Origin of the sequence: Kineosporia rhizophila (assembly GCF_021277265.1) — a bacterium.
Lineage (GTDB): Bacteria > Actinomycetota > Actinomycetes > Actinomycetales > Kineosporiaceae > Kineosporia > Kineosporia rhizophila.
Map to the genome: position 1 here is coordinate 55,716 of NZ_JAJSOH010000020.1, position 56,290 is coordinate 112,005.

51 protein-coding genes, 2 pseudogenes and 1 riboswitch (2 of these 54 only partly in view) are annotated in these 56,290 nt (G+C 69.9%); of the genes and pseudogenes, 29 read left to right on the forward strand and 24 right to left on the reverse strand.

All coding sequences use genetic code 11. The features are described from left to right. The 3 genes from LWF15_RS24730 to LWF15_RS24740 form a co-directional block, all read right to left on the reverse strand. Positions 1–1,064, reverse strand: partial view of an extracellular solute-binding protein gene (locus LWF15_RS24730; protein WP_232813311.1) — the 5' portion only. 271 nt of this gene lie to the left of the window's left edge; the window shows 1,064 of its 1,335 coding nt (coding positions 1–1,064); its start codon is at positions 1,062–1,064; its stop codon lies beyond the left edge, outside the window. Positions 1,065–1,124: 60 nt separating this feature from the next. Further along, the gene (locus LWF15_RS24735; RefSeq protein WP_232813312.1) at positions 1,125–2,303 is read right to left on the reverse strand and encodes an ROK family protein; all 1,179 of its coding nucleotides are present in this window, start codon (positions 2,301–2,303) and stop codon (positions 1,125–1,127) included. A gap of 123 nt (positions 2,304–2,426) precedes the next feature. After that, a complete protein-coding gene (locus LWF15_RS24740; protein WP_232813313.1) occupies positions 2,427–3,833 on the reverse strand; it encodes a short-chain fatty acyl-CoA regulator family protein in 1,407 nt (468 codons plus the stop codon). Positions 3,834–3,969: 136 nt separating this feature from the next. Between LWF15_RS24740 and aceA the strand changes: the two genes are divergently transcribed. The 5 genes and pseudogenes from aceA (at position 3,970) to LWF15_RS24765 (ending at position 8,121) form a co-directional block, all read left to right on the forward strand. Beyond that, on the forward strand, positions 3,970–5,232 hold the full coding sequence (aceA, locus tag LWF15_RS24745; protein WP_232813314.1) for an isocitrate lyase: 1,263 nt from the start codon (positions 3,970–3,972) through the stop codon (positions 5,230–5,232). After that, positions 5,232–5,504, forward strand: coding sequence for a hypothetical protein (locus tag LWF15_RS24750; RefSeq protein WP_232813315.1), 273 nt, complete (start codon positions 5,232–5,234; stop codon positions 5,502–5,504). Before aceA ends, LWF15_RS24750 begins: the two co-directional genes overlap by 1 nt. An 85-nt stretch (positions 5,505–5,589) precedes the next feature. After that, complete coding sequence (locus tag LWF15_RS24755) at positions 5,590–6,915, forward strand: GH1 family beta-glucosidase (RefSeq protein WP_232813316.1); 1,326 nt, start codon at positions 5,590–5,592, stop codon at positions 6,913–6,915. A 164-nt stretch (positions 6,916–7,079) separates the two neighbouring features. After that, positions 7,080–7,697, forward strand: a pseudogene (locus tag LWF15_RS38230) (MFS transporter); the annotation flags it as partial. A 40-nt stretch (positions 7,698–7,737) separates the two neighbouring features. Further along, entirely contained in the window at positions 7,738–8,121 is a 384-nt protein-coding gene (locus LWF15_RS24765) for an MFS transporter (protein ID WP_232813318.1), read from the forward strand. Positions 8,122–8,137: 16 nt separating this feature from the next. Here LWF15_RS24765 and LWF15_RS24770 read toward each other — a convergent pair whose 3' ends face one another. Further along, positions 8,138–8,845 (reverse strand): aminotransferase class IV, encoded by a 708-nt coding sequence (locus LWF15_RS24770; RefSeq protein ID WP_232813319.1) that lies wholly within the window; start codon positions 8,843–8,845, stop codon positions 8,138–8,140. Positions 8,846–9,092: 247 nt separating this feature from the next. On the opposite strand from LWF15_RS24770, the gene LWF15_RS24775 reads away from it, so the two are divergent. Further along, complete coding sequence (locus tag LWF15_RS24775; protein WP_352396703.1) at positions 9,093–9,854, forward strand: SAM-dependent methyltransferase; 762 nt, start codon at positions 9,093–9,095, stop codon at positions 9,852–9,854. Positions 9,855–10,012: 158 nt separating this feature from the next. After that, complete coding sequence (locus LWF15_RS24780) at positions 10,013–10,264, forward strand: hypothetical protein (protein WP_232813321.1); 252 nt, start codon at positions 10,013–10,015, stop codon at positions 10,262–10,264. A 230-nt stretch (positions 10,265–10,494) separates the two neighbouring features. On the opposite strand, the pseudogene LWF15_RS37795 reads toward LWF15_RS24780, so the two are convergent. The 3 genes and pseudogenes from LWF15_RS37795 to LWF15_RS24795 all read right to left on the reverse strand — a co-directional run. Next, a pseudogene (locus LWF15_RS37795) lies at positions 10,495–11,700 on the reverse strand (glycosyltransferase); the annotation flags it as partial. Positions 11,701–11,780: 80 nt separating this feature from the next. Then, positions 11,781–12,626: a TylF/MycF/NovP-related O-methyltransferase gene (locus tag LWF15_RS24790; RefSeq protein ID WP_232813323.1), complete on the reverse strand. Its 846-nt coding sequence runs from the start codon at positions 12,624–12,626 to the stop codon at positions 11,781–11,783. Positions 12,627–12,743: 117 nt separating this feature from the next. After that, complete coding sequence (locus LWF15_RS24795) at positions 12,744–14,975, reverse strand: acyltransferase family protein (RefSeq protein WP_232813324.1); 2,232 nt, start codon at positions 14,973–14,975, stop codon at positions 12,744–12,746. 266 nt (positions 14,976–15,241) lie between these two features. Beyond that, positions 15,242–15,338: riboswitch (TPP riboswitch) on the forward strand. Here LWF15_RS24795 and thiM point away from each other — a divergent pair. The 6 genes from thiM (at position 15,331) to LWF15_RS24825 (ending at position 22,895) form a co-directional block, all read left to right on the forward strand. Further along, positions 15,331–16,152 (forward strand): hydroxyethylthiazole kinase, encoded by an 822-nt coding sequence (gene thiM, locus LWF15_RS24800; protein ID WP_232813325.1) that lies wholly within the window; start codon positions 15,331–15,333, stop codon positions 16,150–16,152. (Overlaps the previous riboswitch by 8 nt.) Continuing rightward, entirely contained in the window at positions 16,149–16,814 is a 666-nt protein-coding gene (gene thiE / locus LWF15_RS24805) for a thiamine phosphate synthase (RefSeq protein ID WP_232813326.1), read from the forward strand. The genes thiM and thiE overlap by 4 nt, the downstream gene beginning before the upstream one ends. Continuing rightward, the gene (gene thiD / locus LWF15_RS24810) at positions 16,811–18,262 is read left to right on the forward strand and encodes a bifunctional hydroxymethylpyrimidine kinase/phosphomethylpyrimidine kinase (protein ID WP_232813327.1); all 1,452 of its coding nucleotides are present in this window, start codon (positions 16,811–16,813) and stop codon (positions 18,260–18,262) included. Before thiE ends, thiD begins: the two co-directional genes overlap by 4 nt. An 80-nt stretch (positions 18,263–18,342) precedes the next feature. Next, a complete protein-coding gene (locus LWF15_RS24815; protein WP_232813328.1) occupies positions 18,343–18,654 on the forward strand; it encodes a hypothetical protein in 312 nt (103 codons plus the stop codon). Positions 18,655–18,884: 230 nt separating this feature from the next. Next, the gene (locus LWF15_RS24820) at positions 18,885–21,389 is read left to right on the forward strand and encodes a penicillin-binding protein (RefSeq protein ID WP_232813329.1); all 2,505 of its coding nucleotides are present in this window, start codon (positions 18,885–18,887) and stop codon (positions 21,387–21,389) included. Between the two features lie 183 nt (positions 21,390–21,572). Next, positions 21,573–22,895 (forward strand): hypothetical protein, encoded by a 1,323-nt coding sequence (locus LWF15_RS24825; protein ID WP_232813330.1) that lies wholly within the window; start codon positions 21,573–21,575, stop codon positions 22,893–22,895. 17 nt (positions 22,896–22,912) lie between these two features. Here the strand turns inward: LWF15_RS24825 and LWF15_RS24830 are convergent, their stop codons facing one another. Further along, positions 22,913–24,622, reverse strand: coding sequence for an IlvD/Edd family dehydratase (locus tag LWF15_RS24830; RefSeq protein ID WP_232813331.1), 1,710 nt, complete (start codon positions 24,620–24,622; stop codon positions 22,913–22,915). A 126-nt stretch (positions 24,623–24,748) separates the two neighbouring features. Here LWF15_RS24830 and LWF15_RS24835 point away from each other — a divergent pair, with 126 nt between their 5' ends. Together LWF15_RS24835 and LWF15_RS24840 are read left to right on the forward strand one after the other, a co-directional pair. Continuing rightward, positions 24,749–25,609 carry a fumarylacetoacetate hydrolase family protein gene (locus tag LWF15_RS24835; RefSeq protein WP_352396700.1) on the forward strand — a complete coding sequence of 287 codons (861 nt, stop codon included), beginning with the start codon at positions 24,749–24,751 and terminating at the stop codon, positions 25,607–25,609. Then, entirely contained in the window at positions 25,609–26,598 is a 990-nt protein-coding gene (locus tag LWF15_RS24840) for a zinc-dependent alcohol dehydrogenase (RefSeq protein WP_232813333.1), read from the forward strand. Before LWF15_RS24835 ends, LWF15_RS24840 begins: the two co-directional genes overlap by 1 nt. A gap of 8 nt (positions 26,599–26,606) precedes the next feature. Here the strand turns inward: LWF15_RS24840 and LWF15_RS24845 are convergent, their stop codons facing one another. Next, a complete protein-coding gene (locus tag LWF15_RS24845) occupies positions 26,607–27,191 on the reverse strand; it encodes a TetR/AcrR family transcriptional regulator (protein WP_232813334.1) in 585 nt (194 codons plus the stop codon). A 124-nt stretch (positions 27,192–27,315) separates the two neighbouring features. On the opposite strand from LWF15_RS24845, the gene LWF15_RS24850 reads away from it, so the two are divergent. Then, on the forward strand, positions 27,316–28,530 hold the full coding sequence (locus LWF15_RS24850) for an MFS transporter (protein WP_232813335.1): 1,215 nt from the start codon (positions 27,316–27,318) through the stop codon (positions 28,528–28,530). Further along, positions 28,527–29,006: a hypothetical protein gene (locus tag LWF15_RS24855; protein ID WP_232813336.1), complete on the forward strand. Its 480-nt coding sequence runs from the start codon at positions 28,527–28,529 to the stop codon at positions 29,004–29,006. Before LWF15_RS24850 ends, LWF15_RS24855 begins: the two co-directional genes overlap by 4 nt. Here the strand turns inward: LWF15_RS24855 and LWF15_RS24860 are convergent. The 3 genes from LWF15_RS24860 to LWF15_RS24870 are packed head-to-tail and all read right to left on the reverse strand — an operon-like array spanning position 28,999 to position 32,739. After that, positions 28,999–29,385, reverse strand: coding sequence for a hypothetical protein (locus LWF15_RS24860; protein ID WP_232813337.1), 387 nt, complete (start codon positions 29,383–29,385; stop codon positions 28,999–29,001). The genes LWF15_RS24855 and LWF15_RS24860 overlap by 8 nt on opposite strands. After that, positions 29,382–30,800, reverse strand: coding sequence for an APC family permease (locus LWF15_RS24865; protein WP_232813338.1), 1,419 nt, complete (start codon positions 30,798–30,800; stop codon positions 29,382–29,384). Before LWF15_RS24865 ends, LWF15_RS24860 begins: the two co-directional genes overlap by 4 nt. Then, positions 30,793–32,739 (reverse strand): primary-amine oxidase, encoded by a 1,947-nt coding sequence (locus LWF15_RS24870; protein ID WP_232813339.1) that lies wholly within the window; start codon positions 32,737–32,739, stop codon positions 30,793–30,795. Before LWF15_RS24870 ends, LWF15_RS24865 begins: the two co-directional genes overlap by 8 nt. A gap of 197 nt (positions 32,740–32,936) precedes the next feature. On the opposite strand from LWF15_RS24870, the gene LWF15_RS24875 reads away from it, so the two are divergent. Then, positions 32,937–33,542: a TetR/AcrR family transcriptional regulator gene (locus LWF15_RS24875; RefSeq protein WP_232813340.1), complete on the forward strand. Its 606-nt coding sequence runs from the start codon at positions 32,937–32,939 to the stop codon at positions 33,540–33,542. Here the strand turns inward: LWF15_RS24875 and LWF15_RS24880 are convergent. Genes LWF15_RS24880 through LWF15_RS24910 form a run of 7 tightly spaced genes read right to left on the reverse strand, consistent with a single transcriptional unit; the run spans position 33,523 to position 42,441 of the window. Then, entirely contained in the window at positions 33,523–34,962 is a 1,440-nt protein-coding gene (locus LWF15_RS24880; RefSeq protein WP_232813341.1) for an aldehyde dehydrogenase family protein, read from the reverse strand. The two genes, LWF15_RS24875 and LWF15_RS24880, sit on opposite strands and share 20 nt — an antisense overlap. A 27-nt stretch (positions 34,963–34,989) precedes the next feature. After that, on the reverse strand, positions 34,990–36,063 hold the full coding sequence (gene hpaD / locus LWF15_RS24885; RefSeq protein WP_232813342.1) for a 3,4-dihydroxyphenylacetate 2,3-dioxygenase: 1,074 nt from the start codon (positions 36,061–36,063) through the stop codon (positions 34,990–34,992). An 8-nt stretch (positions 36,064–36,071) separates the two neighbouring features. Beyond that, the gene (gene hpaE, locus LWF15_RS24890) at positions 36,072–37,568 is read right to left on the reverse strand and encodes a 5-carboxymethyl-2-hydroxymuconate semialdehyde dehydrogenase (protein WP_232813343.1); all 1,497 of its coding nucleotides are present in this window, start codon (positions 37,566–37,568) and stop codon (positions 36,072–36,074) included. Positions 37,569–37,609: 41 nt separating this feature from the next. Continuing rightward, positions 37,610–39,043 carry a fumarylacetoacetate hydrolase family protein gene (locus LWF15_RS24895; RefSeq protein WP_232813344.1) on the reverse strand — a complete coding sequence of 478 codons (1,434 nt, stop codon included), beginning with the start codon at positions 39,041–39,043 and terminating at the stop codon, positions 37,610–37,612. Then, positions 39,040–39,822 carry an HpcH/HpaI aldolase family protein gene (locus tag LWF15_RS24900; protein ID WP_232813345.1) on the reverse strand — a complete coding sequence of 261 codons (783 nt, stop codon included), beginning with the start codon at positions 39,820–39,822 and terminating at the stop codon, positions 39,040–39,042. The genes LWF15_RS24895 and LWF15_RS24900 overlap by 4 nt, the downstream gene beginning before the upstream one ends. Further along, entirely contained in the window at positions 39,807–40,592 is a 786-nt protein-coding gene (gene hpaH, locus LWF15_RS24905) for a 2-oxo-hept-4-ene-1,7-dioate hydratase (RefSeq protein ID WP_232813346.1), read from the reverse strand. The genes LWF15_RS24900 and hpaH overlap by 16 nt, the downstream gene beginning before the upstream one ends. Before the next feature lie 16 nt (positions 40,593–40,608). Further along, the gene (locus LWF15_RS24910) at positions 40,609–42,441 is read right to left on the reverse strand and encodes an FAD-dependent monooxygenase (RefSeq protein ID WP_232813347.1); all 1,833 of its coding nucleotides are present in this window, start codon (positions 42,439–42,441) and stop codon (positions 40,609–40,611) included. A 115-nt stretch (positions 42,442–42,556) separates the two neighbouring features. Between LWF15_RS24910 and LWF15_RS24915 the strand changes: the two genes are divergently transcribed. The 4 genes from LWF15_RS24915 (at position 42,557) to LWF15_RS24930 (ending at position 45,621) form a co-directional block, all read left to right on the forward strand. Continuing rightward, entirely contained in the window at positions 42,557–43,231 is a 675-nt protein-coding gene (locus LWF15_RS24915) for an IclR family transcriptional regulator (protein WP_408623962.1), read from the forward strand. Between the two features lie 55 nt (positions 43,232–43,286). After that, positions 43,287–44,018: a VOC family protein gene (locus LWF15_RS24920; protein WP_232813349.1), complete on the forward strand. Its 732-nt coding sequence runs from the start codon at positions 43,287–43,289 to the stop codon at positions 44,016–44,018. 24 nt (positions 44,019–44,042) lie between these two features. Next, the gene (locus LWF15_RS24925) at positions 44,043–44,429 is read left to right on the forward strand and encodes an MmcQ/YjbR family DNA-binding protein (RefSeq protein ID WP_232813350.1); all 387 of its coding nucleotides are present in this window, start codon (positions 44,043–44,045) and stop codon (positions 44,427–44,429) included. Between the two features lie 67 nt (positions 44,430–44,496). Continuing rightward, positions 44,497–45,621, forward strand: coding sequence for an NADAR family protein (locus LWF15_RS24930; protein ID WP_232813351.1), 1,125 nt, complete (start codon positions 44,497–44,499; stop codon positions 45,619–45,621). Positions 45,622–45,649: 28 nt separating this feature from the next. On the opposite strand, the gene LWF15_RS24935 is transcribed toward LWF15_RS24930, so the two are convergent. Then, the gene (locus tag LWF15_RS24935; RefSeq protein ID WP_232813352.1) at positions 45,650–47,005 is read right to left on the reverse strand and encodes a right-handed parallel beta-helix repeat-containing protein; all 1,356 of its coding nucleotides are present in this window, start codon (positions 47,003–47,005) and stop codon (positions 45,650–45,652) included. Between the two features lie 369 nt (positions 47,006–47,374). On the opposite strand from LWF15_RS24935, the gene LWF15_RS24940 reads away from it, so the two are divergent. Continuing rightward, positions 47,375–47,986: a GNAT family N-acetyltransferase gene (locus LWF15_RS24940; protein ID WP_408623964.1), complete on the forward strand. Its 612-nt coding sequence runs from the start codon at positions 47,375–47,377 to the stop codon at positions 47,984–47,986. On the opposite strand, the gene LWF15_RS24945 is transcribed toward LWF15_RS24940, so the two are convergent. Further along, positions 47,951–49,012, reverse strand: a complete 1,062-nt coding sequence (locus LWF15_RS24945) for an FAD-dependent monooxygenase (protein ID WP_232813354.1) — start codon at positions 49,010–49,012, stop codon at positions 47,951–47,953. The two genes, LWF15_RS24940 and LWF15_RS24945, sit on opposite strands and share 36 nt — an antisense overlap. 64 nt (positions 49,013–49,076) lie before the next feature. Here LWF15_RS24945 and LWF15_RS24950 point away from each other — a divergent pair, with 64 nt between their 5' ends. The 3 genes from LWF15_RS24950 to LWF15_RS24960 all read left to right on the forward strand — a co-directional run bounded on the left by LWF15_RS24950 (position 49,077) and on the right by LWF15_RS24960 (position 51,067). Continuing rightward, the gene (locus LWF15_RS24950; RefSeq protein WP_232813355.1) at positions 49,077–49,640 is read left to right on the forward strand and encodes a TetR/AcrR family transcriptional regulator; all 564 of its coding nucleotides are present in this window, start codon (positions 49,077–49,079) and stop codon (positions 49,638–49,640) included. Positions 49,641–49,810: 170 nt separating this feature from the next. Continuing rightward, positions 49,811–50,734, forward strand: a complete 924-nt coding sequence (locus LWF15_RS24955) for an endo alpha-1,4 polygalactosaminidase (protein WP_232813356.1) — start codon at positions 49,811–49,813, stop codon at positions 50,732–50,734. A gap of 96 nt (positions 50,735–50,830) precedes the next feature. Next, positions 50,831–51,067, forward strand: coding sequence for a hypothetical protein (locus LWF15_RS24960; RefSeq protein ID WP_232813357.1), 237 nt, complete (start codon positions 50,831–50,833; stop codon positions 51,065–51,067). A 54-nt stretch (positions 51,068–51,121) separates the two neighbouring features. Here the strand turns inward: LWF15_RS24960 and LWF15_RS24965 are convergent, their stop codons facing one another. Then, on the reverse strand, positions 51,122–51,445 hold the full coding sequence (locus tag LWF15_RS24965; RefSeq protein WP_232813358.1) for an RICIN domain-containing protein: 324 nt from the start codon (positions 51,443–51,445) through the stop codon (positions 51,122–51,124). Between the two features lie 158 nt (positions 51,446–51,603). On the opposite strand from LWF15_RS24965, the gene LWF15_RS24970 reads away from it, so the two are divergent. The 3 genes from LWF15_RS24970 (at position 51,604) to LWF15_RS24980 (ending at position 54,315) form a co-directional block, all read left to right on the forward strand. Continuing rightward, entirely contained in the window at positions 51,604–52,401 is a 798-nt protein-coding gene (locus LWF15_RS24970) for an SDR family oxidoreductase (protein ID WP_232813359.1), read from the forward strand. A 223-nt stretch (positions 52,402–52,624) separates the two neighbouring features. Continuing rightward, positions 52,625–53,143, forward strand: coding sequence for a hypothetical protein (locus LWF15_RS24975; protein ID WP_232813360.1), 519 nt, complete (start codon positions 52,625–52,627; stop codon positions 53,141–53,143). Beyond that, positions 53,140–54,315 (forward strand): zinc-dependent alcohol dehydrogenase, encoded by a 1,176-nt coding sequence (locus LWF15_RS24980; RefSeq protein ID WP_232813361.1) that lies wholly within the window; start codon positions 53,140–53,142, stop codon positions 54,313–54,315. Before LWF15_RS24975 ends, LWF15_RS24980 begins: the two co-directional genes overlap by 4 nt. Before the next feature lie 20 nt (positions 54,316–54,335). Here LWF15_RS24980 and LWF15_RS24985 read toward each other — a convergent pair whose 3' ends face one another. Continuing rightward, positions 54,336–55,889 (reverse strand): sensor domain-containing diguanylate cyclase, encoded by a 1,554-nt coding sequence (locus tag LWF15_RS24985; RefSeq protein ID WP_232813362.1) that lies wholly within the window; start codon positions 55,887–55,889, stop codon positions 54,336–54,338. A 45-nt stretch (positions 55,890–55,934) separates the two neighbouring features. After that, positions 55,935–56,290 carry the 3' portion of a LacI family DNA-binding transcriptional regulator gene (locus LWF15_RS24990; protein WP_232813363.1) on the reverse strand. Its footprint extends 679 nt past the window's final position, so the window shows 356 of its 1,035 coding nt (coding positions 680–1,035); its start codon lies off the right edge, out of view; the stop codon is at positions 55,935–55,937.

Below are 56,290 nucleotides of genomic sequence, written 5' to 3' on the forward strand. Positions count from 1 at the left end.
GGGCTCACCGCGATCTTGGTCCAGACCAGGGCCAGGTCCACCGCGTCGCTCTTGGCCGCGATACCCCAGTCCGAGCCACCGAGCATGGCCGGCTGGGTCTCACCGGAGATGCCCGGGATCGGGAACGTGCCCAGGTCCTCCTCCTTGATCTCCGGGTTCAGTTCCATCACCTTGGCCAGGCTGCCGGTGGTGGTGATGATGGCCGAGGTCTTGCCGTCGGCGAACACCTGGTTCCAGTCCGGCTTGTCGGTGTCCAGACCCTGCGAGGCCTTGGTGGAGTAGGTGTTCTGGAAGGTCTTGAAGTCGTTCAGGCCCTTGATCGCCTCGGGGGAGGACAGGCCGCCCTTCCAGGAGTCACCCTCCTGGGTGGCCAGCTCCGCACCCGCGTCCCACACCCACTGCATGCCGGCGGCCCACTGCTGGCCCGGCAGGTACAGGGGGGAGAAGTCCGCGGCCTTGTTCGCCGCCTTGATCTTGTCCAGCGACTGGGTCAGCTCGTCGTAGGTGGTCGGGGCCTTGGTCACGCCGGCCTCGGCCCAGATCTTCTTGTTGTACATGACCGCGCGGGCTCCGGCGAAACCGGGCACGGCGTAGAGCTTGCCCTCCACCGTGGCGGGCTCCTCCAGGCCGGCCAGCCAGGTCCGGCCCTGGGCCAGGTCGGCCTTGTAGTCGGTGACGTCGACCAGGCCACCGTTGGCCGCGAAGCTGGCCACCTGGGTGTTGCCCAGGTCCAGCACGTCCGGGGTGTTGTCGGTGGACAGCGCCGTGCTGATCTTGGTGGTGATCCCGTCCCACTCCTGGATCTGCACGTCCACCTGGGCGCCGGTCTGCTTGGTGAACTCCGCGTTGATCGCGTCGATGGTGGCCTCGGTGTAGTCACCGTTCATCGTCCAGACGGTGAGGGTCTTGCCCTCGCCCTTGGCCGCGGCGACCGTCTTGGGGCCGCTCCCGGAGCCGGACCCGGAGTCCGTGTCGGAGTCGGAACTGCTGCTCGCGCAGGCGGACAGGGCCAGGGCGGCGGTGAGGCCGAAGGCGGCCGTGGTGGTGAAACGGCGGGGACTCATGGCGGGACTCCTTGTGCGGGGGATTCGGGCGGGAGACGGGCAGGTGGATCGGGAGCGGTCTTACGGTGTTGTCTCGGCCTCCACGGCGGTGGCCACGGCGCCGAGCAGGGCGGCGCGGGAGCCGAGTTCGGCGGGCAGGACGACGATGCGTTCTGCGGTCAGGGGTTTGGTGTAGCGCTCGACCGCGTCGCGGATGGAGTCGGCCAGGTGGGTTCCCCCTCCGGCCAGCTCACCGCCCACGAGCACGGCCTGCGGGGCGAGCACGTTGCACAGCGCGGCCACGGTGCGGCCGATCGCCGCCCCGGCATCGGTGACCGCGCGGATCGCCGCGCGGTCACCGGCCTGAACCAGTTCGGCCAGGTCGGCGGGAGTGCGCACCTCGGGCCGGACCACCCGCAGGGCGGCCAGCACGGTCTCCAGCGAGGCCTGGGTCTCCAGGCAGCCGCGGTTGCCGCACAGGCACAGGTCACCGAACTCGGCGACCTCCATGTGCCCGAGCTCGCCCGCGCCGCCGTGGTAGCCGCGGTACAGCCGGCCGCCCAGGACCAGCCCGGCGCCGATGCCCCAGGAGGCCTTCACGTAGGCGATGTCGTCCAGGCCCACCGCCGCCCCGAAGCTGCGCTCACCCAGGGCGCAGAGGTCGGCGTCGTTCTCCACGTGAGTCTCCAGGCCGGTGGCGGCCGCCAGCACCGGGCCGGGAGCCAGCTGCTGCCAGGCCGGAACCCGGGCCGAGACGACGTGCCCGGTGCTGGTCTCGACCACCCCGGGCACGGCCACGACCAGCCGCGAGATCCGTTCCCGGGCGGCCTGCCCGGCCTGTTCGGCCAGTTCGTCGACCAGCGCGGCGATCCGGGTGAGGGAGTCGGCGCGGTCCACGTCGATCCGCCGGTCGCACTCCAGCACGACGGCCCCGGACAGGTCGCAGACCGCGGCGTGCACCACCTCGCGGGTCAGGTTCAGGGCGATCACCAGGCCCCGGCCACCGACCAGGCGCACCAGGCGGGCGGGCCGTCCGGTGCGGCCGGTCCGGCTGTGGTCGTCGACCCCGCCCTCGCTGACCACACCCTCGTCGGCCAGTTCGGCGACCAGGCTGGAGACCGTGGTGGCGGACAGCTCGGTGAGGCGGGCCAGGTCGGCGCGGCTGACCTCCCCGTGCTCGCGCAGCAGATCCAGCAGCCGGCGGCGGTTCGTGGAGCGCAGCGCCTTCAGCCCTCGGGTACCGGGGGACAACAGCGACATGAGCGGAAACGATCACAGTTAGACCATTCCCCGTCAATATTCCTGGCGTACAGAAGCGGTAAACGGTTTGTTTCTCCAAAGTCCGTAGAAACAACGGCTCTCGGGCCGGACCGGGTCGGGCAGTTACTGACGACCCCGGCCGAACGTCGTCTCCGGGGCCACCGGGTAGGGCGCGAGCCGGCCGCTGCTCTCCTCGATCGCCAGGCGCTTGCCCACCTGGGGCACCGCCCGTTGGGCGCAGTCGTCGCGCGCGCAGGTGCGGCACCCCGGCCCGATCGGCACGGCCGCCACCCGGTCGGACAGGTCCAGGCCGGCCGAGTAGACCAGGCGCCCGGCGTGCCGCAGTTCGCAGCCCAGGCCGATCACGAAGGTCTTGCCGGTCGCGCCGTAGCGGTGCGGGCGGTGGATCACCGTGCGGGCGATCCAGAAGTAGTGCCGCCCGTCCGGCATCACCGCGATCTGGCGCAGCACCTGGCCGGGGGCGGCGAAGGCCTCGTAGATGCTCCACAGCGGGCAGGTGCCGCCGGTCCGGGTGAAGTGGAAACCGCTGGCCGACTGGTGTTTCGACATGTTCCCGGCGCGGTCCACCCGGATGAACGAGAACGGCACGCCGCGGGCACGGGGACGCTGCAGGGTGGACAACCGGTGGCACACCGTCTCGAAGCCGACGCCGTAGTGCCGGGCCAGTCGTTCCACGTCGTAGCGGAAACGCTCACTGGTGGCGAGGAAGTCGCCGTAGGGCAGGAGCAGGGCGGCGGCGAAGTAGCTGGACAGGCCGATCCGGGTCAGGGCCCGCACCTCGGGGTTGGCGATCTCGGCGGTCAGGGCCGAGAGCTCCTGCTCGTGCTCGGTGAAGGCGAGGTGCCCGGCCAGCCGGAACGCCTGCTGGCCGGCGTCCAGCCGTTCCGACAGGTGCAGCACGTTCGGCCCTGTGTCGAACCGGTGCAGGTGCGCGTCGGTCTCGGGCAGCGTGCCGATCCGGATGCCGTGGTGGGCCAGTCGCCGGGTCAGCGGTTCCAGCGCCCGGGCCGAGGGCAGGCCGATCAGCCCGGCCAGTTTCTCCGCGGCCTGGTCGAGCACGGCGAAGTGATTCTTGTGGCGGTAGAAGAAGGTTCGCACCTCCTCGTGCGGCATCGGTGTGGCAGTGGGCAGTTCGCGGTCGCCTGACAACGATGCCAGCTGTTCGGTGGCCTGCCGGTAGCGGTGGTGCAGCAGGGTGATCGCACGGGCGCTGTCCGGGAAATGCCGGGCCAGCTCGCCCACCTCGCCGGTCGGGGCGCCCAGGTCGGCGAACGCGTCCCGCAGTTCGGCGGTCAGCCGGGTGGTGTCGTCGCCGGCGAAGAACCCGGCGTCCACCCCGAACACCTCGGTCAGCCGCAGCAGGACCGGCACGGTGAGCGGGCGCTGGTTGTGCAGCAGCTGGTTCAGGTAGCTGGGGGAGATCTCCAGCAGACGGGCCACATCGACCTGACTGAGCCGGCGATCGGCGATCAGCTGACGCAGGCGCGGCCCGGCGAACGTCTTCTCCATCGGCGAACGATACCCACCCCGAAAATCCGCAACTTCGCAGACGGCGGCGAAAAGTTGGCCGGACTTGGCCGATTGGGGCCCTCGCGGGCCGGCCGGGCGGCTGTCAGGGTGGAGGGAACCCGATCAGGAGGCGGCCATGACGAACGCGGAACAGCTTGCGCAGCAGTGGAAGACGGACGAGCGCTGGAAGGGCGTCGAGCGCACCTACTCGGCCCAGGACGTGGTGCGGCTGCGTGGCAGCGTGGTCGAGGAGCACACCCTGGCCCGGCTCGGGGCCGAGAAGTTGTGGCGCTCGCTACACAGCGAGGACTACGTGGCCGCCCTCGGCGCGCTCACCGGCAACCAGGCGGTGCAGCAGGTGCGGGCCGGGCTGAAGGCGATCTACCTGTCCGGCTGGCAGGTCGCGGCCGACGCCAACCAGGCCGGCCAGACCTACCCCGACCAGAGTCTGTACCCGGCCGACTCGGTGCCCAAGGTGGTGCGCCGGATCAACAACGCGCTGCTGCGGGCCGACCAGATCGCGCACAGCGAAGGGGGCGGCGACGTGGACTGGCTGGTGCCGATCGTGGCCGACGCCGAGGCCGGCTTCGGTGGGCCGCTGAACGCGTTCGAGCTGATGCGGGGGATGATCGCGGCCGGTGCGGCCGGGGTGCACTGGGAGGACCAGCTGGCCTCGGAGAAGAAGTGCGGGCACCTGGGCGGCAAGGTGCTGGTGCCGACCGGGCAGCACGTGCGCACCCTGAACGCCGCCCGCCTGGCCGCCGACCTGGCCGGGGTGCCCTCGCTGATCGTGGCCCGCACCGACGCCCAGGCGGCCACCCTGATCACCAGTGACATCGACGAGCGGGACCGGCCCTTCGTCACCGGCGAGCGCACCGCCGAGGGCTTCTACCGGGTGCGCGGCGGCCTGGAACCGTGCATCGCCCGGGGCCTGGCCTACGCGCCTCACGCCGAGCTGTTGTGGATGGAGACGTCCAAGCCCGACCTGGAGGTGGCGCGGGCCTTCGCCGAGGGGATCAAGGCGCGCTACCCCGACCAGATGCTGGCCTACAACTGCTCGCCCTCGTTCAACTGGCGGCGGCACCTGGACGACGACACCATCGCCAAGTTCCAGCGCGAGCTCGGGCACATGGGGTACAAGTTCCAGTTCATCACCCTGGCCGGCTTCCATGCGCTCAACCACTCCATGTTCACCCTGGCCCAGGGGTACGCGGAGACCGGGATGAGCGCCTACGTCGAGCTGCAGGAGCGCGAGTTCGCCTCGGAGGAGCGCGGTTACACCGCAACCAAGCACCAGCGGGAGGTCGGCACCGGCTGGTTCGACCTGGTCAGCACCGCGATCAACCCGGCCGGGGAGACCACCGCGCTGGCCGGCTCGACCGAGCAGGAGCAGTTCTGATGCTGATCGGTGAGCCCGGGGTGCGGGCGAGTGTGGCCGAGGTGGTGCATCACCTGAACCTCCGGCTCGGCGGTGGCGCGGCCGAAGACCCGCTCGCCGCGCAGAACTCCGCCCACCTGGTGTGGCAGTGGGTGCGCGAGGAGCTGGTGGCCCGGGCCCTGGTCGAGCAGATCGTGCACGAGGAGACGGCCGGGCTCAGTTCCGGCGGCCGGGTGTTCGACCTGTTCGTCCAGACCGCACTGGGGGTCCGGCCGCCGGCCCTGGAGGTGTAGCTCTACGGTCGCGCGACATCTGGTGCCTGAGCCCCCGCTTCTGCGAATATCGGATCTTTCCGGCACAGGAGTGGGGGTCGGGTCCGTGAACCTGCCGCGGGACTTCGTCTTCGGAACGAGTACGGCCGCCTATCAGATCGAGGGGGCGGCCACGGCGGACGGCCGGGGCCCGAGCATCTGGGACACCTTCTGCGCCGAGCCCGGCCGGATCGCCGACGGCAGCAGCGGCGCGGTCGCCTGCGGTCACTACGACCGGCCGGCCGAGGACGTGGCGCTGCTGAAGCGGCTCGGCGCCGGCGGCTACCGCTTCTCGATCGCCTGGCCGCGGATCCAGCCGGGGGGCCGGGGCCCGGTCAATGCCCAGGGGCTGGCCTTCTACGACCGGCTGGTCGACGCGCTGCTGGAGGCGGGCATCCGGCCGATGGCCACGCTCTACCACTGGGACCTGCCTCAGGAACTTGAGGACGAGGGGGGCTGGCTCAGTCGCGACACGGCCTACCGCTTCGGTGAGTACGCGTCGGTGGTCGCCGGGTGCCTGGCCGACCGGGTGGCCTCCTGGTGCCCGGTGAACGAGCCGAACGTGATGACGTTGCAGGGGTATGCGCTCGGAGAGCTGGCCCCTGGGAAGAACCTGCTGTTCGAGGCGCTTCCCGCGGTGCACCACGCGTTGCTCGGGCACGGTCTGGCGGTGCAGGCGCTGCGCACGGCCGGAGCCACCGGGATCGGTACGGCCACCAACCACTTCCCGGTGCGCGCGCTCGGCCGGTCCGAGGCCGACCGGGTCGCCGCCCGGTTCCTCGACCTGCTCTGGAACCGGCTGTTCGCCGACCCGATCCTGCTCGGCCGCTATCCCGAGGGCCTGGGCGAGGGGATGCCCGGCCCGGTGGCCGAGGACCTGGAGCTGATCGGGCAGCCGCTCGACTTCTACGGTGTGAACTACTACAACCCGATGGGTGTGCGGGCGGCCGCCCCGGGCTCGCCGCTGCCGTTCGACTACGCGGAGCTGAGCGGCTACCCGACAACGGGTTTCGGCTGGCCGGTGGTCCCCGAAGGGCTCACCGAGCTGTTGCTCGACCTGCACGCCCGCTACCCGGGCATCCCGCCGGTCGTCATCACCGAGAACGGCTGCTCCTATCCCGACGCGCCCGACGAGCAGGGAGTCGTCGACGATCAGGCCCGCATCGACTACCTCCAGGCCCATCTGCGGGCGGTCGAGGAAGCGGTGGCTCAGGGGGTGGACGTGCGGGGGTACTACTGCTGGTCGCTGATGGACAACTTCGAGTGGGCGCACGGGTACACCCAGCGGTTCGGGCTGGTGCACATCGATTTTGAGACGCTCGTGCGCACTCCCAAACGCTCGTTCAGTTGGTACGCGGACCTGGTGCGGGCGCACCGTGAAGGCCGGGCGTGAGCACACAACTCGAGCGGGTCCCGCGCCTGTGGGTGGGTGGGCTCTTCCTGGCCAGCATCGGTCTGTGGTCGGGTTTCTTCGGGCCGATCCAGGTGCTGCTCGCCCAGCAGGCCGAGGTGCTGGCCCCCGAGCACAAGGAATCGGCGCTGTCCCTGGTGACCGGTGTGGGGGCGGCGGTCTCCACCGTCCTGAACCCGTTCTGGGGCGCGCTTTCCGATCGCACCACGCTGCGCCTGGGACGTCGGCTGCCGTGGGTGCTCGGCGGGGCCGCTGCGGGCGCCGTGTCGATGGTGCTCCTGGCTCAGGCCGACAGCGTCGGGCAGATGGTCCTGGCCTGGGCGCTGGCCCAGGCCGGCCTGAACGCCATGCTGGCCGCGATCACCGCCACCGTGCCCGACCAGGTGCCGGTGCACGAGCGGGGTACCGTCGGCGGCGCCCTGGCCGTGGCCCAGACCCTGGGCGTGGTGGCCGGTTCCGGCATCGCCGCGGCCACCGGGAGCATTGCCGCCGGGTATCTCACGCTGGCGGCGGTGCTCCTGATCACCACCGTGCCCTACGCCCTCAATTCCCGCGACGTCCCGCAGTCCCGGCCACCGGCGTCCTTGAATTGGTCTGCGTTCTGGGTGTCGCCGCGTGAGCACCCCGACTTCGCCTGGGCCTGGCTCACCCGGTTCCTGATGAACCTGGGCAACGCGCTGCTCATCCTCTACCTGCTCTTCTACCTGGAAGACGCGGTGGGCCTGGCCGAGGACGAGGCCGAAGGGGCGGTGTTCGCCCTGACCGCGGTCTACGGCGCCTGCACTGTGGTCACCGCCTTCGCCGGTGGCTACTGGGTCCGACAAGGTCGGCCGGCGCAAGGTTTTCGTGATCTGGTCGGGCCTGGTCACGGCGGCCGCGCTGCTGCTGTTCGCCCTGGTGCCCACGCTGGCGGCGGCCTGGGTGGGGGCGGTGCTGCTGGGCATCGGGTTCGGCGCGTACACCGCCGTCGACTTCGCACTGATCACCCAGGTGCTGCCCGCGGCCGACGACCGCGCGAAGGATCTGGGCGTCATCAACATCGCCGCGGCCCTGCCGCAGGTGCTGGCCCCGGCCCTGGCGGCGGCCGTGCTGGCGCTCGAGCTGGGTTATGCCGGGGTGTTCGGGCTGGCGGCGGCGATCAGCGTGCTCGGATCGGTGCTGGTGGGACGGATCCGGTCGGTGCCGTGAATGGCGGCGCGGTCCGCTACTCGGCCAGCCCGAGCAGCTCCTCCTGCCACGACTGCCGCCGGCCATCGATCGAACCGACCGGACCAGCCGACCGGATCCCGTGCAGAGCACTCATCGACCAGCACACCAGCCCGTCCAGCGCCCTCACCCCAACCTGCTCGAACACCACCTTCTGCCCCCGCCGGGCAGCAATCCGCAGCACCAGCGCACGAGTAACACTCGGCAGCAGCCCCGGCCCGTCCGGCGGCCCGCACAGCACATCGCCCCGCCACCACATCAGCGAGCTCAGCGCCCCCTCCCGCACCCACCCCTCCGGTGACACGAGCACCGCCTCGGTGCCGTCGCCGCCCTGCGCACGCAGCTTCAGCAGGGTCTCCAGGTCGGGTCCTTTAACTAAAGGACGTTTGCGAGGGTCAGGGCGGTCGGGGAACCAGAGCGACACGGAGGACGAGGGGGGTGGGGCGGGCCTGACCCAGGCCCGGAACTCGCCCTGGTGGAACTCGATGCGGGGGAACCAGCGGCCGGTACGGGGGAGCAAGGGGAGCACGTCGTCGAAGAAGAGGCCGGCGTCGGGGTGGGCGCAGGAGCGGGTGAAGCGCTCGCGGTGCAGGTCCAGCCCGCGGCAGCGACCCTCGTCGACCAGCCAGGAGTCGGCCACGTCGACCGCCACCGTGGCGTCGTTCGTGGGGGCGAAGGCGCCTCGGCCCAGCCAGCGCTGTTTCACGGAGCTGATTGTCGCTCAGGGGTCACACGCGGAGCTCGACGGGCTCGTCGGGACTCGTCGTGGCCGGTCGTCGCCGCTAGCCTGAACCCGCACAGAAGCGACAAAGGCGCCGGGCTGTGCAGTCCGGGCGCGGATCGGGAGGGGAACCGTGACCGAGCCAGAGAAGTCCGACCAGCCGAGCGAGCCGGGGCAGCCGGGTCAGCCACCGGCGGATGCCACCCGCCAGGCCGTCCATCCGGACCACCTGATCCCGAACTCGGCCCGGATGTACGACTACTGGCTCGGCGGCAAGGACAACTACGCGGCCGACCGCGAGCTGGCCGACTTCTTCCTGCAGAAGATCCCCTCGATGCGGGAGATGGCGCGGGCCAACCGGGACTTCGTCAACCGGGCCACGCACGCCCTGGCGGCCGAGGGGGTGCGCCAGTTCCTGGACATCGGCACCGGCATCCCCACGAGCCCCAACCTGCACGAGACCGCGCAGTCGGTGGCGCCGGACGCGCACGTGGTCTACGCCGACAACGACCCGGTGGTGCTGGCGCACGCCCGGGCGCTGATGATCAGCAACGAGGTGGGGCAGGTCGCCTACATCGCCGCGGACGTGCGGCGGCCGGAGGCGATCCTGGCCGATCCGGAGCTGCGGGCCCAGCTCGACCTCGAGCGGCCGGTCGCGCTGATGCTGATCGCGGTGCTGATGCTGATCGACGACCGGGAGGACGTGCAGGGCTCGGTGGCCAAGCTGCGCGAGGCCCTGCCGTCCGGCAGCTACTTGGCCATCACTCATCCCACGGCCGACTTCGACCCGCCGGTGGTGAACGAGGTCACCGAGTCGGCGCGGGCCTCGGGCATGACCTTCGTGCCGCGGGCCAAGGCCGAGGTCGAGCAGTTCTTCGGCGACTGGGAGCTGATCGAGCCGGGGCTGGTGCCGGTGCGCGCCTGGCGGCCCGACGGCCCGGTGGAGGACCCGCAGTCGGCCTGGTACTGGGCAGGCGTGGCCCGCAAGCCGTAGGCCGGGAGGTCGCGACTGGCGGGACGGGCGGGGCTGACTAGATTGGGGCGCAGTGGGACAGCGGGGTTGAGCACCAGGCCTGGCCTGTCCCGGCAAGTGCTGAGGAGTGGGCGGTCATCGGCAAGCAGAGCACTGCCGTAGCAGCGACCGGCACCTGGGTGGACCCGGACGGAGTCCGGCGTCCCTCGGGTGAGGTGCACGGCTGGCGGCAGGGGATGAACCAGACGTTGTGCGGGCTGGCGCTGAGCCGGTCGCGGCTCAGTCGCTTCCCGCACGTCTCCTGGGCCGACGCCGACCCGGCCACCGGGGCGCACGCCGACGCGGTGGCCGAGGTGTGCCCACGCTGTGCCGCGGCGATGGGGGTGCGGCGTGACAGCCGGCCCTGGACACGCCACGACCCCCGACCCTGAGCAGCTCAGCAACCAGTCAGCTTCTCTTCCCCCGGAGGCGATCAGTCATGTTCTTCTTCTTCTCCAACCGCCTCGGCTGCCTCGGCTCGATCGCCGTCAGCATCATCGGCACCCTGATCGTCGTCGCCCTCCTGGCCATGTTCCTCTGAGGCCACCCGGTGCAGCAGTGTCTGCCAGTCGCGCAGATACTGCTGCACCGAGTGGGTTCCGGCCTCGGCCCGGGCCGCCGTGCTCAGCCGGGCCAGCAGATCCGGGTCGCGCACGAGCCGCAGCATCTGGTCGGCCAGTTCGCCGGTGTCACCCGGGCGCACCAGAAAACCGGCTGATCGCACCTGTTCCCGCGGACCGTAGGCGATGTCGTAGGCGATCACCGGGCACCCCCGGGCCAGGGCCTCCAGCACCACCAGCGGGTAGCCCTCGAACCGGCTGGTCAGCAGGAGCGCGGTGGCGGTGTGCAGTTGCTCCTTGGCCGCCGCGTCGTAACCCCGCAGCCGAACTGCGTGCTCGAGACCACTCGTCCGTAATTGGTTCTGCAACTCCTCCCGAAGGCTGCCCTCACCGTAGATGTCCAGAGTGGCCCCCGGCTCCTCGGCGACCACCGTGGCGAAGGCGCGTACAGCGTCCTCAATCTGTTTCTGTCGTTCCAGCCGCCCGATCATGACGAACCGTTGCGCTTGCCTGGCCTTTTCGTCTCCGACGGAGGGTTCGGTCACCGGATTCGGGATGACGTAAACGTTGTCGGCGGTGTCGAAGCGCCGGACGATGTCCTCACGCTGCCGTCCGGTCAGGGTGACCAGGGCCGAGAGCTGAGGAATGGCCTCGAGCACCGGCAGATGGGTGGGATGCGGCTCCGAATCCGGGTGGTACGGCTCGAGAACGTGGATGTTGTGCACCACATGGATCAGCCGTACCTGTTCCTGATGGGCCAGCGGAACCAGGTGGCGCAGGGCGAAACGGCTGTCGGAGACGACGAAGACGGGCGTCGAGGGGTCGGGGTCGAACAGGCCGGTGACCCACCACCGGCGCAGGGCGCCCAGCCCGCCGAACCGACGCACCACCCGGTTGTTCCGGTCGGCCAGCAGCAGACCCTGCGAACTGCGGCGCAGATAGACGCTGCCGTCGGCCCGCCGGTAGTCGGTCATCACCGCCGTGCCCTTGGAGTACGAACTCAGATGCACCGTGCCGTCCGGATGCGGCTGGTCGGTGCGGTCCAGGTCCACCGGATCGGGCAGTGGGGGAGCCTGATCCGGGGCCAGGGGCGGTGGCTCGTTGCGCAGCCATTCGAACAGGTTCAGGATCACCGTGCTCGGGGCGATCTGCCCAGCGGCCGCGAGTTCCGCGCGGATGTGCGGGTAGTCGGGCTGGTCGTCGAAAGACAGCAGAGTGGGCGTGATCCCGGCCTGCTCGGCGAAGAGCCGGTTGCGCAGCAGGAACATCGCCGTCTGCCCACCCCGGCCCAGGGCCAGGCGGGAGGTGACGGCGAGGTACTGACCCGGGGGGAAGGCGAAGCCGGGCACTAGGGCTTGATCGCGACGCGACCGGTGCCGGCCCGCCACAGGGCCAGCTGGAAACCGTTGTCCCGCAGCCACTCGTCGGTGGCCTGCCGGGCCCCCTGCCACCAGCCGTAGTCGTCGAGGATGAGCACCCCGCCGGAGACCAGGCGCGGGTACAGGTGTTCCAGCTCGTGGCGGGTGGAGGAGTACCAGTCGGTGTCCAGGCGCAGCAGGGCGATCGACTCGGGAGCCTTCTGCGGCACCGTGTCCTCCACCTTGCCGGGCACGAAGTGCACCCGCTCGGCCGGGTAGGGCACCGTCTCGAAGCCGGCCTTCACGTCCTCCAGCGAGGCGTAGGCCCAGATGGTCTGCTCACGGGTGCCCTCGGCGAGCAGTTCCTGCGCGGTGCGGCCGTCGGTGCGCACGTCGTTCTCCTCTGGCGGCGGCATGCCCTCGAAGGTGTCGAACAGGTACAGCTCGCGGGACTGATCGCCGCCGGCGGTCAGGGTGCGGGCCACCGCGTGCATCGAACCACCGCGCCAGACACCGCATTCCACCACGGCGCCCGGGACCTGGTGGTCGCGGATGTACCGGGTGGCGGTGATCAGCGCGTGCAGCTTGTCGTTGCTGGTCATCGTGTAGGGGCGGACCGCGGTGATGACGTCCTTGATCTCGTCGTCGAAGTCCCGGGGGAACGGCTTGGCCTTGCTCGCGCTCTTCGGGGCGGCGGGAGCAGAGGCAGGGGTGGAGGCAGAGCCGGCGAGGCGTTCCAGGCGAGCGGTCGCCTTCTCCAGGCGGGTGACCGTCTTGTTCAGCCCGCGCGGAGCCGCCGGGGCCGGCCGCGACAGCTGGTACCCCGTGGCGCGCACCAGTAGGCCATTTACCGTTCGCTTGAGATTCACATGTCACATTAGACACGTTTGCCCGCCGTTCTGCTGGCCAGAACGGGTACAAACGGGCAATTGACTCGGAAAAAAGGCTTGCGGTCAGCTCTCCGGCGGCAGAAGTCGCTGCAGCAGGCGAGGTTTGAGCACCTCGGCGAGCCGGGTACGGACGAACGGGGCCAGGGTGCGTGAGTAGGTGCCGGTGAGGTGGTGGTCGTCGCGGTAGATGAGGGCGTCGCCGATCACCGAGGGGCACTGCTCGTCGGTGCACAGACGGTCGTTGAGGTCGAGCACCGGGTCACCGGCCCGCTGGGCGGCGGTCCGGACCACGCCTTCCCCGGCCAGTGCCTCCTCGCGGTCCTTGGCGCAGTTGGCCAGCGTGTTCAGGTTGAGGCTGACGCACTCGGGCACGTCCATCGCCATCCGCGGGGTCTCGGCGAAGGTCACCACCGGGATGCCCGCCCGCTTCATCTCGGCCAGCCGCACCCGCAGACCGCGGATCATCTCGCGGCGCTTCACCTCGCCGCGCACCACCTTCCCGTTCTTGAACACCGGGTAGGTCTCCAGTTGGGTGGTGAACAGCAGGTCCGGGTCCATCGCGGTGACCTGATCGCGCACCGCCTGGTTCCAGTCGATGCAGGAGGTGTAGAGCGCCCCGCTCTCGAATCGCCGGGTGTCGGAGAAGGCGCAGCCGGCCTTGGTCATCGAGATCAGCTGCCAGCGTTCCTGCCGGGCGATCTCCTCCAGCGCGGGGATCCACTGGCCCATCTTGGAGTCGCCGACCGCCACGACGGTGGGGGAGTCCGGCCCGGCGCGGAAGTCGAACACGCAAGGACGGACGGTTGCGTCGGCGTAGTTGGACGGGCAGCCGCGCGTGTAGATCTCGCCGCTGTCGTTCTTGGCCTCCTCCGGTCGCGGGGTGAGGGCCTTGGCTGCCGGCTGCACCTCGATGGTGCCCGCCGCGCCCACGGCGTGCACCGCTTCCTGTACCGAGCGGGCCTGGGCCAGGAGCGTTCCCGAACCGGCGGCCACCAGGGCCAGAGTCAGACCGCCGGCCAGGCCCAGCCGGGTAGGGGCCCAGAAGCGGGCGGTACGGGCGGGATTCTCGACCAGCGCATAGGTGGCGGCGGCCAGGGCCAGGCTGATCGCCACGACGGCCAGGCCCTCGACCACAGTCAGGTCGCCGTCGACCTGGGCGAACACCACCAGGGGCCAGTGCCAGAGGTAGAGCGAGTAGGAGATGTCGCCGATCCGGGTCAGCGCGGGGTTGGACAGCAGCAGGTGGGCGCCCTGTGCGGCCAGGCCGTAGCGCAGGATCAGCACGGTGCCGACGACCACCACCACGGTGAGCGGGCCCGGCCACATGGTTTCCGGCCGCACCACGAAGAGGGCGCCGAGAATCAGGACCAGTCCGCTCCAGCCGAGCAGGGCGCGGCTCCAGCGCTGGCCCTGGGTGGCTGCGCGGGCGTGGGCCCGGCGGCGGGCCCGCGGCATGGTGATCGCGCACAGGGCGCCGGCCGCGAGCTCCCAGACCCGGGTGTGGGTGGTGAAGTAGGTCTGGGGTGAGTAGGTGAGCAGGGCCAGCAGCAGGGAGCCGGCGATCACGGCGCTGATCACGCCGATCGCCACCTTCTTGGTGCGGGCCAGCAGCACCAGGCTGATCAGCAGGGGCCAGGCCAGGTAGAACTGCTCCTCGATGGCCAGCGACCAGAAGTGCTGCAGCGGGCTGGGGGCGGCGCCCTCGCTAAGGTAGTCGACCGATCCGGCGGCCAGGCGCCAGTTGATCGCGTAGGCCGCCGAGGCGATGGCGTCCTGCCCGACGCTTTCCCAGCGGGAGGCGGGCAGCCACCAGCGTGCGGTCAGGCAGGTGACGAGCAGCACCAGGACGCTGGCGGGCAGCAGTCGGCGGGCGCGCTTGGCCCAGAACGCGGTCAGCGAGATCCGGCCGGTCTTCTGGTGCTCGCGCACCAGCAGGCCGGTGATCAGGAAACCGGACAGGACGAAGAAGACGTCGACGCCGAGGAAGCCGCCGCTGGGCCCGAGACCGGTGTGGTACAGCAGGACCATCAGGACGGCGACCGCCCGCAGGCCCTGCACGTCGGTGCGGAAACCGGCGCCCGGAGTGGTGACCGGCAGCCGGTTGGTGTGCGGCGTCTGAGGGCGCCGGTTCTGCCGGGGTATCCGGGGGCCGCCGGACGGGCGGCGCAACACCTGGAGGACGTCGGTGCCGGGTGTTCGGGTGACCCGGACCGATTCTGTGGTGCTGGTTCTCGTGCGCGGGCGAAGGGGGAGGCCGGTGCCTGCTTCCACGTGCGTCCCCCGGGGATGGGTCATGCCGTCCTGGCGTGTCGCATCCCTTCGATCCGTGTCACCAGGATGGCCTTGCTGATCACGTTGTGTGATCCCGTCCGGGCAAGTTACCGCACGACGCGGGCCGGTGTCGCCCGCCGCGCGGCCGTCGTGTCCACCCCCGCCGCTCCGAGGGCTTTGCCTGCGCCGCAACGATCTTCGCAGTGTCCGATGTGCCCCGGAACGCCTCCCGGGGCCTGAGGCCGAAAGGCGGGTGTTGCGCGGATCGGGCGGGAAATGAGAATGTCCTGCCAAGAGACACGGGGTGCCCCGCAATCGGTGGCTGAGATGAAACCCGTTGAACCTGATCTAGTTCGTACTAGCGAAGGGATGTCTGCGGATGCCGGATTTTGCCGTGCCCGTGAACACCGTTGTCGTGCCGAGTTCCGTCGAGTTGCTGGCCCGGGTCAGGCAGCACTCGCCGCTGGTCCAGTGCATCACCAACGACGTCGTGGTCAACTTCACCGCGAACGTCCTCCTGGCGGTCGGGGCCGCTCCGGCGATGGTCGACATCCCCGAGGAATCGGGTATTTTCGCGCAGGTCGCCGGAGGGCTGCTGATCAATCTCGGCACCCCGCACGCCGGGCGCAGGGCCGCGATGGAGGTGGCGGCGCAGGCCGCCGCCACCGCCGGAACTGCGTGGGTGCTCGATCCGGTGGCGATCGGCGCGCTGCCCGTGCGCACGGCGCTGGCCCACCAGTTGCGCGAGCTGCGCCCGACGATCGTGCGGGGCAACGCCTCGGAGATTCTCGCTCTGGCGGGAACCGGGACGGGTGGACGAGGGGTGGACGCCACCGCGACGGTCGACGCGGCCGAGGTCGCGGCCGCTGAGATCGCCTCCGGCACAGGGGGAGTGGTGGCGGTCTCGGGCGCCGTCGACCTGATCACCGACGGCACTCGTACCGTGCGCCTGGCCAACGGCCACGAACTGCTCACGAAGGTCACCGGCGGCGGTTGTGCGCTGGGCGCCGTGATGGCCGCCTTCGCCGCGGTCGAGACCGACCGCTTGGCCGCCACCACCGCCGCGGTGCTGGTGTACACGGTGGCCGCGCAGAAGGCGGCCGAGGTGGCGGCCGGTCCGGGGTCGTTCGCGGTCGCCTTCCTGGACGCCCTGGCCTCGGTCGACGGTGACGACCTCGAGCGCCTGGCCCGGGTGTCGTGACCGGCCTCGGTCTCCAGCTCGGTCTCCACCTCGGTCTCTACCTGGTCACCGATTCCGGGCTGGCCGAGCGGGCCGGGCACACGCTGCCCGACCTGGTCGCGGCGGCCGTGGCGGGCGGTGTGACCACCGTGCAGGTGCGCGAGAAAGAGCGTCCTGCGGGCGATTTCCTGCGTACGGTGATGGAGGTCGGCGAAGTCGTCCCGGAGGGCGTCACGCTGCTGGTCAACGACCGGGTCGACGTGTACCTGGCCGCCCGGGAGCAGGGGGCGCCGGTCGCCGGGGTCCACGTGGGCCAGGAGGACCTGCCCGCTGTTCTGGTCCGGCAGCTGATCGGCCCGCAGGCGGTGCTCGGGCTCAGCGCCGCGCACCCGGAACAGCTGGCGGCGGCAGCAGCCAGCCCGGCGCGGGTCGACTACGTAGGTATCGGGGTGCTGCGCGCCACCGACACCAAGCCCGACGCGCCCGCGCCCCTGGGGATCGAAGGCATGCGCGAGCGCGCGGCCCGTTCGGCCCTGCCGGCGGTGGCGATCGGCGGGATCAAGGTTCAGGATGCGGCAGCCCTGGCCGGCAGCGCACTGTCCGGGGTGGCGGTGGTCAGCGGAATCTGCGCGGCCGCCGATCCCCGCGCGGCGGCTGCCGCCTACGCGGAGGTGTGGAAATGATTCCCCGAGTTCTCTCGATCGCCGGCACCGACCCCACGGGTGGGGCCGGCGTCCAGGCCGACCTGAAGAGCATCGCGGCCAACGGCGGCTACGGCATGGCCGTGGTCACCGCGCTGGTCGCGCAGAACACCCGGGGCGTGCGATCGGTGCACACCCCGCCGGTGAGCTTCCTGCGCGAGCAGCTGGAGGCGGTCAGCGACGACGTGGAGATCGACGCGGTCAAGATCGGCATGCTCGGTGAGGAGGCAGTGATCGGTGAGGTGACCGCGTGGCTGGACCACGTGCGTCCGTCGGTCGTGGTTCTCGATCCGGTGATGGTGGCCACCAGCGGCGACCGCCTGCTCGGCGCCGGCGCCGAGCAGGCCCTGCGCGAGATGCTGCCGCTGGCCGGGCTGGTCACCCCGAACGTGCCCGAGCTGGCCGTGCTCTCCGGAGCCGAGGTGGCTCAGGAGTGGGACGAGGTGGTCCGGCAGGCGCTGGCGGTCTCCGAACGGTGGGGCGTGCGGGTGCTGGCCAAGGGCGGGCACCTGAACGGCGACGTGGTCAGCGACGCCCTGGTCGACGCCGGCGCCACCGTGCCGGTGCGAAGGCTGGACGCGGCCCGGGTGCGCACGCAGGCCACCCACGGCACCGGCTGCTCACTGTCCTCGGCGGTGGCCACCTGGCAGGCGGCCACCGGAGACTGGTTCACCAGCATCGATCGTTCCAAGCGCTGGCTCACCGAGAGCCTGCGGCACGGTGAGGCGCTGGCGGTGGGGCAGGGGCACGGGCCGGTGAGTCACTTCGCCGGGCTGTGGGAACGCGGGGGCCTCAGCACCAGCATCACCGGCGAGTGGTGGGCCCGCACCGCCGAGCTGCGCCGGGCCACCGACACCGACCCGTTCCTGACCGGGCTGGCCGACGGCAGCCTGTCGCGTGAGGCGTTCGCGTTCTACCTGGCCCAGGACGCGCTCTACCTCGAGGGCTACGCCTCGGTGCTGTTCCGTCTGGCCCAGCTCACCGGCGATCCGGGCGAGCGGGCGTTCTGGGCGGCCGGGGCCAGCACCTGCCTGACCGTCGAGACGCAGCTGCACCGCACCTGGTCGGCCGACGGTGAGGTCGAGGTCGCGCCGGGCACGCAGGAGTACCTGTCGCATCTTCGCCAGGCCGTCGAGCAGGGGTACGAGCAGGGCGTGGCCGCGGTGCTGCCCTGCTACTGGATGTATGCCGACGTGGGGGCCCGCCTGGCCCCGGCACCGGAGACCAACCCGTACCACGAGTGGATCGCCACCTACGCCGACCCGCTGTTCGTGCAGTCGGCCGAGCGGGCCCGGGCGATCACCGAGCGGGTGGCCGAGGCGGCCGCACCGCAAGTGCAGGAGAGCATGTGGCAGGCGTTCGAGAAGTCGGCCAGACTGGAGCGGGACTTCTTCGCCGCACCCCTGGTCCCGGTCCTGAACCCGGCTTGACGGAGGTCTGACATGCGTCATCGGCACCCGGTCTAGCGACGGCCCCGTCCGGGGCGTCGCGGAACCGGAAGGTGACCGCCATGAGCAGGACCGACAAGACCAGGCCGGCGTGGGTGCGTCTGGCCGACTCACCCATGCACACCTGCGTGCCGCACCACGACCACCGCTTCGGCCCGTGCACCCTGCCCGACGAGGTGAGCGCCAAGAGCCTGAGGGCAACCCACGGCTGCCGCTGGCGACTCAGTGAGCAGTTCGCGCCCTACCGGCTGGACCGGGGTGGCCAGGAGTGGAACCGCTACCGGCGCCAGGACCGGCTGCGCAGTCGCCATCAGGCTCGCCGGCTCCTGCGCCGGATCGTGGTCGGTGAGCTGCGCGCCGAAGTGCGCCTGTAGGAAGTAATTCCCAGGACGGGACCGGACCCGCGGACGAATGCGGTGCAAACGGTCGGGTCGTCGCGAACCTCGCGATGATCATGATCCTGACAAGCCGCTCGCCGAGGCGGTCCGGACCGGCTCACCCCGGTCCGGATCCGGCCTCGTCGGCGTGCGAACGACTTTCGAGAACCGGGCGCGCCACGCCCGCCGATCGGGTGATGTGGCGCCTGCCGGTTTAACCTTGGGTCATGTCGCCGGCACCCTCTCCGCGAAACGTCCTGGGTCTGCTCGGCGCCTTCGTGGTGACCAGCCTGGTGGCCGGCGTCCTCGCGGCCGGCCTGGCGGTCCCCGCGATCGGCGCGTCCGGCCTGGCCGCCACCAGCGCGATCGACGCGTTCAACGAGCTGCCCAGCGAACTGGAGCAGTCGCAGATGGCGGCCAACACCCGGGTGCTGGCGGCCGACGGCTCGCTGCTGGCCACGTTCTACGACGAGAACCGGGAACTGGTCGGCATCAAGCAGGTCTCGCCGTTCATGCAGACCGCGATCGTGGCGATCGAGGACGAGCGGTTCTACGAGCACGGCGGGGTCGACCCCAAGGGCCTGATCCGGGCGCTGGTGGTGAACGAGATCAGCGGCGGCGTCTCGCAGGGCGCCTCGACGCTGACCCAGCAGCTGGTCAAGAACATGCTCAAGCAGGCCGCCTACCTCAAGGGCGACATGGAGGCCTACGACGCGGCGCAGGAGCAGACCAACCAGCGCAAGATGCGGGAGATCCGGCTGGCCTCCGCGCTCGAGAAGAAGATGACCAAGAAGGAGATCCTCGAGGCGTACCTGAACATCGCCTGGTTCGGCGGGCAGATCAACGGGATCCAGGCGGCCTCGAAGTACTACTTCAACACCACCGCGGCCAAGCTCACGCTGCCGCAGGCGGCCACCCTGGCGGGCATGGTGCAGTCGCCGCCGCAGTTCAACATCGCGGTCAAGAAACGCCAGAAAGACGCTCTGGAGCGGCGCAACACGGTGCTGGACAAGATGTACCAGCAGGGCATGATCGACACCGAGACGCACGCGAAGGCGGTGGCGACCAAGCTCAAGGCCGACATCACGCCGACCTACCAGGGCTGCGCCAACTCGGGGATCCGGGCCTACTACTGCGACTACGTGTTCAACCTGCTCACTAAGAGCCCCGACTTCGCGTTCCTGGGCAAGACCGAGGAACAGCGGGCGATGGCGATCAAGCGGGGCGGCTACACGATCAAGACCCACCTCGACCCGAAGATCCTCAAGACCGCGTGGAAGGCGTCGATCGACGCGATCCCCCCGAAGGACGACAGCCGGGTCGCCACCGCCACGGTCACCGTGGAGCCGGGCAGCGGCAAGGTCCTGTCGATGATCCAGAACAAGTACTACAACCCCGGCAAGGGCCGGCAGAACACCACGATCAACTACTCCACCGACTTCAACTACGGCGGTTCCTCGGGCTTCCAGACCGGGTCGACGTTCAAGCCGGTGGTGCTGGCGGCCTGGCTGAAGGAGGGCAAGTCGCTGAACGCCAGCATCAGCGGGGCAGCCCCCTACGTGGCGGCCAACAGCAGCTTCAAGACGTGTGCGGACACCCCGCTGGTCGGTACCTGGACGGTGTACAACGCCAGCGACGGTGAGGGCGGCGGCAGCATGACGGTGATGAACGCGACCGCGCAGTCGGTCAACACCGCCTACGCCCGGATGGAACAGCAGCTCAACCTGTGCGACGTGGCCGACACCGCCGAGGAGCTGGGCATGCACCAGGCCCAGACCACCCGCGACCCGTGCATCACCGGCAACCTCGGCTCGGACGTGAAGAACCCGAAGACGACCACGAAGATCCCCGGCTGTGTGCCCTCGGTGGTGCTCGGGGTGGCCAGTCAGTCGCCGCTGACCATGGCCAACGCCTACGCCACGTTCGCCTCGGGCGGGATCTACTGCAAGCCGGTGGTGATCGCCTCGATCACCGACCGCAACGGCAAGAAGCTCGCGGTCCCGCAGCCCGAGTGCAAGCGCACCATGCAGGCCAAGGTGGCCAACACCGTCACCCTGGGCCTGAGCAAGGTGTTCACCGGCGGCACGGCCAGTTCCACCGGGCCGCTGGAGAGCGGCCAGCCGGCCTCGGGCAAGACCGGGACCACGAACAACTCGCAGGACAGCTGGTTCGTCGGCTACACCCCGCAGCTGGCCACCGCGGTCTGGGTCGGCCCGGAGACGGTCAAGGGCAAGCGCAAGGAGATGCGCCGGATCTACATCAACGGCGACTACCACTACAACGTGTACGGCGGCACCATCGCGGCACCGATCTGGAAAGAGATCATGACGGCCGCGCTCAAGGGCAAGAAGATCAAGGAGTTCCCGAAGGCCGACGCCAAGCTCACCCAGGTGCCCACCGCCGACGTGCCGTGGGTGGTCGGGATGAGCCCGGACGAGGCCCGGGACCGCCTGGAGGACGCGGGCTTCGGGGTCAGTCAGGGCTCGGAGCTGGAGACCTCCGACCAGCCGGCCGGCACGGTGGCCCGGATGGATCCCTCGGGCCGGGCCAGCGTCGGCTCGACGATCACCATCTACATCAGCGCGGGGCCCAACACCGGCGGCAACGACGAGGAGGACGGCGAGGACGGCGGGGACGGGGGCGATCAGGACGAGGACGAGGACGGCGGTCAGGACGAGGGCGACGGGGGAGGCGGCAACGACAACGCCCGGAACGCCGACGACGAGAGGTGACCGGCGCGGGTGAACCGCGCTGGACCGTGCTCGACCGGGCCTTGTCGTCCCGGCTGATCGCCGCATACGGTCGTGATCATGGTGGGGGATGCGCGGGACGAACGATTTCCACGAAGAGTGCTCAGACCGGCCCCAGAACCGGCGGGACCCGTGCCGCCGGGCGCGATTGCCGAGGCTCTGGGGGTGTCGGCATCGTTGGTGACCAGCGAAGCAGCCGAGGAAATGCGGGTTGCCTACCACCGGCGTCCTCTGGTTGGTCCCGACCGTGTGGCCGCACTCGCGCTGGCGAGCACCGCGATCGGCTCGTCGTGGCCGGGGTCGTACCCGACTCGGACCGAGCACGTCGGAAAACTGCGCATCCAGCAGTTGTTCCGACAGACCTACGGCGCCCACCTCGCCGAATTGCCGGCGATACTGCCGGAGCCGGGAGACGACCTTCGCTGGGTGGCCCGGGCCGACGCCGAACGTGGCTATCTGTTCGTCAGTAACCAGCGCGGACCACGGGACGTTCAGTTCGAGGTGCAGTTCGCTGAGCGCCGCATCGCGCTCCCTGCTGTGAAAATCCGCTCCCGCAGCTGTTTCGCCTGGCCGCTGCGCCAGCGCTTCAACGACATCCCGGCCCTCACGGTCACGGCCCAGCCGATCACCGAACTCGAGGTCGCCGACGAGACCTACGTCCTGTTCGCGGCCACGCCCGGCATCGACGTCGAACTGTTCGTCGAAGGTGTCGATGCCGACTGGGTGCTGCACGCTGACGTGGAGCCGGCCGAAGGCGGCCTGATCGTGCGACCGCAGCGCGAACCCGGTCAGAACTGCGAGATCTGGATCGGTATGACGACGCTGGTCTTCCTGGACGAGGCCACGGCCGAGGCCGTCCGGAAGGGAGAGGTGGCCGGCCGGGAAAGGCTGGTGGTCTGGGCCGGGGACGGCTGGTTCGACGGCGGTTTCCACGCCGTCGTTTCCGAGCGGGATCGTCCTCTGGACGTGTTCCCGGCGCTCGCCCAAGGAGTGACGCACGAGGGCGAGGGTTCGGTTTTCACCCGCTACCGCGTGCCTGGTGGCGATGTCGTTCACCCGTTGGCGATTCCGGTCTTTCCCGCGGCGGTTCCGGCCCCGGTGCGCAGAAACGACTTGCAGAAACAGTTCTCGGCCCCTCGCGACGAGGACTTCGAGATTCTGGAAGCCGTTTCGGTACCGATTCCGCCCGGACTGCTGGAACGCGCCGGACCGTTGATGCTGCGGCTCGCCTGGACCGGAGACGTTCTGAGGCTCTACGCGGGGCCCGAGCTGATCGCCGAGCAGTTCTGGTCCGGCCTCGAACTGGAGATCGACCTTGCTCCGTTCAGTCGCCGGATACTCGCCGAAGGCCTGTGGCTGAAGGCTTTTGCCTGGGGGCCGGACTCGGAGGTGTTCGTCGATCCTCGGGTACGCCCGCGAACCACGACCCCGCTGCTGACCGTGCACGAGGCGTCTCTGATCGAGATCCGGACACGAGAGATGCGCTGAACCGGGCGACAGCGAACCTAGTGGGACTCGCGGCCCACCTCCGGTCCGCTGGAACCGGTGAGGAAGTCGAGGTCGGCGCCGGTGTCGGCCTGCATGACGTGGTCGACGTAGAGTTTCTGCCAGCCGCGCTGGGGGGCCGCGTAGGCGGCGGCCGCTTCGGTGCTGGGGGTGCGGGTGGCCAGTTCGCTGTCGGGCACGTCGAGGGTGAGACGGCGGCCGGGCACGTCGAGTTCGATCCAGTCGCCGTTGCGCACCAGGGCCAGCGGGCCTCCGGCGGCGGCTTCTGGGGCGACGTGCAGAACCACGGTGCCGTAGGCGGTTCCGCTCATCCGGCCGTCACAGATGCGCACCACGTCACGTACGCCCTTCTCCAGCAGCTTCTTGGGCAGCGGCATGTTGGAGACCTCGGGCATGCCGGGGTAGCCCTTGGGCCCGCATCCGCGCAGCACCATCACCGAGTCGGCGTCCACGTCCAGCTCCGGGTCGTCGACGCGGGCGTGGAAGTCCTCGATGGAGTCGAAGACCACGGCGCGGCCGCGGTGCTGCAGAAGGTGGGCCGAGGCGGCGGCGGGTTTGACCACTGCGCCGGAGGGGGCGAGATTGCCCCGCAGGACGGCAATTCCGCCCTCGGTGAGCAGCGGTTCCTGGCGGGGGCGGATCACCTCGGTGTCCCAGATCGGGGCATCGTCGAGGTAGTCCACCAGCGGTCGCCCGGTGACCGTGAGCCCCGCCGGGTCGAGCAGGTCGCGTACCTCCCGCAGCACGGCCGGCAGGCCCCCGGCCCGGTGGAAGTCCTCCATCAGGAACCGGCCCGCGGGAGCCAGGTCGACCAGAAGGGGCACCTGCGAGCCGATCCGGTCGAAGTCGTCCAGGGTCAGGTCTAATCCGAGGCGGCCGGCGATGGCCAGCAGGTGCACCACGGCGTTGGTCGAGCCGCCGATGGCAGCCAGCGTGATGATCGCGTTGTGGAACGAGGCGCGGGTGAGGATGTCGCTGGGCCTGCGGCCTGCGGTGACGAGTTCTACTGCCAGTCGGCCACTTTCGTGGGCGGCGACCTTGAGGCGGCTGTCGGGTGCCGGAGTGCCGGCGGTGCCGGGCAGAACGGTGCCCAGTGCCTCGGCCAGCAGGCCCATCGTGCTGGCGGTGCCCATCGTGTTGCAGTGTCCCGGGCTGCGGATGGTGGCCTGCTCGGACTTCAGGAAGTCGGCCTGGGACAGGGTGCCCGCCCGGACTTCTTCGCTGAGGCGCCAGACGTCGGTGCCGCAGCCCAGTGGGACACCGCGGAAGGTGCCGGTGAGCATCGGCCCGCCGGGCACCACCAGGGCGGGCAGGTTCACCGAGGCCGCGGCCATGAGCAGGGAGGGGATGGTCTTGTCGCACCCGCCGAGCAGCACCACCGCGTCGATCGGGTTGGCCCGCAGCATCTCTTCGGTGGCCATGGCGGCCATGTTGCGCCACAGCATGGCGGTGGGCCGGACGTTGGTCTCGCCGAGGGAGACCACGGGCAGTTCCAGAGGGATACCGCCGGCCTCGTAGATGCCGTTCTTGACCGACTGCGCGACCTCACCCAGATGTGCGTTGCAGGGCGTCAGGTCGGAGGCGGTGTTCGCGATCGCGATCTGTGGGCGTTCGAAGGCCTTGTCGGGTACCCCGCGGCGCATCCAGGCGCGGTGGATGTAGGCGTTGCGGTCGTCGCCGGCGTACCACGCGGCACTGCGCAGGGCCATGGGCCACCTTCCAGCTATTGGAACACTTCATCCAACGGTGGAACGTGGCTATGGTAACTCCTGGGACGACCCGCGCCGGGGGCGTGGTCCACATTCTTGCTTCTTGTCGAAACCATCGGAGAATCCGTGTATCTCATGAGGATCGGAGCCCCTGGCGCCGAGAAGCCCGTTGTCCGCGTCGACGAGGACACCTATGTGGACGTCTCCGACCTGGTCCCCGACTTCGACGAGAAGTTCTTCGGGGCCGGTGGCGCTGCGGGTATCGCCGCCGCGGTGGCCGAGCGGATCGCTGCCGGTGCCGTGCGGGGTTTCGCGGACGAGCGGATCGGCGCCCCGATCGCCCGGCCGCACCAGATCCTCTGCATCGGGCTGAACTACAGCGACCACGCGGCCGAGACCGGCCAGGCCGTGCCGGCCGAGCCGATCCTGTTCACCAAGTCGCCCAACACCCTGGTCGGCCCGAACGACGACGTGCGCATCCCCCGCGGCTCGGCCAAGACCGACTGGGAGGTGGAGCTGGGCATCGTGATCGGGGCCCGCACCTCCTACCTGGACAGCGTCGAGGACGCCAAGAACGTGATCGCCGGGTACGTGGTGGTGAACGACGTGAGCGAGCGGGCGTTCCAGATGGAGCGCGGTGGGCAGTGGAGCAAGGGCAAGTCGGCCGAGACGTTCAACCCGGCCGGGCCCTGGCTGGTCACCCCCGACGAGATCGCCGACGTGAACGACCTGGACCTGTGGCTGGACCTGAACGGGGTGCGGCGGCAGACCGGCAGCACCGCCACGATGGTCTTCGACCCGTACTTCATCGTGCACCACCTCAGCCAGTTCATGGTTCTGGAGCCCGGCGACCTGATCAACACCGGCACCCCGCCCGGCGTCGGGATGGGCCACGACCCGCAGATCTGGCTGCAGCCGGGCGATGTGATGGAACTGGGCATCCAGGGGCTGGGTTCGCAGCGGCAGAACGTGCTCGGCCCCCGGTAATGCGGGCTCTGGTTCTCACCGGACCGGGCCAGGCGGAAGTGCAGGAGGTCCCGGCGCCGGTCGCGGCGCCGGGACAGGTGGTCGTGGACGTGGAGCGGGTCGGGGTCTGCGGCACCGACGTGGAGTTCTTCACCGGCGAGATGGCCTACCTGCACACCGGTGTCGCCCGTTACCCGGTGCGGCTGGGCCACGAGTGGTGCGGCCGGGTGGCCTCGGTCGGCGCAGGTGTGCCGGGGAGCTGGATCGGGCGCCGGGTCACCGGTGACACCATGCTCGGCTGCGGGCACTGTCGCCGCTGCCGGGCCGGGCGGCACCACGTCTGCGCCGAGCGGGCCGAGATCGGCATCCAGGGGCCCTTTCACGGCGCCCTGGCGGAGCAGTTGGTGGTTCCGGTCAACGCGCTGCTCGAACTGCCGGACGAGGTCGACGCCACGGCCGGGGCCATGGTGGAACCGGGTGGCAACGCCTGGCGGGCGGTGAACGCGGCGCAGGTGCAGGCGGGCGAGCGTCTGCTGGTTCTCGGCACCGGGGCGATCGGTCTGCTGGCTGCTCTTCTCGCCCGGGCCCAGGGTATCGACGTGCACCTGCTCGGGCAGTACGAAGCGCCGGGTCTCGAGCAGGCCTGGACCAGGGACTCGTTGCCCGAACTGGAGTGGGACGGCGTGATCGACGCGACCAACGCGGCGGCGCTGCCGGCCCTGGCGCTGGATCTGGTCGAGCCGGGCCGCCGGGTGGTCTACATCGGTCTGGCCGGGGTGCCCAGCACGATCGACACCCGCGATCTGGTGCTGCGGGACGTGACGGCGGTGGGGATCCTCGGCGCTTCGGCGGGACTGGCCGGCGCGGTCGCGGCCTATGCCGACGGCTCGGTGGATCCGCGCCCGCTGGTGGCGGCCACGGTGGGGCTGGATCGGGCCGGCGACGTGCTGGGCGGGTGGCGGCCGAATGATACGTCGGGGCCGAAGATGCACATCGACCCTCGGGTGTGAAAGACCTTTCAGGGGCGCGGTCGCTCGCTCTCGGCCGGTTCGTGGGCTGCGATCACGGCCTTCACGGTGCGCTCGACCAGGCTCCGGTCGGGTGTCCGGCCCTCGAAGACGCGTTGGAGCGGCCAGCCCTCGAGCAGGACGTCGAGGGCCAGCGCCGTTGAGGGGGAGAAGTGCTGGGAGAGGCTCTCCCGGGTGACGAAGAGCCAGTCACGGAGCAGTTTCCTCACGGCCTCGTTGTAGTTGCCGAAGGAGTACATCTCGATCAGGGCGGTGACGTCGGCCGGTGAGGCGTGCCCGACCCCGCAGATCAGGTTGATCAGGACCTCGGTGGCCTGCTCCCGGGTGCCGGCCGCCTGCAGGTCGCGCCGGACGTTCGCGGCCCAGGTCACGTACAGGTGGTTGAAGGCCTCCTCGAGGATGGCCGTCAGATCGTCGAAGTAGTAGGTGAGCGAGCCCAGGGGCACGTCCGCGGCGGCCGCTATCCGGCGGTGCGTCGTCCTGTGCACGCCCTGCTCGACGATGACCTGGAGCGCCGCGGCGATGATCCGAGCCCTGCGCTCAGGGTCGTTCGGTACCCGTCTGGCTCCACCCATGCCTCACCGTCCGCCGGAAACCGAGCCTTCAACTGCCGTCCTGAAGTGTGTACCTTAGTACAGACAAGTGTGGACTTACGTACACACCGCTGCGGCAGACGTCCGTGAGCGGTTCTGGAGAGTTGTGTCAAAGACGATCGCCCAGCGCCGCTGGGCACTGTTCGCCCTGTTCTTCCTCCCCGGGATCGGTATCGCCTCCTGGGTGACCCGCACCCCGGCCATCCGCGACGCGCTGGGCGCCTCCACCCAGGAGATGGGCCTGGTGCTCTTCGGCCTGTCGGTGGGCTCGATGGTCGGCATCCTGTCCTCCGGCGCCCTGGTGCTCAGGCTCGGTGCGCGCCCGGTGATCGCGGTGGGCACCATCGGCATCGTGGCCAGTCTGCCCACCATCGCCCTGGGGGCCGCGATCGATCAGCCCCCGGTGGTGACAGCGGGGCTGTTCCTGTTCGGCGCCGGGGTCGGTGGCGGCGAGGTAGCCATGAACATCGAAGGCGCCGACGTGGAACAGGAAACGGGTAAGCCGTTCCTTCCAGTGCTGCACGGTTGCTTCAGCCTGGGCACGTTCGTCGGTGCGCTGTTCGGCATCGCGGCCACGGCGCTGGACTTCCCCGTGGTCTGGCACCTGTGCATCGCGGGGGCGCTGGCCCTGGGGCTTTTCGTCTGGGCGATCCGGTTGATCCCGGCGGGTACCGGTAAGGCGGTGCGTGGGGTTCCAACAACGGACGTCGGTGGCGGGGACACGTCGGTCGGTTCCCCGGCCGTGTGGAAAGACAGCAGGCTGCTGCTCATCGGCGGCATCGTCCTGGCCATGGCGTTGGCCGAGGGGACGGCCAACGACTGGCTGCCGCTGCTCATGGTCGACGGCCACGGTTTCGACGAGGCGCTGGGCTCGGCCATCTTCGCTACGTTCGCCGCCGCCATGACCATCGGCCGGTTCGTCGGCGGGGGTTTCATCACCCGCTACGGTCGCGGCCGCGTGCTCACCGTCAGCGCGATCTTCGCCGCAGTGGGCCTGTCTTTGGTGTCGTTCCCCGACAGCCAGGTGCTGGCTGCCGTGGGCGTGGTGCTGTGGGGCCTCGGTGCCTCCCTCGGCTTCCCCGTGGCCCTGTCCGCGGCCGGCGACTCCGGGCCGAACTCCGCCGCCCGCGTCTCCCTGGTGGCAACCCTCGGCTACGTCGCCTTCCTCGTCGGCCCGCCGCTCCTGGGCTTCCTCGGCGAGCACTACGGCCTGCGCACGGCCCTGGTGGTCCCGCTGCTGTGCACCTGCGTCGCCGCCTTCATCGCCCGCGCCGCCGACACCGCCCCCACAGACGAACGAGACACGGTGGGGTCACGATGAAGGCGGGGCTGTTCGCGGCCAAGGAGGACAAGGTCTGGCTCGGCGCCCCACCGGCGCCGGAGGGGCCGGGTATCGAAATATCTCCAGCCGGACTCGTTTCCTGGGCTCACGGATCCGCGGAGCGGCACTACAGCTGGGACGAGGTGCGCGGACTGCAGGTACTGGTGGCTGAGCCAGGCATCAAGTTCCCGTGGCTCATCTCCTGGGGTGTGGGTCTGCTGCTGGCGGCAGTAGCGCTGTGGAGCCCCCGCGAGCCGGAGATGCTGCACGTCGTGCTGGAGAACGGTGATGAATTGACCGCCGTGACCACCGAGCCCTACGGGTATCCGGCCCGGGAGACCGACCTGGCCACCTCGCTGCTGCAGGGGCTGGCCCAGCGGGACGGGGCCCGTCACCACCTCGAGAACGCGGCTGGTTTCGTTTCAGCGGTGCAGAACATCAGGACCGACGAGCAGTTGGCGGTCTTTCTCAGTTGAGTTCCGTACGCCGCCGCAACAGCGGCCCGGTGAGGGCCAGCACGGCGAACTCCGGGATCAGCGGGACCAGGACGGCGAGCGAGTCGCCGTGTGTGTGCCCGCCGACCGGGATCACCGTGTGATGGGTGACTGTGGCCTCGAAAGGGGCGGTCACGGCGAAGAGGTGGCCCAGGTGCAGCACGATCATCGCGGCGGCCATGAGGGCGGCCAGGCCCAGTCCTTCGTTGCTGCGCCACAGGTGCGCGGCGCAGGTGAGGCAGGCCAGCGACATGGCGGTGAAGAGCACGGAGTGAGGGGAGAACCCCGGGTGGGGCAGCAGCATCAGCAGATGTGCCGCCCCACCCGCTGCGGCCAGGGCCGCGACGGTGCGATGGTTCACTCAAGCTTCCCGAGCAGGGTGGTGCTGGCCGTGGGCCGAAGGGCGGCCAGGACGAGTCCGGCCACCACCGACAGCACCAGCACCGCGTCGATCACCACGGCCAGGGTGGTGGAACCGCCGACCAGCAGCGGCATGTTCTGCACGGTGATCACCAGGCAGACGGCCAGGCCGAGCAGGCCCAGGCCGGGGGCGATGCGGGTCTGCCAGACGCGGGTGTCGGCCCGGGACCGGCGGAACCACAGCAGCACGGCCACGCTGGTCAGGAACATCAGCATCAGGATGCCCAGGGTCGCGGCGCCGGAGAGCCAGGCGAAGACCTCGGCCACCGGGTCCAGGCCGGCCCCGGCCAGGAGCAGCAGGAGCAGGGCGGCCGTGACGGTCTGGGCGATCGAGCTGATGTGCGGTGAGTGGTGGCGGGCATGGCTGCTGCCCAGCCGCGAGGGCAGCACGGCGGCGTTGCCGAGGGCGAAAAGGTAACGCGAGAGCACGTTGTGGAAGGAGAGCACGCAGGCGAACAGGCTGGAGACCAGCAGCACCTGCACCACGTCGCCGGCGGCCGAGCCCAGGTAGTTCTCGGTGGTGGTGGCGACCATGGTGCCGGGGTTGGCGTTGGCCTCGGCCACGGCTGCGTTCTCGCCCCAGCCGCTGATCACGGCCCAGGCCGACACCGAGTAGAAGGTGCCGATCACGGCCAGCGCCGCGTAGGTGGCGCGCGGGATGGTGCGGTCGGGGTCGCGGGCCTCGTCGCGGAAAACGGCGGTGGCCTCGAAGCCGATGAACCCGGCGATCGCGAACATCAGGCCGATGCCGGGGGCTCCGGAGGTCAGGGTGTCGGGCTGGAACACCCCGGTGGAGAAGCCTTCGGTGTCGCTGCCGCCCTTGGCCACCACGGCGAGGTCGAGCAGGAGCACGATGGCGATCTCGGCGATCAGCAGGACGCCGAGAACCTTTCCGGAGAGGTCGATGTGGCGGTAGCCGAGCAGGCCGGTGATCGCGATCGCGACCAGGGTCCACAGCCACCAGGGCAGGGAGGGGACGCCGTAGGAGACGAGCAGTTCGTTGACGGCGAAGCCGAGGTAGCCGTAGACCGCGCCCTGCACGGCCGTGTAGGTGACCAGGGCCAGGAACGCGGCGCCGAGTCCGGCCCCTCGTCCCAGGCCCTGCTCGACGTAGGAGTAGAAGGCGCCGGCGTTGGGCACGTGGCGGGCCATGGCCACGAAACCGACTGCGAAGAGCGCGAGGATGACGGCCGCGGCGGTGTACATGGCGGGGTAGCCGGCGCCGTTGCCCAGGGCCATGCCCAGCGGCACACTGCCGGCCACGACCGTCAGGGGTGCGGCCGCGGCCACGACCATGAAGACGATCGCGCCGGGGCCGAGGGTGCCGGTCAGCTTCTTTTCGGTCAGTTCAGTCATGGCAACCACCAGAGGACGCTGGGCCACAGTGGCCGGCGGAAGATGCGGGGACGTCGAGGGTCGGGTTGCGGTCGAAGAAGCCGACCGGTTTCAGCGTGAATCCGGTGTAGTCGACCGGCATGATCGGCCAGTCCTCCGGACGCGGGGTGTGGGTCAGGCCGAAGGTGTGCCAGAGCACCAGGTCCTGGTTGTCGAGTTCGCGGTCCTGGGCGGTGTAGGTGGGCAGGCCGGCCTGGCCGGGGTGCTGGTTCACGAAGTCCCCGGCGGCGTACCGTTCGGCGGGGTCGTACTGGGTCACCCAGAGGTGCTGGGTGGCGAAGGCGGCGCGGGCGGCCACCGACGACTCGGGGTCGGCCAGCAGGGTGGGCAGGCCCTCGGGGATGAGCGCGTAGGCGACGGGACGCCCCAGCCGGTTGAGTTTTTCGGGGTTGCTGACGTGCCACACCCGGTTCTTTCCCGGGTCGGCGTCGCGGCGGGCCTGGGACTCGCGGGCCAGAACGGTGGCCTGGGTGCGGAAGGCGTTGCCGCGCGGGTTCTCCGGGCCCTTGGGCACGCGCACCGCGTCGATCTCCTCGACCCGGTTGCCCACACCGTCCACCGCCATGTCCAGACGGGCGCTGAACAGGTGCTGGTGGAAGGGGGCGCCCAGGCCGGGGGCGATCTCGCTGGCGTAGGGGTAGTCGCCGCCCGGGTGGGCGCTGGTGAAGACGATTCCGGTGGCCTTGGCCTCGAACTCGATGGTGCCGTCGAGGTAGAGGTACCAGTAGAAGCCGTAGTCGTAGTTGCCGATGGTGGTGAAGAAAGAGACCACGAGCCGGCGCTGGCGGCGGGTGTGGCGCGAGCCGGACCACAGGTCGGTGTGCTTCCAGAGGATGCCGAAGTCCTCCTCGTGGATGCAGATCGCGTTGGGCAGGGTCTTGGGCCGGCCCTGGTCGTCGGCGATCACCGCGTCCAGATAGGTGATCTCGCCGAGGCAGTCGCACCCCAGTTCCAGGGCGTTGGCGTAGCGGCCGACCAGGTACTCGCCGGTGTCGAAGTAGTTCTGCCAGGAGCGCACCGGGGCCGGGTCGGCGTAGGGCACCACCATCTCGCTGATCGAGGCCCGGTGGATGATCGAGCGCGGGCCCTGGCCCTCGTCGAACCCGATCTGGTGCAGGACCAGCCCTTCACGAGCGTCGAAACCGACCCGCAGGGACCACTTCTCCCAGGTGAGCAGGTTGTCCTCGTCGATGCTGAGGCTGGAACCCTCGGGCTGGGTGATGTGCAGCGGTTTCTGGGTGGTGCGCGGCGGCCCGCTCACTGCCGGGTCGTCGTAGTTGCCGGACTCGGCCGGCAGGGCGACGGCGCCGTAGTCGATCACCTGGTCGACCACGTGGTTCATGGTGTCCACGTAGGCGAGCAGGTTGTCGATCGGGTGGGCCCAGGCGGAGTCGGCCGGGTGCTCCTGGTAGAAGGCCAGCCCGCGCAGCACGCGGCGACCGGCCTCGTCGGGGTACTCGTCGGCGTAGACCCCGGCCGAGAGCGGCGCCACCCGGACCTTCTCGATGTCCAGGCCGCGGGCCTCGATCGCGGCCAGCCAGCGTTCGTCCTTGCTCAGGAGCTGCTCGACGAGCTCGAACTCCTCGTCCAGGACGGGCAGGTGGCCGGTGGTCGCCGGGTCGAGGGTGACCTCGGAAACCACGGTACCGGAGGGGAGATCGACCAGGACGTCGCGGGAGACCTGGGTTCGCACGTCGAGGAGGAGCGCGCGGAAACGGCGGGTGGCGCTCTCGTCCGCGTTCCAGGCCAGGACCTGCGCCTTGGCCGGTTCTTCGAGGCCGACGTAGACGAAACGGGTTTCTTCACTGAGCAGTTCGTGGTGGTCGAGAGCGGCCCGGACGGCCTGGATCTCGACCTCCGTAACGGGGGCGAGGGGATGTCGTGGAGCGAGGTCTGTCACGGGGATTTCCTTTGCGAGCGAACCACTACCGGGGGAGGGGGTGGGCTACGGAGCAAGTAAAATCAACAGATGTACAAAATAAAGACCCTGGGCTGTTACGTCGAGGTAAATCCCGGATCGGTAGCCCAGCGGTCCGGACCCGGGGTCGCTGGCCTAGGGTGGAACGGAGGTGTCAGGCAAGAGAAGGGCCCGGCGTAGTGCCGAAGATCGTTGACCACGACGAGCGCCGCCGGCAGATCGTCGAGCTGGTCTGGCGGCTGATCGCCGAGGAGGGCATCCAGGCGGTCACCACCCGCCGCATCGCCGAGGTCTCCGGCACCTCGAACGGCGCTCTGCGTTACTACTTCCCCAGCAAGGAGGCGGCCCTCACCGCCGCCTTCGAGTACGTGGTGGACGCCACCAACCGCCGGGCCGACCGGGCCGACGCACACCGGCACGGCCTGGGCGGGCTGCGCACGCTGTGCCTGGAGATCATGCCGCTGGACGAGGAGCGCCGGGCCGAGGCCCGGCTGGTGATCAACTTCTGGCAGCAGGCCCTGAACTCCCCCGAGAAGGCCGCCCTGCACGCCGAGATCCAGCAGCGCTGGCGGGCCGAGATGACGGCGCGGCTGGACGAGGCCGAGGCCGAGGGCGAGGTGGTCGCCGGCGCGGCCGGGGCCGCCACGGTCGACGCCCTCGCCTCGTTCCTGCTGGGCCTGCAGATCGAGGCCGTGCTGGCGCCCGGGTACGCGACCCCGGAACGCCAGCTCGCCCAGCTCGAGGACTTCCTGGCCCGGTTGCGGCTCAGGCCGTCGGCTGGATGACCGTCTTCGGCACACTCACCACCTTGGGCACGGCCACCGCCTTCAGGCCCTCGACGCCGAACTCGAGCCCGTACCCGGACGACTTGACCCCGCCGAACGGGGCCATCGGGTGCACCCCGCCGTGCCCGTTGATCCAGACCGTGCCGGCCTCGAGCTGGTCGGCCACCGCCTGCGCCCGCTGCGGGTCGCTGCTCCAGACCGAGGCGCCCAGGCCCACGTCGAGGCGGTTGGCGCTGGCGATCGCGTCCTCCACCTCGGTGTAGCGGATGATCGGCAGGGCCGGGCCGAACTGTTCCTGATCGACCAGCGGGGCGCCGTCGCCCAGCCCGGTGACCAGGGTGATCGGGTAGAACAGCGGGCCCAGCTCGGTGGCCGGGGCGCCGCCGGTGACGATGGTGGCGCCGCGCTCGCGGGCGTCCTGGACCAGCCCGGCCACGATGTCGAACTGCATCGAGTTCTGCACCGGCCCCAGCACGCTCTCCTCGCTGAGCGAGGGCCCGAGCGGCATCTGGGCGGCCACCGCGGCCAGTGCCTCGACCACCCGGTCGTGGATCGACTCGTGCACGTACAGGCGCTTCAGGGCCGCGCAGGTCTGCCCGGTGTTGATGAAGGCGCCCCAGAACAGGTCGCCGGCGATCGCCTCGGGGTCGGCGTCGGGCAGGACGATCCCGGCGTCGTTGCCGCCGAGCTCCAGGGTGAGGCGGGCCAGGTTGGCGCCCGAGGCCTCGACGATCTTCCGGCCGGTGGCGGTCGAGCCGGTGAACATGATCTTGCGGACGTCCGGGTGGGCGACCAGCGCGGCGCCCAGTTCGCGGTCGCCGGACAGGGCGGTGAGCACCCCCTCGGGCAGTTCCTCGTTCAGGATCGAGACCAGCGCCAGCACGCTCAGCGGGGTGAACTCGGACGGCTTGGCCACCACCACGTTGCCCATCCGCAGGGCGGGGGCGATCTGCCAGATCGCGATCATCAGCGGCCAGTTCCAGGGGCCCACCGCGGCCACCAGGCCCACCGGGCGGTAGGTCAGCGTCGAGACCTGCTGCTCGTCCTCCACCACCACCTGGTCCTCCAGGACGGTGGCGGCGGTGGCCCGCAGCCAGGCCGAGCAGGCGCCCACCTCGAACCGGGCGTTCGGCCCGTTCAGCGGCTTGCCCTGTTCCCGGGCCAGCAGCCGGGCCAGGGGCTCGGCCACGGCCTCGATCCGCTCGGCCATCCGCAGCAGGCGGGCGCTGCGCTCGGCGTGGCCCAGTTTCTCCCAGGCCGGCTGGGCCTGCCGGGCCGCGGCCACGGCCCGCTGCAGGTCTTCGGGGCTGTGCTGCGGGGCCCGGCCGAGCAGTTGCCCGGTGGCGGGCTCGAAGATCTCCCGCCCGCCCTCGGCGGTCACCCGGTCGAGCAGGTCGGTCTCGGTCGTGCTTCCGGACATCGTCGTCCTCCAAGAAAGTCGGAGCTGTCAGAGCTGGTTGCCGAGCTTGAAGCCCTTTTCCACATCGCCCTCACGGGTGTACGAGAACCCGTCGGCGCCGATCGTCACGGCCATCTCGCTGGAGTCGGTGCGAGCCTGCAGCGGCACCGGCTCACCGTCCAGGTCCAGCACCGGCGAGGCCTCGGTGTACCAGCTGGGGACCACCGGGTTGCCCCACCAGTCGCGCCGCTGGTTGTCGTGCACGTCCCACGTCACCAGCGGGTTGTCCGGGTCACCGGTCCAGTAGTCCTGGGTGTAGACCTCCACCCGGTGCCCGTCGGGGTCGAGGATGTACAGGTAGAACGCGTTGGACACACCGTGCCGGCCCGGGCCGCGCTCGATCCGGTCGGAGATCCGCAGCGCCCCCATCTTGTCGCAGATGGCCAGGATGTTGTGCTTCTCATGGGTGGCGAACGCGACGTGGTGCATCCGCGGGCCGTCGCCCCCGGTCATCGCGGTGTCGTGCACCGTGGGCTTGCGGCGCATCCAGGCCGCGTACACCGTGCCCTCGCCGTCCTCGATGTCCTCGGTCACCCGGAATCCCAGGTCGACCAGGTGGGCGGCGGCCCGGGGGACGTCGGGGGTCACCTGGTTGAAGTGGTCGAGCCGGACCAGCGCGCCCGGGTTGTGCAGGTGGTAGGCCCAGGCCAGGCGTTCCACGTGCTCGACCTCGTAGAAGTACTCGATCGGGAAGCCGATCGGGTCGTGCACGCGCACCGCATCGCCCACGCCCCGCACGAAGCCGTCCTTGCGGCGTTCGACCCGGCAGCCGAGCTCGGTGTAGAAGTCCACGGCCCGGTCGAGCTCCTCGGGGGAGCGCACCCGGTAGGCGAACGCGGCCACGGCGGCGACCGGGCCCTGCCGCAGCACCAGGTTGTGATGGATGAACTCGTCGAACGTGCGCAGGTAGATCGCCTCGTCGGACTCCTCGGTGACCACCAGGCCGAGCAGGTCGACGTAGAACTCGCGGGACCGGGCCAGGTCGGTCACGACCAGTTCGAGGTAGGCGCAGCGCACGATGTCCGGCGGTGGGCTCTTCGGGGTCGGGATACGTTCGCTCATGGATGTTCTCACTTTGACGTGCCGAAGCGGGGGGAATGGGCGTCGGTCAGGGAGATGTGCACGGCCTGCTGGTCGGTGTAGAAGTCGATCGATCGGTAGCCGCCCTCGTGGCCCAGGCCCGAGGCCTTGACCCCGCCGAACGGGGTGCGCAGGTCCCGCACGTTGTTCGAGTTCAGCCAGACCATGCCGGCCTCGACGTTCTGGGCAAAGGTGTGGGCGCGCCTGAGGTCGTTGGTCCAGATGTAGGCGGCCAGGCCGTACTTCACGCCGTTGGCCAGCTCCAGGGCCTCCTCGTCGCTGTCGAACGGGGTGATCGCCACCACCGGCCCGAAGATCTCCTCCTGGAAGATCCGCGCCTCCGGCTTCACGTCGGCGAAAACGGTCGGCTGAACGTAGTTCCCGTCCTCCAGGCCTGCGGGCCGCTCGCCGCCGGCCACCAGGCGCGCCTCGCCCTTGCCGATCTCGACGTAGCCGAGCACCTTCTCGTAGTGCTCCGGGTGCACCAGCGCGCCGACCTCGGTGGCCGGGTCCGACGGGTCACCGACCACCACGTTCCTGGCGCGCTCGGCGTAGGCACCCACGAACTCCTCGTACACCGACCGCTCGACCAGCACCCGGCTGCCCGCGGTGCAGCGCTCGCCGTTGAGCGAGAACACGCCGAACACCGTTGCGTCGAGAGCCGCCTCGAGGTCGGCATCGGCGAAGACGACGGCGGGGGACTTGCCTCCCAGTTCCATCGACAGACCCTTGAGATACGGCGCCGCGTTGGCGAAGATGACCTGCCCGGTGCGGCTTTCGCCGGTGAACGAGATCAGCGGCACGTCGGGGTGCTTGACCAGCGCGTCGCCGGCCGTCTCGCCCAGACCGTTGACCAGGTTGAAGACGCCGTCCGGAACACCCGCCGCGCGGAAGATCCCGGCCCACAACGAGGCCGACAGGGGCGTGAACTCGGCCGGTTTGAGCACCACGGTGTTGCCGGTGGCCAGGGCCGGGGCCAGCTTCCACGACTCCAGCATGAACGGGGTGTTCCACGGCGTGATCAGGCCGGCCACACCCTTGGGCTTACGGTTGACGTAGTTCACCTGCCGCCCGGGCACCTTGTAGGTGTCGTCGCGCTGGGCCACGATCAGGTCGGCGAAGAACCGGAAGTTCTCGGCCGCCCGGCGGGCCTGACCCAGGGCCTGGGTGATCGGCAGGCCGGTGTCCCAGGTCTCCAGTTCGGCCAGGCGCTCGTCCTGTTCCTCGATCAGGTCGGCGATCCGGTGCAGCACGCGGGAACGGGCGCGCGGCAGTAGCTTCGGCCACGGCCCTTCGGTGAAGGCCCGGCGGGCGGCGGCGGCGGCCAGGTCGATGTCGGCCTGCTGGCCCGAGGCGGCCTGGATGTAGACCTCGTTGGTGGTCGGGTTGAGCACGTCGAAGGTCGCGCCGTCGACGCTGTCCACGAAGGCGCCGTCGATGAAGTGCTGGATCCGGTCGGGCAGGTGGTCCGGGGTGGGCTGGGGCATTTCACTCCTTACAAACAATGGACGAGGGGGGTCGGCGGGACTCAGAGCCCACCTTGCTTCTCGGTGCGGTACCGCTCGAGCCACTCGGCATTGGGTGGGAAGAGCCCGTCGACCCGGTGGCCGGCCGCGACCTGGGCCGCCACCCAGGCGTCCTGGGCCTCTTGCTCGGCCGCAGCCCGGACGACCTCGTCGAGCAGTGCGGCCGGGATCACCACCACGCCGTCGTCGTCGCCCACCACCACGTCACCCGGCACGACGGCGGCGCCGCCACAGGTGATGGTGGCGTCGACCTCCCAGGGCACGTGCCGGCGTCCGAGCACCGACGGGTGGGCGCCCTGGCTGAACACCGGCAGGCCGATGGCGGCGACGGCAGCGCTGTCCCGCACGGCGCCGTCGGTGACCACACCGGCCGCGCCCAGGGTGTGCGCGCGCAGGGCCAGGACATCGCCGACGGTGCCGGCGGTGGCATCACCACGGGCCTCGATCAGCAGCACCTCGCCGCTCTTCAGCGAGTCGAAAGCCCGCTTCTGGGCGTTGTACCCGCCGCCGTGGCCGGCGAACAGATCCGGCCGGTGGGCCACGAATCGCAGCGTACGAGCAGTGCCGATCATCCGGGTGCCCGGCGTCAACGGGTGAACGCCGTCGATGCTGGCATGCGGGTAGCCGCGCTTGCGCAGTTCGGAACTGAGGGTCGCGACCGCGACCTCGTTCAGCAGCCCGCGCAGCTCGTCGGTGAGAACCGGCGGTAGCCCGGCTGCCTCCGGTGACCCCCACGCCTCGGCGCGCTGCCGATCGTCCACCTGTGGTCGGGCCCCGAAGTCCGCAAAGGGCGCCGTTCCCTGCACCACCCGGGTGACCAGACGTCCCGTCGAAACCCCGCCCGGGACGCCCACCTCCACCTCGACCGTGTCGCCGGGAACCGCGACCGACGAGCCGGCCGGCGTACCGGTGAGCACCACGTCTCCGGGTTCGAGGGTGATCAGCTGGGACAGGTCGGCGATCAGCACCCCGAACGGGAACAGCAGGTCCGAGGTGGTGTCGTCCTGGGTGAGCTCGCCGTTGACCCAGGTGCGCACCCGCAGGTTCGCCGGATCGAGCCCGGCCGCCGGGATCAGTGCAGGGCCGAGTGGCGTGAACCCGTCGCCGCCCTTGTTGCGCAGGTTCGAGCCCTTGTCGGCAGCGCGCAGATCGTAGAGGCCCCAGTCGTTGGCGGCGGTGACCGCCTCGACCGCTGCCCAGCCCTCTTCCGGGCTCACGCGGCGGGCGGTGCGTCCGATGACCAAGGCGACTTCACCCTCGTAGGCCAGAAGCTCGGTCCCGTGCGGGCGTTCGATCTCACCGCCGGAAGCCGCCACGGACGAGGAGGGCTTGAGGAAGTACGAGGGAACGCGCGGCCTGCGGCCCCGCTGAGCCACCCTCGACGGGTAGTTCAGATGCACCGCGATGATCTTGCCGGGACGCTGGAGGGCCGTCACGGGGTCTCCTGAAGGTAGGTGGCGGCCAGGGCGTCGCTGCCCTTCGCGAGCAGTTGGACGTCGGCGCCGACCAGGATGAAGTCCGCGCCGGCCGCGAGATAGCGGTGGGCCAGTTCGGGGTCGAAGGCGTTGAGGCCGACCTTCACGCCCAGTCGCCCGGCGGCCGCGATGCAGGTCTCGACCGCCTCGATCACGTCGGGGTGGTTCTGCCGGCCCAGCAGCCCGAGCGATGCGGCCAGGTCGGACGGGCCGACGAAGATGCCGTCCACACCGGGGGTGGCCGCGATCTGCTCGACGTTCGCCACCGCCTCGGCACTCTCGATCTGCACGAACAAGGAGATGGTGTCGCGAGCCCGGGAAAGGTATTCCTCGAACCGGTTCCACCGCGAACCCCGGGCCAGGGCCCCGCCGACGCCACGGATGCCGTCCGGCGGGTAGGCCACGGCCCGGGCCAGTCCGGCCGCCTGGGCCGGAGTGTCCACCATCGGCACCAGCAGGTTCTGCACCCCGAGGTCGAGGTACTGCTTGATCAGCACCGGGTCGTCCGAAGGGGCACGGACCAGCGTCGGTTTCGGACCGACGGCGTGCAGCTGGGCCAGGATCGACTCCAGGCCGTTCGGGCTGTGTTCCGCGTCGATCAGCAGCCAGTCCAGGCCGCTGCCCGCGCAGATCTCCGCCACCAGCGGGCTGCCGCTGCACACCCACATGCCCACCAGGGGCCGCCCGGCCTGTTCCAGCCGGTCGGCGAACGTGGGGTCGGGCTCTACTCGAAACGGCACGTGATCGCTCCCAGGGTTGCGTAGTCGGCGTGCACGGTGTCGCCCCGGTGCACCCACATCGGGCGGGTGAACGAACCGGCCAGGACGATCTCGCCGGCCTCCAGTGCGCCGCCGTGCTGGGCGAGCTTGTCGGCCAGCCAGGCCACACCGGTCGCCGGATGGTTCAGAACCGCTGCGGCGAGGCCGGTCTCCTCGATCGTCTGGTTGCGGTAGAGCAGAGCTCCCACCCAGCGCAGGTCCACCGCGTCGACCGGCACCGGGCGCCCGCCCAGCACGATCGCGCCCAGGGCGGCGTTGTCGCTGATCGTGTCGACGATGGTGCGGTTGTCCATCTCGATGTGCGAGTTCAGGATCTCGAGGGCCGGCACCACGTACCGCGTCGCGTCCAGGACGTCGAACAGGGTGACGTCCGGCCCGGTCAGGGGCCGGCCCAGCACGAAGGCCAGCTCGACCTCGACGCGCACGTTGGAGAAGTGGTCGAACGGCACCACCGCGCCGTTCTCGTACACCTGGTCGTCGAAGATCACGCCGTAGTCGGGCTCGGTGATCCCGGTCGCGGCCTGCATCACCTTCGAGGTCAGGCCGATCTTGTGCCCGACCACGCGGTGCCCCTGAGCGGCCCGGCGCCGGGCCCACAGCGACTGCACCGCGTAGGCGTCCTCGATCGTCATGCCGGGGTGCCGGGCGGTGAGCAGCGGCACGGTCGTGTGGTCACGATCGGCCTGTAACAGCTCGTCGGCGATGGCCTCGATGTGCTGAGGGTCGAGCACGGAAACTCCTTGCAGATCAGGCGAAGATGCCGGCGAAGAAGGCGGAGAGTTCGTCGTGGGCGGTCAGCGGCAGCACGTTGGCCACGTACTGGTCGGGGCGCACCACCACGAGCGCCCCGTCCCGGCTGATCCGGCGTTCGGTGAAGATGTCGTGCTCCTCGCCGGTGGCGTGCACCTTCTCCCAGTCGGTGATCCGGAACCGCCCGCGGTCCGGTTTGAACACGGCCGGCACCCGGCGCAGGTCGATCTCGCCGAACTGCTGCTGGTAAACAATTTTCACGTCGAACCAGGCGTCCAGGTCGAGGTGCTGCGGAGTATGGGCCCGCACCGGTGAGGCCGGGTCGTCCGCGAGCCAGCCCGCGAACTGGTGAGCTGCCCCGCTGCCGGGCCGCGACTCGTCCGCAAATACGTAGATGCGCCAGCGGCCGTCGGCCCGGGCATGGTGGCCCAGGTGGATCGGGGTGGTGTCGCTGACCCGGTGCACGATCGCGGACTTGAACCGTTTGCCGATCGGGTAGCCGAGAGCCAGGTCCTGGTAGGTGTTCTCGGCGGTGAGCACGGAGGGCTCGTACTGCGTCATGAAACCGGCTGGGAACTCGAAGGTCTGCACGTAGAAGGTCTCCAGCAGACTGGGGTCGGGCATCTGCTCGGCGGGGGTGGCCATCAGCGTGGACCACTCCTTGTCGAAGGCGATCAGGTTCTGCGCCACCACCTGCCGCTCGGCCGAATAGGTCTGCAGCAGTGACTCGTGCGCCCGGCCCTCCAGCACGTGCCCGAGCTTCCAGGCGATGTTCCAGCCGTCCTGGATCGAGACGTTCATGCCCTGACCGGCCTTGGCGCTGTGGGTGTGGCAGGCGTCGCCGGTGATGAAGACCTTCGGGTCGTGGGCGACGTCGTCGAAGCGGTCGGTGAGCCGGTGCCCGACCTCGTACACGCTCCACCAGGGCACGTCCTGCACCTCGATGGTGTACGGGTGCAGGATCTTGTTGGCCCGCGCCACGACGGACTCCAGCGGGGTGGTGCGCACCTGGCCGTCGTCGTCCTCGGCCACCTCGCCGAGGTCCACGTAGAAGCGCGTCAGGTAGCCGCCCTCGCGGGGGATGAGCAGGATGTTGCCGCCGTCGTGGGACTGGATCACGCACTTGGTTCGGTAGTCGGGGAAGTCGGTGCGGGCCAGCACGTCCATCACGCCCCAGGCGTGCATGGCGGCCTGTCCCACGAGCTTGCGGCCGATTGCCTCGCGCACCTGGCTGCGGGCGCCGTCACAGCCCAGCACGTACTTGGCGCGGACGGTGCGGGTGACGCCCTCCTCCCGGACCTGCACCAGGACGGCGTCGTCGGTGACCTCGAGCCCGAGGAACTCGACCCCGTAGTCCGGGACGGCGCGGGCGGGCGAGTTGTGGGCGAACTCGGCGAAGTAGTCCAGCACCCGGGCCTGGTTGAGGATCAGGTGGGGGAACTCGCTGATGCCGGAGGGGTCGTCGGGAACCAGCTTGGTGCGCACGATCTCGGCGGGCCGCGCCGGATCGGGGCGCCAGAAGGCCATCGAGTAGATCCGGTAGGCCTCCTCGATCAGCCGGTTCGCGAACCCGAAGGCCTGGAACGACTCCACGCTGCGGGCCTGCAGACCGTCGGCCTGACCGATCTCGAGCCGGCCGGGACGGCGCTCGATCAGCCGGGTGACCACGTAGGGGAACTGCGCCAGCTGCGCGAAGGCGGTCATCCCGGCCGGGCCGGCTCCCACGATCAGCACGTCGACCTGGTCGGGAAGCCGTTCCGGGCGCTCCGGGCCGGCGGCCGGTTCCCGGCGGGGATCACCGGACACGTAGCCGTTGTCGTGGAACTGCATTCCGACCCCCTGCCGCCGTTGGCATGTTCTATAATCGAACGAGCAGACCGATTATCGACCTGCTGATGGGAACGGTATGTTTCCAGGAATGCCCGCGCAAGGGGTCGGAGGAGTTTTGGTGGCGGACGGTCGGGCGGAAGGGCCCCTGCAGACGTTGTCGCGGGGAATCGCCGCGCTGGAGGTGCTGGCGGCCGCCGACGAGGCCCTGTCCATCGGGGAACTGGCCACCCGCCTGGGCCTGCACCGCTCGATCACCTACCGGATCGTGCGCACGCTGGAGCACCACGGGCTGGTGGCCCGCGACGCGGCCGGTGATCTGGTGCTCGGCGCCGGCCTGGCCACCCTGGCCCGCAACGTCTCGCGTGACCTGCAGACGGCGGTGCTGCCCGAGCTCACCGCCATCGCCAACGAGTGCGGCATGACGGCGTTCCTGACCATCCTCGACGGGCAGGAGATCGTGACCCTGATCAGCGTGGAACCACGCGCCGCAGTGGCCACCGTGGCCCAGCGTCCGGGCACCCGTCACGCCCTCGACCGCGGTGCCCCCGGCCGGGCCGTGCAGCGGGTGGTCAGTCGCGACCGCGGCGCTCTACCTCACGCGCTGCCCTACGAGACCAGCCACGACGAGGTCACCCCCGGGCTCTCCTCCATCGCCGTCCCGCTCGATGTGCCTGGTCAGCAGCCCGCCGCCATCGCCGTCGTCTACCTGACCGGAGGCACGGTCGACGTGGCCGCCATCGGTGAGAGGCTCGCCGAGGCGGCCACGATCGTCCGTAAAGACTTTCGCTGAACCAGTACCGGCTGGTTCCCCTCGGGCGTCGCCGCGCGAGCATAGGGTTGGCGGCATGACGGAGAACTCCATCAATGCGCGCGTCGAGGCGGTCGCTCTCGATGCGGCCGACATCGAGGGCCTCGCCGGTTTCTACACCTCGCTCACCGGCTGGACGATCGCCCACGCCGAGAGCCACTGGATCACCGTGCGCACGAAGGAAGGGTTCGAGGTCGCGTTCCAGGCGGCCCCCGACCACGTGCCGGCGCAGTGGCCCGGGCAGGAGCACCCGCAGCAGTTCCACCTCGACCTGCTGGTCAGCGATCCGGAAGCGGCCGCGCAGAAGGCCGAGCAGCTCGGAGCCACCCGGCTGGGGGCGGGCTCCAGCTGGATCACCATGGCCGACCCGGCCGGGCACCCCTTCGACCTGTGCCTGAGGGAGGGCGTGGGCGAGGTGGCCGGGCTGTACGCGGCCACCATCGACGCCCCCGACGCGGCCGGGCTGGCGGCCTTCTACGCCGAGCTGCTCGGGATCAAGGTGGCCTACGAGGGGCCGGAGGGCGCCATGCTCACCCCCGACAAGAGCTTCGTGGTCATGTTCCAGCAGATCAGCGACTACACCGCCCCGCAGTGGCCCGACCCGGAGCACCCGCAGCAGGCCCACCTCGACATCAAGGTCGACGATCTGGACGCCGCAGAGGCGCACGCGCTGAAGGCCGGCGCCACTCGCGTACCCGGCGACCAGCCCACGTTCCGGGTGTTCCTCGACCCGGCCGGGCACCCCTTCTGCCTCACTCTCGCCGGCTGAGGCACGGCCGTGGCCCATCCGAAGATGTTCGACGACGCGGACCCGTTCCTGCTGCGGGTGCGTGAACTGGCCCTGCGGTTCCCGGACGCGGCGGAGAAGGTCTCGCACGGGCGCCCGGCGTTCTACACCACGAAAGTCTTTGCCTACTACGGCGGCTCGGTACGTCAGGCGGGGGAGTGGCTGGCGCACGACCAGTCGGTGATGGTGCTGTGCGAACCGGATTCCCGCACGGCCCTGGAGCAGGACGAGAGATGTTTCGTGCCGGCCTATCTCGGTCCGGCCGGCTGGATCGGCCTGGACCTGGACGAGCGAACGGACTGGGACGAGGTGGCCGAACTGCTGGAGGATTCCTACCGGCTCACGGCCGGGGTGCGCCGGGTGGCCCGCCTCGATCGCCTCTCGGCCGAATGATCCGGCCCGGCAGTGCAAGTACCGACTAGGAACGGCCGGTGGGGGCCACAGGGCCATACTCAAGATCATGAGTCGACACCGGCGGACCTGGCGAACGGTAGACGGCGAGCGGGTCGAGGGGACATGGCGGCCCGCCTTCATCCGTAACGGCGACGATCACTACCTGACCGATCTGGTGATCTACGCCGACGCAGTGGTGGACTGCTGGGAGCTGCTGACCCTGGCGGAGTTCGAGCTGAAGCTGGCCAGTGGGCGGGTAGCGACCGAGATCCCGGACGGTGCCCGGGCGTCGGCGCATCACCTTGCCTCGTGGACCTTCTCGGACGTCGAGACCTGGGTGACCGCAGACATGCTGCTCGGTGAGGTCAGGGACGAGGTCGAGCGCCTGAACGGGCGTCCCGACTCCTCGGCTCGCTGCGTCGAGGCGGCTCTCAGGTTTGCCGGGGAGCCGAGCGAGGCCCAGCGGGACCGACTGCGGGCGGCCTACGCCGCAGTTCCCGAGCACCTGCGCCGATACATGCTCGGTGACATGGAAAGCAAGGACCTGCCGGTGCAGTTCCTGGTTGCCGGGCCGGGTCACCGGACGGTCGACGGGGTGGTGGTGACCGAAGACCGGCACGCCTGGGCTTTGCAGTACTTCGCCGACCGTGAGGCCTCAAAGGTATTGACGGGCAAGCGTAGGGTTCCGGAACCGGAGGGGACAGGCACCAGCATCTACATTCCGCAGGTGACCTTCCCTGAGGGGTACTCGCAGGAACTCGGACTGTTCTGCCTGCGGAACGAGTTTCCTGCCCAGGTCGTCGTGGACGGGCGCACCTATCCCAGCGTCGATCACGCTTACTGGTGCAAAGCGGTGCTCGATGAGGACGTGCGGGCGCGGGTGCTCGCGGCCGAGGCTCCGTTCGGGACCAAGCGGGCGGTGCAGGGCCGGCGGCTGCGCGAGGGCTGGGAGGTGATGCGTCTGGCGGTGATGACCGACCTGTTGCGCGCGAAGTTCGCCCAGCATCCCGATCTGGCCGCGGTCCTGGCCGGCACGGGGGCCTCGCGTCTGCTTCACACCGGCTTCGACGCGCCGTTCTGGGTGGTCCATGGCGACGAGGGCCGGAACTGGTTGGGGCGCCTGCTCGAACTGGTCCGATCCGAGCGTGCGCTCGCACGTGATGCGGGCCCCGCAGGGCAGTCGCTGAGCTGACCGCGTTACGGGGCCCGCATCTACAGACTCAGAACGCGCCGATGTTCTTGGTGGTGGCGGTCGCGGCGTCGCTGGCCGTGCCGGTGAGTGGGCTGCCCGCGGCCGGCCGCAGGCTGGTCAGCACCGGCAGCCTTCCGTTGGACTGCCGGGCGGCGTCCCAGCCGGTGGTGCTCAGGCTCTGGAAGTGCTTGCTGGTCAACGTGGTCGACAGGTTCCAGGAGTTGTTCTTCTGGGTGCTGCTGCCCAGGTTGCTGGTCAGCGTGCCGCCGAAGGCGACGTTGTCGTGCAGGTTGCCCAGCCCGGTGGCGGCCCCGCCGGAGGTGATGCCCAGCATGTTGTAGTTGGGCCGGTTGTTGTAGGCCGTGTTGTGGTTGAAGTTCAGCGCCACCGGGTGGTGGTTGGCGTAGAACCCGGCCGCGCGGTTGTTGAACGCCACCGAGTAGCGAACCGTGTGCTTGACCGCAGCGGCCTGGTACACGCCGCCGTAGCCGCCGGCCTTGATGCCGCTGCCGTTGCCCGCGGCCGTCTCGGTGCCCGGCACGTAGCCGTTGTGCCAGGCCCAGGAGTTCTCGATGGTCACCGGCGAGTAGGCGTTGATCAGGTCGAAGCCGTCGTCGGAGTTGTTCCAGGCCCGGTTGCCGCTGAAGCGGTTGCCGGGCTGGTTGGCGGCCACGTGCGCGCCGAAGCCGTCGGCGCTCTCACCGGCACCGTTGGAGGTGTACAGGTCGTAGTTGTCGTGCGAGTCGCTGTTGAGCACCAGGTTGTTGCTGCCGTTCTTGATGAACAGGCCCGGGCCCATGTGGTGGTGCAGGTTCAGCTGGTCGAACGTGTTGTTGCTGCCGGTGACGTACACGCCCCACGACTCGTGGTTCAGGTTGTTGTTCTGCCGGACGCCGGTGAGCTCCAGACCCTTGACGTTCAGGTAGCTGCCGGTCACGTTCAGGCCCTTGATGCGGCAGTCGTCCTTCATCGCCGAGAAGTTGAACACCGGCTTCTCGCCCGGGTACGCGGCGTAGGTGATCGGCGCCGCCGCGGTGCCGCTCTTCGACAGCGTGATCGCATCGACCAGGGCGGTCCGGCTGGAGCAGGCCTTGGTGGCCGCGGTGAAGGCGTACGTCCCGGCCCGGAAGTAGACCGTGTCACCGGCACTGACCGCCGTCTGGGCCCGGGCGATGCTCTTCCACGGGGCACTCTTGGAGCCCGCCGCCGTGTCGCTGCCGTTGGGGGCGACGTAGTACGTCGCGCCGGTGGCGGCCGCGGTGACGCTGGTGCTGCTGCTGAGCGGGCTGACCGCGTACGCGGTGGCGCTGCCGGCGATCAGGACGCCGGTGATGCCGGCGATCGAGATGAGCCGGCGCGGGGAGGTACGGGGTTGGCTGCGCATGGGCGCGAGGAGTCCTTTCCTGAAGGTGTCCCGGGCGCGCTGCGCCACGGACGGGGATCGAGAGCACTCTCGACACCGGGCCGGGTCACATCTTCAGGGGATAGAACCACTTTCCGGATCGGTGGACAGTCAACTCCTGGGCAATGTCGACCGTCAACCGCCCGCCGTTAGGTGAATGAAAGCCCTGGGTAAAGCCTTTGCCGGTGACGCAGTGGTCCTCGCGCTCGGTCTTGCTTCGGTGTGATCCGCGGCGAAACTTGAACCGGACGGGACGCCGGGAGCTCTGGGCCGAAAAGGCGTGGCTGCTGTGCAGTCGCTATGAAAAAATCCGTGCGCATCCTGACCGACGTCTGCGTTCCGGAGGTCCGCATGGACATCGCTTCGCTGCTGCCGCTGACTACGCCCCGGTTGACCCTGCGCCGGTTCACTCCCGGCGATGCGGACGACCTGTACGCCTACCAGGGCCTGGCCAGCGTGGCCCGGTACCTGTACCGGCCTGCGCACACACGTGAGCGCAGCGAGGAGGTTGCCGCCGAGCGCGCGGACAAGACGGCCTGGGGCGCTGACGGGGACAAGGTGTCGCTCGCTGTCTGCCGCCGCGATGAGCCCGGCCTCATCGGGGAGGTGAGTCTTACCCTGGCCAGTGCTCACGCAGCTCAGGCCGAGATCGGCTGGACCATTGCCCCCGGTCACCAGGGGCACGGCTACGCGACCGAGGCGGCGGCGACGCTGGCCGGGTTCGCCTTCGAAACATTGGGCGTGCACCGGCTCTACGCCCGGCTGGATGTGGAGAACACCGGGTCCGTGCGGGTCTGCGAGCGGCTCGGGATGCGCCGTGAGGCGCACCTGGTCGAGAACGACCTGGACGGGGATCGCTGGGGGAGCGAGTACATCTACGCGGCGCTGGCCGCGGATCTTCGAGCCGCGGGCCTGGATGTGGCGGGCTCAGCTCGGGGGGCCGGCCAGCATGCTCACCCGTAGTAGCCCGTCCCGCACCGTCCGGCCATGACCTACCCGGCTCACCCACCCGGCGAGCGCGGCCATACGCGCCAGTCGCTGGGTGGTGGGGCGACGTCTGCGGTCGTACATACCCAACCCGGCCGACAACGTCCCCTCGCTTACGCACTCGGCCAGCGTGACCGCGTCAATAATTGATTCGCAGGCGCCGCGGCCCAGATCAGGGGTCATGGCGTGGGCGGCGTCGCCGATCAGTGCGGTCGAACCCCGAACATAGGACGGCAGTGGCGGGGTCACGTAGATGTCGTGGCGGAGGATGTGGGTCTCCTTCACGGAATCCAGGACCCGACTGACGGGGTGCGCCCAGCCCTCGTACATCTCTCTCAGGGTGGTCAGTTCGTGGCCGGGGTGCTGAGATGCTGGTGGTGCGGTCGCGGCGGCGTACCAATTGGTGCGGCCGTGGTCATGGGGAGTGACGCCGAACTTCAGGCCCGGGCCCCAGACCTCGGTGAAGCTGTCGGTCGACATCCCCTCGACCACACCTCGCCAGGCGGTGGTGCCGGAGTACCGGGCCCGGTGGGCCGGCCCGAACAGGTGTTCGCGGGCCTGACTGAACACTCCGTCGGCGACCACCACCAGATCGGCCTCGAATCCTTCGAAGTGGCTGACCGGCCGCCCCAGCAGCACCTGCGCGCCGGCCGATACGGCGGCGTGGTGCAGGATCGAGAGCAGGGTCGGGCGGGGCACCAGATAGACGTCGTCGCCGGCCCGTCGACGCATCCGGTCCAGGTCGAACCGGGCGATGGGGGAGCCGTCCGGCCGCAGGAACGCCCCGGCTTCCTGTCGTCGGCCGGCCTTGCGGATCTCCTCGCCGAGGCCGAGGACCTGCAGGGCGCGGAGGGCCTGTGGCCAGATGCCGAGGGCGGTGCCGGTGTCGGGAAGGGCCGGGTTGCGTTCGTGGACGGTCACCTGCCAGCCCTGTCGGCCCAGTGCGGCTGCCGCGGTCAGGCCGCCGATGCCTCCGCCGATGACGATCGCCTGTCGGGTCATGTCAGCAAGGTACAACAGGTGTTGTTATGAGACAACACCTGTTGTGTCGCTATAAGGTGGCGCGGTGCCCTCCCGTCGCGAAGAACTGCTCGATGCAGCCATCGAGGTGCTCGGCGGTCAGGGTGTGCGGGGTCTGACTCACCGGGCCGTGGATGCCGCAGCGGGAACGCCGGCCGGGGCCACGGCGAACTACTTCAAGACGCGTGAGTCGCTGCTCGGGGCGATCGCCGAACGCTTTGCCGAGCGGGACGCCCAGGCCTGGGAGGCGATCGCAGGTCTGATCCGGCCGACCACCTCCGCCGAACTCGCGGCGGCCCTGACCGCCTACGTCCAACGAGCCCTCGGCCCCGACCGAGCGGTGACGGTGGCCCGCTTCGGCCTGTTCGTCGAAGCGGCGTTACGCCCCGACCTGCAAGAGCGACTGGCCGGGCCGAGCCGTGAGCTCCGGCAGTGGGCCACGGAATGGCTCAGCGGCATCGGTTCTGCCGAACCGGCGGCCGAATGCAATGCGCTGATGGACTATCTCGACGGCCTCATGCTGCACCACCTGGCCTTCCCTCCGCTGGAGGACGATCTGAAAGAAGCCGTGACCAAGGGTGTTCGAAGACTCTGCACCTACGACTCCTGACGCTCGCGGAAACATTGATCTAGGCCGCATTTAACCCTCCTTAGTCACCAGGCCCCTTACCTTCGGGCGCGTTACAGAGCGCTCAGCCGGCGAACTACGCGCTGCGTAGTCGGTCCGGCACCGGTCGCCAGGGGTCAGCCCGAGGCGGGGTGTTCTGGGGTAGGAAGAGCATGAGCAACAAGCGCACGCACCGTCGACGCATCCTCGTGGCCTCGGCGGCCGGGCTGGTCCTGCTGCTGGGGGTCGGGTCGTATGCCACTGCCAGTGCGGCCAATCCCTGGCGCGACCGCGGTGGGCGTGGGGCTGAGCGCCCCACGCCGGTTCAGACCACCACCCCAGCCGCCACTGCGGCTGCGGACACGGAGGTGACGCTGCCTCCGGCCAACGGGCAGTTCGACTACCAGATCGGCGGTGCCTACACGCCCGTGGCCGCGGTGAAGATCGTCGACCGGGACCGGGAGGCGAAGCCGGCCTCGGGCAAGTACAACATCTGCTACGTCAACGCTTTCCAGACTCAGCCGAGCGAAGCCGACTTCTGGACGGGGAGCCACGACGACCTGCTGCTGAAGACGGCGGACGGGGACTACGTGGAGGACTCCGAGTGGGGCGAGTTCCTGCTCGACACCTCTACCGAGGCCAAGCGCAAGGCCCTGGCCGCGGTCGTGGGCGAGTGGATCGACGGCTGCGCGGCGGCCGGGTTCGATGCTGTGGAGCCGGACAACCTCGACACCTACACCCGCTCGGACGACCTGCTGAGCAAGGACGACAACGTGGCGTTCGCGGCCTTGCTGGCCGAGCGGGCCCACGACGCCGGTCTGGCCATCGCCCAGAAGAACACGGCCGAGCTGGACCAGAGCGATGCGAAGGCAGCCGGTTTCGACTTCGCCATCGCGGAGGAGTGCCAGGTCTGGAAGGAGTGCGACGCCTACACGGACATCTACGGCGATCAGGTGTACGAGATCGAGTACACCGACAACGGCCAGGCTGCCTACACCAAGGCCTGCGCTTCCCAGGGCAAGGAGATCTCGGTGATCCTGCGAGACCGCAAGGTCGTTCCCTCGGGCAAGTCGGCCTACCGCTACCAGTCCTGCTGATCCCGGCCGGCGAGCTCGTCGTCGTGTGGCGGCTCGGGTTCAGGCGGTTACCGTGGGGACGACCCGTTCGGCAAGGCCGCTGATCCGGAGGATGCCATGAGTGAACCCGCCGCCGAAAATGTTTCGCCTCAGGACGAGGGCCAGAGCGTGGGCCAGGCCGATGCCGTCGCCGATGCGGAGGCCGCCGGGGCCGAGGCCTCTCCCGAGCTCCGCTTCGACGGCAACGCCGAGTTGGGCGAGAACGACCGGGCCTTCGTCGAGGAGGGCGGGGAGCCGGTGGGTGCGGCCGACGCCGAGGCCGACGCGGCGCAGGCGGGCGCCGACGAGTCCTGACCGCGTGAGCTGACCGCCGGGATCCGGGCGGTCAGCTCTGCCGCGGCTGCGAGCTCAGGCCCGCCAGGTCCAGTAGTAGGCGGTGTTGCAGCTGATCTGCTTGATCTGGGTGCCTGCCCCGGCCGGCACCAGAGTGTCCAGACAGAGCCCGGTGCGCCGGTTCTGCAGACGGTAGTAGTCCAGCCCGCCGACGCTCTTGCGGTTGATCGGCTTCCATTCGCTGTTGGTCGTGACCAGCGTGCACTGCATCTGGACCGCCGGAGCGCTCGAGAGCACCACGTCACCGCGGATGGTCAGGCACTTGAGGGTGCGCACGTTCTTGATCTGGTAGTAGCCGCTGCTGGTGTCGTGAAAGAAGGGTAGACCGCGTCTTCTCATCACCGGGATTCCCACCTCTCGCGACAACCTTGTCGATCAAGGCGAAATTAGCAGGAATGTCCGTTTACGGGAATGGGGTCGGGGACCGGTCGGATTGCGATCGAGAAGGGGGCGCAGGAGGGTCGGGCGCAGTCGTCCCTGAGGAGAGGATCGAGATCATGCCCTTCGAACCGCGCCGGGCCATCGTGACCGCAGGTGATTCCGGGATCGGCCGGGCGGTGGCCGTTGCGTTGGCCGACGCCGGCCTGGACGTGGCCCTCACCTGGCACACCGACCAGGAAGGCGCCGAGCGCACCGCCGAGGAGGTCCGGGGGCTGGGGCGCCGGGCGGTGACGGCTCACCTGGACACCGCTGATCTGCCCGGGTGCGGGGATGTGATCGACCGGCTGGCGGACGAGCTGGGTGGCGTCGACGTGTTCGTCAACAACGCCGGAACCGGCGACGGGAAACCTTTCCTGGAGCTGGATTACGAGACCTGGCGGCAGACCGTGGCCACCGATCTGGACGGCGCGTTCGTCTGCATCCAGCGGGCGGCCCGGCGGATGGTCGCGGCCGGGAGCGAGGGCCGGATCATTGCGATCACCAGTGTGCACGAGACCCAGCCGCGGGTCGGCTCGTCGGCGTACGACGCGTCCAAACACGGTCTGGGCGGCCTGATCAAGACCATTGCCCTGGAGCTGGGCCAGTACGGCATCACCGCCAACAGTGTTGCTCCGGGCGAGATCGCTACCCCGATGACCGGCCAGACGGATGTGGACCCGCACCAGGTGCACCGTCCGGGTGTGCCGCTGGGGCGGCCGGGCGATGCCCGTGAGATTGCTGCTGTGGTGGCCTTCCTGGCTTCGCCGGCCTCGAGTTACGTCACCGGCGCCTCGTGGGCGGTGGACGGGGGCATGCTGCAGATGGGGCCGCAGGCCGGCTCTCACATCACCAGCGACGAGTGGCGTCAGGTCTGAGATCAGCCGCTACGGCCGTCCTGGAGTGCATACTTCGGGGCGGCCGCAGCGTTTTGGTCCGCTTGCTGCCGTTCTGCTGTCTTTGCCGTTGCGGGACGGTCAGGCTCTCCTAGTCTTCTGCAGGAGCGGGGTCGCAGGTCGGCCTGCGCCTGTGAAGGTCGAACAGCGGCCTTGAGCGGCACCGACGGCCAGCCTCGAGCTGGTCGGGTTTCGGAGCGAAGACATGGAACAGCCCAGGGCCACGGACCAGGCCGGGACGAAGCACAAGATCGGTACCCTCGTCGGCGCGACCGGGGTGGTGGCCGGGGTGGCGACCGCGGTACGGCGACGGATCGCTTCTCGCGACTCGCTCGTTCCTGACTGGCAGGATGATCCGTCACGGTGGATGGTGGTGACGGTCTACCGAACTGGTGGCGACAGTGGGCCTTTGGTGCTGCCGGAACCTTTGCGGGCGTGGGGCGATTCGATCGAGGCGCGTACTGCGACCGCGCCCGGCGGGCGCGGTACGGAACTTGCGGTGCGGTTGCGTGATCCGCAGACCGACACCGTGCCCGACCTGCCGGAAGAGCTCGACGGGACCACGCCCGTCCAAAAGCTTCGTTCTGCTCTTCGGCGCTCCAAGCAGCTGCTGGAGACCGGCGAGGTGCTGAGGGCTACTGCCCCCGGCACCTCCGAGCCGACGGCGTTGAATGCGCCGCTGCGCGCGGCAACTTCGGCTTCGGGCGGGGAGGGACGGCTGTGAGGGCGCTGACCTGGGCCGGAGTGAACGAGGTCGAGGTCCGTGAGGTGCCCGACCCGCGCATCCTCAACGACGGCGACGTCGTTCTGCGGGTTCAGCGCAGCGCCGCCTGCGGTTCCGACCTGCACCTGCTGGGCGGCTACATCCCGTTCATGGAGCGCGGAGACGTGCTCGGGCACGAGTTCATCGGCGAGGTGGTCGAGGCCGGGCCCGCCGTGCGCAAGCACGCCGTGGGCGACCGGGTGGTGGTGTCTTCGTTCATCGCGTGCGGCCGATGCTGGTACTGCCACCAGAAACTGTTCTCGCTGTGCGACAACGGCAACACCAACCCGTCCATCACCGATGCTCTTTGGGGCGGCACGCCCGGTGGGTGTTTCGGGTACTCCCATGCACTGGGCGGTTTCGCCGGCAGTCACGCCGAGTACGTGCGCGTTCCCTACGCCGACGTCGGCGCATTCGCCGTGCCTGAGGGCGTTTCGACCGAGCGCGCCCTGTTCGCCTCGGACGCGGTGGCGACGGGATGGACGGGTGCGGATCTGGCCGGCACCGGGCCGGGCGACATCGTGGCCGTATGGGGTGCCGGTGCGGTTGGTCAGATGGCCGCCCGTGCAGCCATTCTGCGCGGCGCCGAGCGGGTGATCGTGATCGACCGGCTGGACTACCGTCTCGCGCAGGCCGAGTCGGTCATCGGCGCCGAGGTGCTGAACTACGAGAAGACGTCGGTCGAGGCCGAACTGCTGGAGCGCACCGGTGGGCGCGGGCCGGACATCTGCATCGAGGCGGTCGGCATGGAGGCCGACGGTCCGGGCGGGCAGACCCTCTACGACCGCACGAAGCAGCAGTTGCGGTTGCAGACCGACCGCCCGGCCGCCGTCCGGCAGGCCATCCACGCCTGCCGCAAGGGCGGAACGGTCTTCGTGCTGGGCGTTTTCGCCGGGGTGGTGGACAAGTTCCCGCTCGGCGCCCTGGTGAACAAGGGCCTGACCGTCCAGGGTGCTCAGATGCACGGCCAGCGGTACATCCCCGAGATCCTGGAGCGGATGGCCCGCGACGAGATCGTCACCGAGCACCTGGCCACCCACGTGCTGCCGCTGGAGCAGGGCCAGCACGGCTACGACATCTTCAAGGCCAAGGCCGACGGGAACGTGCGGACGGTGTTCGCGCCCAACGGCTGAGCCGCCGATGGGGCAGACCTTCAGGTCGGCTCGGGAGTGGGCAGATGGGCGGCGGAGACAACCCGGTCGCGCCCGGTGCGCTTGGCCTTGTACAGGGCGCTGTCGGCCCGCTTCATGAGGGAGTCCAGGCTGGTCTCGCGGTCCCACTGGCAGTAGCCGATGGAGATGGTCTGGTCGTGGGGCATGGCCCGGCGCACCCGGTCCAGGACCATCTGGGCGGCAGCGTCCTGGCAGCCGGGCAGGGCGATCGCGAACTCCTCCCCACCCCAGCGGGCAACGACGTCCTCAGTGCGCAGTTGGGTCCGGATCGCCTGGGCCACCTCGCGCAGCAGGACGTCGCCCTCGAGGTGACCGTGGGCGTCGTTGTAGGCCTTGAAGTGGTCGACGTCGGCCACGGCCACGACGAAGGGGGTGTGGGTTCGGCGGGCGCTCGCGGCCAGGGCGGTCAGGCGTTCCTCCCACGCACGCCGGTTGGGCAGGGCGGTGAGCTGGTCGGTGCCGGCCAGGTCCTCGTAGCGGCGTAGCAGGGCATCGTGCTGTAGAGCGAAGGCGGACTCGTCGGCCAGCAGGGCGACCGCCGCCAGCTGGCGCTCACTCAGGTCGGTGCGTACCTGGTCCCAGCTGACCGACAGCAGCCCGACCACGTCCTCATTGGCCTTGATCGGCTGGAAGAGGATGGACCGGGCGCCGATCTGGTTCACCAGATCCTGGTTGATCGCCGGGTGCTCCTGCGCGTGTTCGATGAACAGCGGCTGCCCCTCACGCCACACGGTCGCGGCGACCTCGACCTCGACGAAGGGGTAGCTGGTCCCGATCAGGCCGTGGTCGCAGGAGCCGGTGATGACCAGGTGACCGGGCCGGTCGAGTTCGAGCATGCTGGCCGTCTGGGCGCCGCCGATGTCGACCAGCGCCTTGACGATGGCCGAGCGGGCGTCGGTGCCGGCCAGGATCTGGCGGGTCATGCCACTGATCGCGGCCAGGTTCGCCTGGCTGTCGGCCAGGGCCGCCTCGGCCCGGCGCCGTTCGGTGATCTCGACGGCCTGCTCGATGGTGATGCGCCGCAGTTCCAGCTGGGTGGAGACCTGGCCGGCCAGGGTGCGCATCTGGTCGCGCTGCAGGGGAGTCAGGGAGCGCGGGGCGGTGTCCAGCAGGCAGAGGGTGCCCAGGATCCGGCCCTGGCTGGTGGAGATCGGGAAGCCCGCGTAGAAGGCGATCTGCGGGGGACCGGTGACCAGGGGGTTGTCCCGGAACCGCGGGTCGAGGCGGGCGTCGGGTACCTCGAGCTCGGCCCGGTCGCGCACCACGTGGTCGCAGAAGGCGATGTCCCGGTCGGTCGAGCACAGGTCCGTGCCGACCTTGGCCTTGAACCACTGCCGCTGTTCGTCGATCAGCGACACCAGCGAGATCGGGCACCCGGTGACCTGCGAGGCCAGCGTCACCAGCGCGTCGAATCCCGGTTCGGACGGGGTGTCGAGAATGTTCAGGGAGTGAAGTTCGGCCAGGCGCTCGGCCTCGGCAGACGTCGCCGCGGCGGTGCGGGACGCCTGGGCTGGACTGCTGTCGCCGGTCGTCATGTTGCCCAGGAGTATCGGCACGTCGGCCGGGCGGGCTGACGTTCTCTACCCGGAAGCACCAGCCGAGGGCGAGCCGGTGGAGGCGCGCACCAGCAGGTCGGTGGTGACCGTGGCCGGCGGCGGGTGCTCGCCGTTCAGCAGGCACTCGGCCTGGGCCACGGCGAGTTCGCCCATGCGGCGCTTGTCGATGTTGATCGTGGTCAGCGGCGGGTCGAGGATCTCGCCCAGGCTGAGGCCGTCGAAGCCGACCAGGGCGAGGTCGCCGGGGATGGTGAGGCCGAGGCTCCGGGCGGTGCGGTAGGCGCCCAGGGCCACGACGTCGTTGAAGGCGAGCACAGCGGTGAGGCCGGGGGCGGCCTTCAGCAGGCGGGCCAGGGCTTCCTCTCCGCCGGCCTGTGACT

Excerpts from the sequence above, each read along its gene's own strand:
- LWF15_RS24735 (WP_232813312.1), bottom strand. The coding sequence starts at position 2,303 with ATGTCGCTGTTGTCCCCCGGTACCCGAGGGCTGAAGGCGCTGCGCTCC.
- LWF15_RS24740 (WP_232813313.1), bottom strand. The coding sequence starts at position 3,833 with ATGGAGAAGACGTTCGCCGGGCCGCGCCTGCGTCAGCTGATCGCCGAT.
- aceA (WP_232813314.1), top strand. The coding sequence starts at position 3,970 with ATGACGAACGCGGAACAGCTTGCGCAGCAGTGGAAGACGGACGAGCGC.
- LWF15_RS24750 (WP_232813315.1), top strand. The coding sequence starts at position 5,232 with ATGCTGATCGGTGAGCCCGGGGTGCGGGCGAGTGTGGCCGAGGTGGTG.
- LWF15_RS24795 (WP_232813324.1), bottom strand. The coding sequence starts at position 14,975 with ATGACCCATCCCCGGGGGACGCACGTGGAAGCAGGCACCGGCCTCCCC.
- thiM (WP_232813325.1), top strand. The coding sequence starts at position 15,331 with ATGCCGGATTTTGCCGTGCCCGTGAACACCGTTGTCGTGCCGAGTTCC.
- thiD (WP_232813327.1), top strand. The coding sequence starts at position 16,811 with ATGATTCCCCGAGTTCTCTCGATCGCCGGCACCGACCCCACGGGTGGG.
- LWF15_RS24815 (WP_232813328.1), top strand. The coding sequence starts at position 18,343 with ATGAGCAGGACCGACAAGACCAGGCCGGCGTGGGTGCGTCTGGCCGAC.
- LWF15_RS24820 (WP_232813329.1), top strand. The coding sequence starts at position 18,885 with ATGTCGCCGGCACCCTCTCCGCGAAACGTCCTGGGTCTGCTCGGCGCC.
- LWF15_RS24830 (WP_232813331.1), bottom strand. The coding sequence starts at position 24,622 with ATGGCCCTGCGCAGTGCCGCGTGGTACGCCGGCGACGACCGCAACGCC.
- LWF15_RS24840 (WP_232813333.1), top strand. The coding sequence starts at position 25,609 with ATGCGGGCTCTGGTTCTCACCGGACCGGGCCAGGCGGAAGTGCAGGAG.
- LWF15_RS24845 (WP_232813334.1), bottom strand. The coding sequence starts at position 27,191 with ATGGGTGGAGCCAGACGGGTACCGAACGACCCTGAGCGCAGGGCTCGG.
- LWF15_RS24855 (WP_232813336.1), top strand. The coding sequence starts at position 28,527 with ATGAAGGCGGGGCTGTTCGCGGCCAAGGAGGACAAGGTCTGGCTCGGC.
- LWF15_RS24865 (WP_232813338.1), bottom strand. The coding sequence starts at position 30,800 with ATGACTGAACTGACCGAAAAGAAGCTGACCGGCACCCTCGGCCCCGGC.
- LWF15_RS24880 (WP_232813341.1), bottom strand. The coding sequence starts at position 34,962 with ATGTCCGGAAGCACGACCGAGACCGACCTGCTCGACCGGGTGACCGCC.
- hpaD (WP_232813342.1), bottom strand. The coding sequence starts at position 36,063 with ATGAGCGAACGTATCCCGACCCCGAAGAGCCCACCGCCGGACATCGTG.
- hpaE (WP_232813343.1), bottom strand. The coding sequence starts at position 37,568 with ATGCCCCAGCCCACCCCGGACCACCTGCCCGACCGGATCCAGCACTTC.
- LWF15_RS24910 (WP_232813347.1), bottom strand. The coding sequence starts at position 42,441 with ATGCAGTTCCACGACAACGGCTACGTGTCCGGTGATCCCCGCCGGGAA.
- LWF15_RS24920 (WP_232813349.1), top strand. The coding sequence starts at position 43,287 with ATGACGGAGAACTCCATCAATGCGCGCGTCGAGGCGGTCGCTCTCGAT.
- LWF15_RS24925 (WP_232813350.1), top strand. The coding sequence starts at position 44,043 with ATGTTCGACGACGCGGACCCGTTCCTGCTGCGGGTGCGTGAACTGGCC.
- LWF15_RS24930 (WP_232813351.1), top strand. The coding sequence starts at position 44,497 with ATGAGTCGACACCGGCGGACCTGGCGAACGGTAGACGGCGAGCGGGTC.
- LWF15_RS24935 (WP_232813352.1), bottom strand. The coding sequence starts at position 47,005 with ATGCGCAGCCAACCCCGTACCTCCCCGCGCCGGCTCATCTCGATCGCC.
- LWF15_RS24940 (WP_408623964.1), top strand. The coding sequence starts at position 47,375 with ATGGACATCGCTTCGCTGCTGCCGCTGACTACGCCCCGGTTGACCCTG.
- LWF15_RS24945 (WP_232813354.1), bottom strand. The coding sequence starts at position 49,012 with ATGACCCGACAGGCGATCGTCATCGGCGGAGGCATCGGCGGCCTGACC.
- LWF15_RS24955 (WP_232813356.1), top strand. The coding sequence starts at position 49,811 with ATGAGCAACAAGCGCACGCACCGTCGACGCATCCTCGTGGCCTCGGCG.
- LWF15_RS24960 (WP_232813357.1), top strand. The coding sequence starts at position 50,831 with ATGAGTGAACCCGCCGCCGAAAATGTTTCGCCTCAGGACGAGGGCCAG.
- LWF15_RS24965 (WP_232813358.1), bottom strand. The coding sequence starts at position 51,445 with ATGAGAAGACGCGGTCTACCCTTCTTTCACGACACCAGCAGCGGCTAC.
- LWF15_RS24970 (WP_232813359.1), top strand. The coding sequence starts at position 51,604 with ATGCCCTTCGAACCGCGCCGGGCCATCGTGACCGCAGGTGATTCCGGG.
- LWF15_RS24975 (WP_232813360.1), top strand. The coding sequence starts at position 52,625 with ATGGAACAGCCCAGGGCCACGGACCAGGCCGGGACGAAGCACAAGATC.
- LWF15_RS24985 (WP_232813362.1), bottom strand. The coding sequence starts at position 55,889 with ATGACGACCGGCGACAGCAGTCCAGCCCAGGCGTCCCGCACCGCCGCG.